General features: G+C 61.2%; 53 protein-coding genes and 2 pseudogenes (1 of these 55 only partly in view). 32 read left to right on the top strand and 23 right to left on the bottom strand.

Going from position 1 to position 56,588, the window contains the following annotated elements:
- Positions 1 to 39 precede the first annotated feature (39 nt).
- Together AC25BC_RS08180 and AC25BC_RS08175 are read right to left on the bottom strand one after the other, a co-directional pair.
- Entirely contained in the window at positions 40 to 339 is a 300-nt protein-coding gene (locus AC25BC_RS08180) for a DUF6074 family protein (protein WP_003538909.1), read from the bottom strand.
- Between the two features lie 109 nt (positions 340 to 448).
- A complete protein-coding gene (locus tag AC25BC_RS08175; RefSeq protein ID WP_012757207.1) occupies positions 449 to 2,374 on the bottom strand; it encodes an adenine deaminase in 1,926 nt (641 codons plus the stop codon).
- Positions 2,375 to 2,598: 224 nt separating this feature from the next.
- Here AC25BC_RS08175 and AC25BC_RS08170 point away from each other — a divergent pair, with 224 nt between their 5' ends.
- The 6 genes from AC25BC_RS08170 to AC25BC_RS08145 all read left to right on the top strand — a co-directional run bounded on the left by AC25BC_RS08170 (position 2,599) and on the right by AC25BC_RS08145 (position 9,270).
- Positions 2,599 to 3,639: an ABC transporter substrate-binding protein gene (locus AC25BC_RS08170; protein ID WP_012757206.1), complete on the top strand. Its 1,041-nt coding sequence runs from the start codon at positions 2,599 to 2,601 to the stop codon at positions 3,637 to 3,639.
- Between the two features lie 131 nt (positions 3,640 to 3,770).
- Positions 3,771 to 4,595, top strand: coding sequence for an ABC transporter permease (locus tag AC25BC_RS08165; RefSeq protein ID WP_012757205.1), 825 nt, complete (start codon positions 3,771 to 3,773; stop codon positions 4,593 to 4,595).
- Positions 4,592 to 5,383: an ABC transporter permease gene (locus tag AC25BC_RS08160; protein WP_128405735.1), complete on the top strand. Its 792-nt coding sequence runs from the start codon at positions 4,592 to 4,594 to the stop codon at positions 5,381 to 5,383. Before AC25BC_RS08165 ends, AC25BC_RS08160 begins: the two co-directional genes overlap by 4 nt.
- A gap of 7 nt (positions 5,384 to 5,390) precedes the next feature.
- Positions 5,391 to 6,449 carry an ABC transporter ATP-binding protein gene (locus AC25BC_RS08155; protein WP_128439352.1) on the top strand — a complete coding sequence of 353 codons (1,059 nt, stop codon included), beginning with the start codon at positions 5,391 to 5,393 and terminating at the stop codon, positions 6,447 to 6,449.
- Between the two features lie 17 nt (positions 6,450 to 6,466).
- Positions 6,467 to 7,864: a dipeptidase gene (locus AC25BC_RS08150; protein ID WP_128439351.1), complete on the top strand. Its 1,398-nt coding sequence runs from the start codon at positions 6,467 to 6,469 to the stop codon at positions 7,862 to 7,864.
- 140 nt (positions 7,865 to 8,004) lie between these two features.
- Complete coding sequence (locus tag AC25BC_RS08145) at positions 8,005 to 9,270, top strand: glycerate kinase type-2 family protein (RefSeq protein ID WP_128439350.1); 1,266 nt, start codon at positions 8,005 to 8,007, stop codon at positions 9,268 to 9,270.
- 87 nt (positions 9,271 to 9,357) lie between these two features.
- Here the strand turns inward: AC25BC_RS08145 and AC25BC_RS08140 are convergent, their stop codons facing one another.
- Positions 9,358 to 10,311, bottom strand: a complete 954-nt coding sequence (locus AC25BC_RS08140) for an NAD-dependent epimerase/dehydratase family protein (RefSeq protein WP_128439349.1) — start codon at positions 10,309 to 10,311, stop codon at positions 9,358 to 9,360.
- A gap of 96 nt (positions 10,312 to 10,407) precedes the next feature.
- Entirely contained in the window at positions 10,408 to 11,364 is a 957-nt protein-coding gene (locus tag AC25BC_RS08135; RefSeq protein ID WP_128439348.1) for a lytic transglycosylase domain-containing protein, read from the bottom strand.
- Positions 11,365 to 11,585: 221 nt separating this feature from the next.
- On the opposite strand from AC25BC_RS08135, the gene AC25BC_RS08130 reads away from it, so the two are divergent.
- Complete coding sequence (locus AC25BC_RS08130) at positions 11,586 to 12,308, top strand: glutathione binding-like protein (protein ID WP_128439347.1); 723 nt, start codon at positions 11,586 to 11,588, stop codon at positions 12,306 to 12,308.
- Positions 12,309 to 12,552: 244 nt separating this feature from the next.
- Positions 12,553 to 13,323 (top strand): gamma-glutamyl-gamma-aminobutyrate hydrolase family protein, encoded by a 771-nt coding sequence (locus AC25BC_RS08125; protein WP_017993734.1) that lies wholly within the window; start codon positions 12,553 to 12,555, stop codon positions 13,321 to 13,323.
- A 67-nt stretch (positions 13,324 to 13,390) separates the two neighbouring features.
- Here the strand turns inward: AC25BC_RS08125 and AC25BC_RS08120 are convergent, their stop codons facing one another.
- From AC25BC_RS08120 to AC25BC_RS08095, 6 genes are read right to left on the bottom strand one after another with little or no spacing between them, the layout of a single operon-like run.
- Entirely contained in the window at positions 13,391 to 14,050 is a 660-nt protein-coding gene (locus tag AC25BC_RS08120) for a peroxiredoxin (RefSeq protein WP_003538881.1), read from the bottom strand.
- Positions 14,047 to 14,301, bottom strand: a complete 255-nt coding sequence (locus tag AC25BC_RS08115) for a hypothetical protein (RefSeq protein WP_244432251.1) — start codon at positions 14,299 to 14,301, stop codon at positions 14,047 to 14,049. Before AC25BC_RS08115 ends, AC25BC_RS08120 begins: the two co-directional genes overlap by 4 nt.
- Positions 14,302 to 14,342: 41 nt before the next feature.
- The gene (locus AC25BC_RS08110; RefSeq protein WP_012757197.1) at positions 14,343 to 15,341 is read right to left on the bottom strand and encodes a TRAP transporter substrate-binding protein; all 999 of its coding nucleotides are present in this window, start codon (positions 15,339 to 15,341) and stop codon (positions 14,343 to 14,345) included.
- Between the two features lie 13 nt (positions 15,342 to 15,354).
- Positions 15,355 to 17,187 carry a TRAP transporter large permease gene (locus AC25BC_RS08105; protein WP_128405740.1) on the bottom strand — a complete coding sequence of 611 codons (1,833 nt, stop codon included), beginning with the start codon at positions 17,185 to 17,187 and terminating at the stop codon, positions 15,355 to 15,357.
- Between the two features lie 24 nt (positions 17,188 to 17,211).
- On the bottom strand, positions 17,212 to 18,342 hold the full coding sequence (locus AC25BC_RS08100; RefSeq protein ID WP_128405741.1) for an LLM class flavin-dependent oxidoreductase: 1,131 nt from the start codon (positions 18,340 to 18,342) through the stop codon (positions 17,212 to 17,214).
- Positions 18,343 to 18,356: 14 nt separating this feature from the next.
- Entirely contained in the window at positions 18,357 to 19,235 is an 879-nt protein-coding gene (locus tag AC25BC_RS08095; RefSeq protein ID WP_128439346.1) for an ABC transporter substrate-binding protein, read from the bottom strand.
- A 220-nt stretch (positions 19,236 to 19,455) separates the two neighbouring features.
- Here AC25BC_RS08095 and AC25BC_RS08090 point away from each other — a divergent pair, with 220 nt between their 5' ends.
- The 8 genes from AC25BC_RS08090 (at position 19,456) to AC25BC_RS08055 (ending at position 29,708) form a co-directional block, all read left to right on the top strand.
- Positions 19,456 to 19,821: an ArsR/SmtB family transcription factor gene (locus tag AC25BC_RS08090; protein ID WP_012757193.1), complete on the top strand. Its 366-nt coding sequence runs from the start codon at positions 19,456 to 19,458 to the stop codon at positions 19,819 to 19,821.
- A gap of 7 nt (positions 19,822 to 19,828) precedes the next feature.
- On the top strand, positions 19,829 to 20,458 hold the full coding sequence (locus tag AC25BC_RS08085; RefSeq protein WP_128439345.1) for a glutathione S-transferase family protein: 630 nt from the start codon (positions 19,829 to 19,831) through the stop codon (positions 20,456 to 20,458).
- Between the two features lie 134 nt (positions 20,459 to 20,592).
- Positions 20,593 to 21,180: an ANTAR domain-containing response regulator gene (locus AC25BC_RS08080; protein WP_018241751.1), complete on the top strand. Its 588-nt coding sequence runs from the start codon at positions 20,593 to 20,595 to the stop codon at positions 21,178 to 21,180.
- Positions 21,181 to 21,214: 34 nt separating this feature from the next.
- Positions 21,215 to 22,495: a CmpA/NrtA family ABC transporter substrate-binding protein gene (locus AC25BC_RS08075; protein ID WP_206641035.1), complete on the top strand. Its 1,281-nt coding sequence runs from the start codon at positions 21,215 to 21,217 to the stop codon at positions 22,493 to 22,495.
- Between the two features lie 478 nt (positions 22,496 to 22,973).
- On the top strand, positions 22,974 to 24,242 hold the full coding sequence (locus AC25BC_RS08070) for an MFS transporter (protein WP_012757189.1): 1,269 nt from the start codon (positions 22,974 to 22,976) through the stop codon (positions 24,240 to 24,242).
- Positions 24,243 to 24,259: 17 nt separating this feature from the next.
- Entirely contained in the window at positions 24,260 to 26,710 is a 2,451-nt protein-coding gene (gene nirB / locus AC25BC_RS08065; RefSeq protein WP_128439344.1) for a nitrite reductase large subunit NirB, read from the top strand.
- Positions 26,711 to 26,714: 4 nt separating this feature from the next.
- Complete coding sequence (nirD, locus tag AC25BC_RS08060; protein ID WP_017993726.1) at positions 26,715 to 27,050, top strand: nitrite reductase small subunit NirD; 336 nt, start codon at positions 26,715 to 26,717, stop codon at positions 27,048 to 27,050.
- Positions 27,051 to 29,708, top strand: coding sequence for a nitrate reductase (locus tag AC25BC_RS08055; RefSeq protein WP_012757186.1), 2,658 nt, complete (start codon positions 27,051 to 27,053; stop codon positions 29,706 to 29,708).
- 29 nt (positions 29,709 to 29,737) lie between these two features.
- Here the strand turns inward: AC25BC_RS08055 and AC25BC_RS08050 are convergent, their stop codons facing one another.
- Together AC25BC_RS08050 and AC25BC_RS08045 are read right to left on the bottom strand one after the other, a co-directional pair.
- Positions 29,738 to 30,415: an HAD family hydrolase gene (locus AC25BC_RS08050; protein ID WP_017993725.1), complete on the bottom strand. Its 678-nt coding sequence runs from the start codon at positions 30,413 to 30,415 to the stop codon at positions 29,738 to 29,740.
- A 116-nt stretch (positions 30,416 to 30,531) separates the two neighbouring features.
- Positions 30,532 to 30,849, bottom strand: coding sequence for a hypothetical protein (locus AC25BC_RS08045; RefSeq protein WP_128439343.1), 318 nt, complete (start codon positions 30,847 to 30,849; stop codon positions 30,532 to 30,534).
- 210 nt (positions 30,850 to 31,059) lie between these two features.
- On the opposite strand from AC25BC_RS08045, the gene AC25BC_RS08040 reads away from it, so the two are divergent.
- From AC25BC_RS08040 to AC25BC_RS08020, 5 genes are all read left to right on the top strand, one after another.
- Positions 31,060 to 31,386 (top strand): hypothetical protein, encoded by a 327-nt coding sequence (locus tag AC25BC_RS08040; protein WP_012757183.1) that lies wholly within the window; start codon positions 31,060 to 31,062, stop codon positions 31,384 to 31,386.
- Between the two features lie 158 nt (positions 31,387 to 31,544).
- Positions 31,545 to 32,993, top strand: a complete 1,449-nt coding sequence (locus AC25BC_RS08035) for a cryptochrome/photolyase family protein (protein ID WP_128439342.1) — start codon at positions 31,545 to 31,547, stop codon at positions 32,991 to 32,993.
- On the top strand, positions 32,990 to 34,321 hold the full coding sequence (locus tag AC25BC_RS08030) for an NAD(P)/FAD-dependent oxidoreductase (RefSeq protein ID WP_012757181.1): 1,332 nt from the start codon (positions 32,990 to 32,992) through the stop codon (positions 34,319 to 34,321). The genes AC25BC_RS08035 and AC25BC_RS08030 overlap by 4 nt, the downstream gene beginning before the upstream one ends.
- Positions 34,318 to 35,169, top strand: a complete 852-nt coding sequence (locus AC25BC_RS08025) for a DUF1365 domain-containing protein (protein ID WP_113547044.1) — start codon at positions 34,318 to 34,320, stop codon at positions 35,167 to 35,169. Before AC25BC_RS08030 ends, AC25BC_RS08025 begins: the two co-directional genes overlap by 4 nt.
- A 97-nt stretch (positions 35,170 to 35,266) precedes the next feature.
- On the top strand, positions 35,267 to 36,526 hold the full coding sequence (locus AC25BC_RS08020; RefSeq protein ID WP_017993721.1) for an SAM-dependent methyltransferase: 1,260 nt from the start codon (positions 35,267 to 35,269) through the stop codon (positions 36,524 to 36,526).
- Here AC25BC_RS08020 and AC25BC_RS08015 read toward each other — a convergent pair whose 3' ends face one another.
- Positions 36,527 to 37,360 (bottom strand): SDR family NAD(P)-dependent oxidoreductase, encoded by an 834-nt coding sequence (locus AC25BC_RS08015; protein ID WP_012757178.1) that lies wholly within the window; start codon positions 37,358 to 37,360, stop codon positions 36,527 to 36,529. It abuts the gene before it with no gap.
- Positions 37,361 to 37,458: 98 nt separating this feature from the next.
- Positions 37,459 to 38,118: a ChrR family anti-sigma-E factor gene (locus tag AC25BC_RS08010; protein ID WP_017993720.1), complete on the bottom strand. Its 660-nt coding sequence runs from the start codon at positions 38,116 to 38,118 to the stop codon at positions 37,459 to 37,461.
- Positions 38,119 to 38,344: 226 nt separating this feature from the next.
- Between AC25BC_RS08010 and AC25BC_RS08005 the strand changes: the two genes are divergently transcribed.
- Genes AC25BC_RS08005 through AC25BC_RS07990 form a run of 4 tightly spaced genes read left to right on the top strand, consistent with a single transcriptional unit; the run spans position 38,345 to position 41,580 of the window.
- On the top strand, positions 38,345 to 39,382 hold the full coding sequence (locus AC25BC_RS08005; protein ID WP_012757176.1) for a cysteine synthase A: 1,038 nt from the start codon (positions 38,345 to 38,347) through the stop codon (positions 39,380 to 39,382).
- Between the two features lie 6 nt (positions 39,383 to 39,388).
- A complete protein-coding gene (locus tag AC25BC_RS08000; RefSeq protein ID WP_128439341.1) occupies positions 39,389 to 40,126 on the top strand; it encodes an alanyl-tRNA editing protein in 738 nt (245 codons plus the stop codon).
- Between the two features lie 18 nt (positions 40,127 to 40,144).
- Positions 40,145 to 41,014 carry a 3-mercaptopyruvate sulfurtransferase gene (gene sseA, locus AC25BC_RS07995; RefSeq protein ID WP_012757174.1) on the top strand — a complete coding sequence of 290 codons (870 nt, stop codon included), beginning with the start codon at positions 40,145 to 40,147 and terminating at the stop codon, positions 41,012 to 41,014.
- A gap of 5 nt (positions 41,015 to 41,019) precedes the next feature.
- A complete protein-coding gene (locus AC25BC_RS07990) occupies positions 41,020 to 41,580 on the top strand; it encodes a GNAT family N-acetyltransferase (protein ID WP_012757173.1) in 561 nt (186 codons plus the stop codon).
- Between the two features lie 31 nt (positions 41,581 to 41,611).
- Here AC25BC_RS07990 and AC25BC_RS07985 read toward each other — a convergent pair whose 3' ends face one another.
- Positions 41,612 to 41,779 carry a hypothetical protein gene (locus AC25BC_RS07985; protein ID WP_003558735.1) on the bottom strand — a complete coding sequence of 56 codons (168 nt, stop codon included), beginning with the start codon at positions 41,777 to 41,779 and terminating at the stop codon, positions 41,612 to 41,614.
- Between the two features lie 96 nt (positions 41,780 to 41,875).
- Positions 41,876 to 42,685 carry a class I SAM-dependent methyltransferase gene (locus AC25BC_RS07980; protein ID WP_017993717.1) on the bottom strand — a complete coding sequence of 270 codons (810 nt, stop codon included), beginning with the start codon at positions 42,683 to 42,685 and terminating at the stop codon, positions 41,876 to 41,878.
- Positions 42,686 to 43,077: 392 nt separating this feature from the next.
- On the opposite strand from AC25BC_RS07980, the gene AC25BC_RS07975 reads away from it, so the two are divergent.
- On the top strand, positions 43,078 to 43,581 hold the full coding sequence (locus AC25BC_RS07975; RefSeq protein ID WP_012757171.1) for a DUF1203 domain-containing protein: 504 nt from the start codon (positions 43,078 to 43,080) through the stop codon (positions 43,579 to 43,581).
- A gap of 16 nt (positions 43,582 to 43,597) precedes the next feature.
- Here AC25BC_RS07975 and ald read toward each other — a convergent pair whose 3' ends face one another.
- Positions 43,598 to 44,716 carry an alanine dehydrogenase gene (gene ald / locus AC25BC_RS07970; protein WP_128439391.1) on the bottom strand — a complete coding sequence of 373 codons (1,119 nt, stop codon included), beginning with the start codon at positions 44,714 to 44,716 and terminating at the stop codon, positions 43,598 to 43,600.
- Positions 44,717 to 44,872: 156 nt separating this feature from the next.
- On the opposite strand from ald, the gene AC25BC_RS07965 reads away from it, so the two are divergent.
- From AC25BC_RS07965 to AC25BC_RS07950, 4 genes and pseudogenes are all read left to right on the top strand, one after another.
- Positions 44,873 to 45,334 carry an Lrp/AsnC family transcriptional regulator gene (locus tag AC25BC_RS07965; RefSeq protein ID WP_017993715.1) on the top strand — a complete coding sequence of 154 codons (462 nt, stop codon included), beginning with the start codon at positions 44,873 to 44,875 and terminating at the stop codon, positions 45,332 to 45,334.
- 179 nt (positions 45,335 to 45,513) lie between these two features.
- Positions 45,514 to 46,397: pseudogene (locus AC25BC_RS07960) on the top strand (DMT family transporter).
- A gap of 84 nt (positions 46,398 to 46,481) precedes the next feature.
- Positions 46,482 to 46,886, top strand: a complete 405-nt coding sequence (locus AC25BC_RS07955; RefSeq protein WP_012757168.1) for a PilZ domain-containing protein — start codon at positions 46,482 to 46,484, stop codon at positions 46,884 to 46,886.
- A 254-nt stretch (positions 46,887 to 47,140) separates the two neighbouring features.
- Positions 47,141 to 49,129, top strand: a complete 1,989-nt coding sequence (locus tag AC25BC_RS07950; protein ID WP_128439339.1) for a bifunctional 2',3'-cyclic-nucleotide 2'-phosphodiesterase/3'-nucleotidase — start codon at positions 47,141 to 47,143, stop codon at positions 49,127 to 49,129.
- Between the two features lie 42 nt (positions 49,130 to 49,171).
- On the opposite strand, the gene AC25BC_RS07945 is transcribed toward AC25BC_RS07950, so the two are convergent.
- Complete coding sequence (locus AC25BC_RS07945; protein ID WP_012757165.1) at positions 49,172 to 50,140, bottom strand: LysR family transcriptional regulator; 969 nt, start codon at positions 50,138 to 50,140, stop codon at positions 49,172 to 49,174.
- Positions 50,141 to 50,279: 139 nt separating this feature from the next.
- Between AC25BC_RS07945 and AC25BC_RS07940 the strand changes: the two genes are divergently transcribed.
- Positions 50,280 to 50,894, top strand: coding sequence for an FMN-dependent NADH-azoreductase (locus AC25BC_RS07940; RefSeq protein ID WP_017993710.1), 615 nt, complete (start codon positions 50,280 to 50,282; stop codon positions 50,892 to 50,894).
- Positions 50,895 to 50,941: 47 nt separating this feature from the next.
- On the opposite strand, the gene AC25BC_RS07935 is transcribed toward AC25BC_RS07940, so the two are convergent.
- Positions 50,942 to 51,517, bottom strand: a complete 576-nt coding sequence (locus AC25BC_RS07935) for a TetR/AcrR family transcriptional regulator (protein WP_113545399.1) — start codon at positions 51,515 to 51,517, stop codon at positions 50,942 to 50,944.
- Between the two features lie 107 nt (positions 51,518 to 51,624).
- On the opposite strand from AC25BC_RS07935, the gene AC25BC_RS07930 reads away from it, so the two are divergent.
- Positions 51,625 to 52,401: an SDR family oxidoreductase gene (locus tag AC25BC_RS07930; RefSeq protein WP_113545400.1), complete on the top strand. Its 777-nt coding sequence runs from the start codon at positions 51,625 to 51,627 to the stop codon at positions 52,399 to 52,401.
- 58 nt (positions 52,402 to 52,459) lie between these two features.
- Here the strand turns inward: AC25BC_RS07930 and AC25BC_RS07925 are convergent.
- From AC25BC_RS07925 to ilvA, 4 genes and pseudogenes are all read right to left on the bottom strand, one after another.
- Positions 52,460 to 53,688: pseudogene (locus tag AC25BC_RS07925) on the bottom strand (MFS transporter).
- 197 nt (positions 53,689 to 53,885) lie between these two features.
- On the bottom strand, positions 53,886 to 55,157 hold the full coding sequence (locus AC25BC_RS07920; RefSeq protein ID WP_017993707.1) for a GGDEF domain-containing protein: 1,272 nt from the start codon (positions 55,155 to 55,157) through the stop codon (positions 53,886 to 53,888).
- Positions 55,158 to 55,391: 234 nt separating this feature from the next.
- On the bottom strand, positions 55,392 to 55,718 hold the full coding sequence (locus AC25BC_RS07915; protein ID WP_003538786.1) for an HlyU family transcriptional regulator: 327 nt from the start codon (positions 55,716 to 55,718) through the stop codon (positions 55,392 to 55,394).
- 37 nt (positions 55,719 to 55,755) lie between these two features.
- Positions 55,756 to 56,588, bottom strand: partial view of a threonine ammonia-lyase gene (gene ilvA, locus AC25BC_RS07910; protein WP_128439338.1) — the 3' portion only. 418 nt of this gene lie beyond the right edge of the window; only the last 833 of its 1,251 coding nucleotides appear in the window; its start codon lies beyond the right edge, outside the window; its stop codon occupies positions 55,756 to 55,758.

Raw genomic sequence — 56,588 nt, 5'->3', positions numbered from 1 at the left:
CGACCACTCAGATCCGGCAGACCTCCCCGAAGATCGCCGCTATCGGTTTTGAGACTTGGGCAGTGGTCCGTTTTGGTGGCTGAAGACCAGTTCGCTCTGGACATCTTGCTGAAACTGCAGCACCCGCTGACCGACATCGCTCTCCGGCATACCGGCCGCCAGAAGCTGATCGGCAAGCCTGCGGCATTCGGCCTTCCAAAATTCTATCGCATCTGCGCCGTGCCGCCGGCCGAGTTCGCGAGCGCAGCGCTCGACATTGGCAGTTCCGGTTCCAGCGGGAAAGGCAATAATCTTGCCTTCATTGGCGCCGGCAGGCCGGCGGGTCATTTCAGTAGCCATCGAACACAGGTTCCTTTGATCCTGTTCGTTGTCTACTGGACTATGGTTAATGCTTTCTATTTGCTGCAGTAAGAAGATCAATCAGGTGGAAATTTAGCGGGCCGCGATGTCACCAGACAATCGGATGGGTTTTGCCGGTGAGCACGTTCACGAACCCCTCCGGCGCCAGCTCCGACGGCGCGACCAGCACCCAGCGCCAGGGCGAGCAGGTCAGTGTCGCAAACGACAGGCGTTCGGGAAATCCCGGCCACCATCGAGGCGAAAAAGTCGGCTCGTACATCCAGTCGATCCCGGCGCCGGCGGCATAAAGAGCCTGCATCTCCGCATCGAGTGCTTCGGCCGAACGCGCCGTCATCAGGCCGCCGACCTCGTAGTGGACGCGGGCGAGAATCTTGCCACGGGATACCAGCGCCCAGCCGCCCTGCTGCTCGTTCAGGGCATTGACTGATATCGCCATCGCCTCGTCGGAGGAGCCGACCGTCCAGATATTGTGCTTGTCGTGCCCGAGCGTGGAGGCGAGCGCCGTCTCCGGCGTGCGCGGTCCAGTGCCGAGCCAGAACATCCTGGAGACCTTGGCCTCTCCGGAAAACCGGTCGACAATCGAGAACTTGGTGACATTGCGCGCGGGATCCCGCTGCACGGCCCCCTCTTCCACCGGCAATTCCATGGTGATGAAATCGTCGTGCCAGTGAAACGGCCGCAAAAGTGCTGCGTTGACCGTGGTCCGGTTCGGCGGCGCCTCGATGCGGAAATCGTCAGCCGTGACCGTCCGGTCTATTTTCACGGTGCGCGTCGCCCATTGCGGCCAGTCGATTTCAGGACGCGCGCCTATGAATGTCGGTCCCTCGGATACCGGGCGCCCGTCCGCCCATACCTTTGCGATCGACAGGCTGGCGACATCGTCCAAAAGAACGATATCGGCGAAACGGCCCGGCGCGATCGACCCGACCCACGGCGTCAGCCGCATATGGCGTGCCGGATTGAGGGTGACGCACTGGATGGCGATCTCCGGCGCAAGGCCGTTCTCAATGGCGAGGCGGACATTGTGGTCGGTCGCACCGATTTTCAGCGTGTCCGAGGCGCTGCGGTCGTCGGTCACCAGGGCGATCTGCGACCAGTCCGTCAGCCCCTTGTCGATCAGCCCGCGGATGACCTCCGGCAGGGAATGCGGCCTGAGCTCGATGAAAAGACCGTGGAGGAGCTTCTGCCAGATTTCATCGAGAAACCAGCCTTCGTGATCGGAGGCGAGACCTGCCGCGGCAAAGGCATTGATCGAGGCCATGTCGCGCAGTCCGGCGCCGTGGCCTTCGACCACGCCGCGCTGCTCGAAGGTCGCGCCGATCATGCCCCACAGCCGATCGTAGGAGGGATTGCCAGGATCGGATATGGACGGCCAGTCCATGACCTCGTCGAGCCCGGCGACCATCAGGCTTTCGGAAAGGAAGGCCTTCTGTTCGTCGTAGCCGAACCAGCCGCCACCCCACTCATAGGCGGTCGGAGGGACGGCGGAGCCAGGCAGGGGAAAGATTTTCATCGGCGATCCGCGCCGGCGCGCTTCCAGCCAGAATTCCAGATTGCGGGCGCCGTTGACGTTGGAAAATTCGTGGCTCGCCTCGCATGTCCAGGTCACCCCATGCGGCATCACCAAAGCCGCCTCCCATTCCGGCGTCAGATGGGAGCTTTCGATATGTTTGTGTGCCTCGCCGAAGCCCGGCACGGCCGCAAGATCGGGCTCCGAGAACCGCTCGCTCACTTCGCCTTCGTAACTGCCGGCGGGGCCGACATAGGCGATACGGCGGCCCTTGATGACGATCTCCTGATCGTCAAGCCATGTCCTCGAATGGACATCGAGCAACCTTCCCACGCGCAACAGCCTGTCGGCGGGCCGGCGTCCGAGCGCCGTCAGCACGAGATCCTGGCGCGTCAGAACCTCGTCGGACGCGTTGATCAGCAGATCATCAGGAAGAACAGTGTGCGAAGTGGCCATGAATGGAATGCCCGTGAGAAGCTGGAACCGCCGGACCGTAGAGACCATGCCCGGATGTGTAAAGCGCTGATGGACCACACGTTTTGTGAGCGATGACCAAACGCCATCAACCGGGAGTTAGCTGATGGTCCGGTCCCAGAAAATTCTCCGCACAAGATCGTATTTGCCCAATTATTGAGCTTGCGGCCCGATCGATCAAAAAATAGTATCCCTCAAATCGTGGGGGTATGATCCCGATTGCCAACGCCGCTTTTCACAGAAGGACATTGCTCATGAAGGCCAGACGTTTTGCCCAAATCCTGTCTCTTGCGCTGCTTGCCGCCGTCGGCAACACCGCCGCGGCCCATGCGCAATCGAAGACGCTGACCATCTCCTGGTGGGGCTATAACGGCGAGAAGATGAATGCGAACATCATCACGCCCTTCAAGAAGATCTGCGGCTGCGAGATCGTGTTCGAAACCGGCAACAATGCCGACCGGCTCAACAAGCTGAAATTGCGCGATGGCAAGGGCGTCGATGTCATCTATCTCACCGACAGTTTCTCGCAGCTCGGCATCGAACAGGGACTGTTCCAGGAGATCGATGCGTCGAAGATCCCGAACCTTGCGGATATCTACGAACTGGGCAAGGCGCCTCAGGGCAAATACGGCCCGGCCTATACGATCGGACGCGTCGGCATCGTCTATGACTCCGCCAAGGTCAACCCACCGATCACCGCCTGGGGCGACCTGTGGCGCGACGATCTGAAGAGCTCCGTCTCCCTGCCCGGCATCACCACCACGGCCGGCCCACTGGTCGTTCTGGAAGCCGGCAAGCATGGTGGCGCCGATGCCTATGAAGACACCGACAAGGCCTTCTCGGAAATCGAGGCGCTGAAGCCCAATGTCGTCAAGAACTACAACACCGGCTCGGAGCTGGTGAACCTGATATCAACAGGCGAAGTGCGCGTTGCGCTGGCCCAGGACTTTACCCTGGCATCGATGCAGGCGGCCGTTCCGACGATGACGTGGGCCAAGCTCAAGGACGGCGATATCGCCACGCTGAACACCGTGAACATCCCGAAGGGTTCGGAAAATGTCGAACTCGCCCATCAGTTCATCAACTTCATCCTGTCAAAGGACGTCCAGCAGGCCGAAGCCGAACAAGGCGTCGATGCGCCGATCTCGACAAAGGTCAGCCTGACGCCGGACCAGGCGAAGATCTGGACCTATGGCCCGGATATGGTCGCGAGCCTTACCCGAATCGACTATGCCAAGATGAACGCTGCCAAGGCCGACTGGATCGATCGCTGGAACGAAGTCTTCGGTCAGTAAGCTGCGCGATATCCGACCTGAGGCCGGTTTATTGCCAGTCCTGGGCCAGACCTGGGCCAGACATGGAAGCGCCGCGCATCCGCATCCGAGATGCGGCGCTTCCGATATCAGGACATGCCACGAGTTTTAAGATGAAGCATTTTGCCAGGTGGGGATTGACGATGCCGGCGACGATTGCGGTCGTTGTGCTTCTCATCGTTCCCGTGGCCATCACCATCGCGGCGACGTTTGCGGAGCCGAAGGGCGTGTTTGCGCCCTATGTGACATTCTTCAGCAGCGGCTTTCGGCGGGCGGTTCTTTATCGGACGCTGGAGGTCGCCCTGGTCACGACGGCGATCTCCCTCACCGTGGGTTTCCTCACCGCCTATGTGATCGCGCAGATGCCCGGTCGCGCAAAGAGCATCATGATCATCGCGGCGGTTTTTCCGCTGCTGACCGGTGTTGTCGTCCGCTCCTTCGCATGGCTGATCATTCTCGGGAAAAACGGCATCCTGAACGCCATGCTGATCTCGACCGGCATTATCGGGGAGCCGCTTTCGATGCTCTACACCGAAGGCTCGGTGATCGTCGCCATGGTCTATCTCTTCGTTCCCCTGATGATCCTGACGCTGGTCGGGGTGCTTGAAGGCATCCCGCGCGATCTGATCGATGCCGCCGCCTCGCTCGGCGCGAGACCGCTGATGACATTCTTTCAGGTGATCCTGCCGCTCGCGACACCCGGCCTCATCGTCGGCGCGGTCCTGGTCTTCACCGGCAGCTTCACCTCCTATGCGACACCGCAACTGCTTGGCGGAGAAAAACAGATGATGATGGGGACCTTTCTCTACCAGCGCGCCATGGTGACTTTCGACTGGGTCGGCGCATCGACGATCGCCGCCATCATGGTGGTGCTGACGCTCGGCGTCGTCCTCATCATGAGCCGCATCGCACGCCGGCTCAATCCGATGGCGGTGTGATGGACAGGCGCGTTCACCCGATCCTCGCCGCCTTCGCGGCCTGCGTTTTCTTCTTCCTGCTCGCACCGCTCGTCATCATCATCGGTGCGGCCGTCAGCAATACGACCTACCTGACCTTCCCGCCGCAGGGCCTGACATTGCGGTGGTTCGTCAATATCTTCGAAATCGAGGCCTTCCGCACGACTGCGATCACCAGCCTGCAGGTCGCCTTTTTCGGCACGGCGCTGTCCCTGCTGATCGGCGTCCCGGCGGCCTATGCGATCAACCGCTACCGGGTGGAATTGCCGCGCTGGCTTTCCACCATCTTCGTGCTGCCGATCCTGGTGCCGGAGATCGTCTTCGGATTTTCACTGATGAAATCCGTCACTATCGGCCTCGGGCTGCCGATCTTCATCAGCCTGCTGGTCGGCCATGCGCTGCTGATCCTGCCCTATTCGGTGCGTGTCGTCGGCGCCAGCCTGGCGGCCTTCGATTTTTCCGTCGAGGAGGCGGCGATCAGCCTCGGCTGCCCGCCATTGAAGACCTTCCTGACCGTGGTCCTGCCGAATATCCGCGCCGGGGTCATTGCCGCCTTCATCCTCGCCTTCATCACTTCGATCAACGACGTGTCGGTTTCGGTCTTCCTGACCGGGCCGGGCATCTCGACGCTGCCGATCCAGATCCTAGCGCATATGGAACAGTTCTTCGATCCGACGATCGCATCGGTCTCGGTGCTGCTGATGTTCGTCACAGTCGGCGTCATGGCCGTCGTCGAGGCCACGCTCGGTCTCACCTTCCTGACAAAGTAGAACGCTCTTGACCGTATCCCTCACCATCGATTCCATCTCCGCCCATTACGGCAGCACGCAGGTGCTGAAGGACCTGTCGATCTCGGTCATGGCCGGGGAGCTGGTTTCCCTGCTCGGCTCCAGCGGCTGCGGCAAGACGACGACATTGCGCCTCGTGGCCGGTTTTCTGCAGCCAAGCAGCGGCAGCATCAAGCTCGGCGAGCGCGACCTGACCGGCCTCCCCGCGCATGCGCGCGACATCGGCCTGGTCTTTCAGAACTACGCGCTTTTTCCTCATCTGAGCGTCCAGGACAATGTTGCCTTCGGCCTGAGGCAGCGTCGTATTCCCCAGCAGGAACGGGCGAAAAGAACGATGGCCATGCTGGACCGCGTCGGCCTTTCGGCCTTCGCCGACCGCCTGCCATCGGCTCTGTCGGGCGGCCAGAAACAGCGCGTGGCGCTCGCCCGGGCACTGGTCATCGAGCCGTCGCTTCTGATGTTCGACGAGCCGCTTTCCAATCTGGATGCAAAGCTCAGGATCGACATGCGCGTCGAGATCAGGCAGCTCCAGCGCGCCAACGGCACGACGTCGCTTTACGTCACCCATGACCAAGAGGAGGCATTCTCGATCTCCGACAGGGTGGCGATCATGAATGCCGGGCGCATCATGCAGCTCGACGCGCCAGAGGTGCTGTATCGCCGGCCAGCCAACGCCTTCGTCGCCCGTTTCGTCGGCTTCGAGAACCTGATCCGCATGAAGGTGACCGAGCGCAACGGCGCGCTTGTGACCGCCGAAACAACGGGCGGAGCGCGGCTGCAGCTGTCGCAGGAAACATTCGGGCCGATCAAGGACGACTTCGTGCTAGCCTGCCGCGCAGACGGTCTTGCCGTCAGCCTTGACGGTGATGGCATCGCCGCCGTGCTCGGCACGCGCACCTATCTCGGCCGGGCCTATCAGTACAAATGCACGACCGCAGCGGGAGAGATCACCGCCAATGGGGCGCTGTCCGATCCGCTGGAAACAGGGGCGTCCGCCGTGTTGATACCTGTGGCCGAGCAATGCTGCATTCTAGACCCGGAAGATTGAGCCGCTGAGGAGAGACGATGACTAGTGCCATGGACCAAGATATCGATGCCGTTCTTGCCCATGTGGACCAAAGCCTCGATGACAGCCTGGCGCGGCTTTTCGAGCTGATCCGCATTCCGAGCGTCTCGACCGACCCGGTCTATCGTGATCACTGCCGGGCTGCTGCCGAATGGCTGAGCCGGGACCTGGCTGCTATCGGCTTCGAGGCATCGGTGCGCAAAACAACAGGCCATCCGATGGTCGTCGCTCATGAGAAGGCGGCATCCGGACCGCATCTGCTGTTTTACGGCCATTACGATGTCCAGCCGGTCGATCCGCTGGCGCTGTGGACGAGCGATCCGTTCGAGCCGCGCATGGAAGGCTTGCCGAACGGCGATACTGCGATCGTCGCGCGCGGCGCGTCCGACGACAAGGGACAGTTGATGACCTTCGTCGAAGCTTGCCGCGCCTGGAACAGCGTCACCGGGAAACTGCCGGTGCAGGTGACCGTGCTGTTCGAAGGCGAGGAAGAGGCCGGCAGCCCGAGCCTCGCACCCTTTCTGGATGCCACGGCAGACGAATTGAAGGCCGATGCGGTTTTCGTCTGCGACACGGATATGTGGGATCGAGAAACGCCTGCCGTCACGACGATGCTGCGCGGGATCTTCAGCACGGAGATCGAGATCACCTGCGCCGATCAAGATCTGCATTCCGGCATGTTCGGCAATGCCGCGCGTAATCCGCTGCAGGTGCTGTCAGACGTGGTTTCGAGCCTGCGGCGACCCGATGGCGGCGTCGCGGTCGAGGGATTCTATGATGGCGTGAAAGAGCTCCCCGACGCCATCAAGGCGCTGTGGAAAAGACTGCCCTTCGACGAGGAGGCCTTTCTCGGCGATATTGGCCTCAGAGATCCGGCCGGCGAGGCAGGCCGTTCCGTCCTCGAACAGATCTGGGCGCGGCCGAGCTGCGAGATCAACGGCATGAGCGGCGGCTATACGGGCGAAGGCTTCAAGACGGTCATTCCGGCGAAGGCAAGCGCCAAGATTTCGTTTCGCCTGGTGGAAGGACAAGATCCCCAGGCGATCCGCGATGCCTTCCAGCGGCACGTGCGCGCACGTATCCCCAGGGATTGTTCGGTCAGCTTCAGGGATTACGGGCTTTCGCCGGCAACGGTCATGCCGATCGACAGTCCGTTTCTCACCAGGACGCTTCAGGCGCTTTCGACCGAATGGCAATGCGAAGCGGCCCTTGCCGGCACTGGAGGCTCGATCCCGATCATCGGCGAATTCAAACGCCGGCTCGGATGCGACGCCCTCCTGGTCGGCTTCGCCCGCTTCGACAACCGCGTCCACAGCCCGAACGAAAAATATGATCTCTCCAGCTTTCATAAAGGCATACGATCCTGGGTCCGCATCCTGGCGGCCCTCGCCGACTGACGCGAGTGTACCGCGCCGCGCGCGGCTTTTCGAGAGCTACAAAAGACGCTGTAACTCTTTGAACTGCTGCATTATGCAGTAGGCTATGGTGCAGCAAGCGCCCCACATCACCATCGACACCGAGGCAGCAGAGACCACCGATGACGATAACCGCTCCCCGCGATTTCCTGAAAGGCCTGTTCGACGCGGCGGTTCGCGCCGCCGATCCGCTGACCGGCATCAAGGCGCATCTGCCTGAAAGGCCGAAGGGCAGGACCGTGGTGATCGGCGCCGGCAAGGGCGCGGCGCAGATGGCGCGGGCGCTCGAAAGCGTCTGGGACGGACCGCTCGAAGGTGTTGTGGTCACCCGTTACGGCTATGGCTGCGAGACACGCGGCATCGAGATCCTCGAGGCAGCGCATCCGGTGCCCGATGCCGCTGGGCTTGCCGCCGCAAAACGGCTGATGGAGACGGTGAACGGGCTGACGGAAGACGATCTGGTGATCGCGCTGATCTGCGGCGGCGGCTCGGCGCTGCTGCCCGCCCCACCGGACGGGCTGACCCTTGAAGACGAGATCGCGCTCAACGAAATGCTGCTTGCCTCGGGCGCGCCGATCTCGGCGATGAATGTCGTGCGCAAGCATCTCTCCACGATCAAGGGCGGCAGACTTGCGGCAACGACCGAAGCGAGGGTCGTCAGCCTGATCGTCTCCGACATTCCCGGCGACAACCCGGCTCATGTCGCCTCCGGGCCGACAGTGCCTGATGGTTCGACACGGCACGATGCGCTCGAGATCATCAGGCAATACGGATTGCAGTTGCCGCAGGCCGCACTCGACCATCTGAACTCGCCGAAGGCCGATGCACCACGGCCGGACGATCCAGTCTTCTCACGGCACGCGCACCACATTATTGCCTCCGCCGGCGTCTCGCTGGAGGCGGCCGCCGCCCTGGCGAAGTCGCAGGGGATCGAGCCGGCCATTCTTTCGGATGCGATCGAGGGAGAATCGCGCGACGTGGCGCTGGTGCATGCAGCGATCGCCCGCGAGGTGGTGGGCCGGAACAGGCCGTTTTCCAAACCGGTCGTCATCCTTTCCGGCGGCGAGACGACGGTGACGCTGAGAACCAAGGGTGGCAAGGGCGGACGCAACGGCGAATTCGCGCTCGCCATGGCGCTTGCGATCGACGGACAGGAGGGCATTCATATCCTCGCCGCCGACACGGACGGGATCGACGGCTCGGAGGATAATGCCGGCGCCTTTGCCGATGGCGAGACGGCAAGGCGCCTTCGCGCCACCGGGCTCGATCCGCGCCGGCTGCTCGACGGCAATGACAGCTATTCGGGCTTTGCCGCCACCGGCGATCTCTTCGAAACCGGTCCGACCGGAACCAATGTCAATGATTTCAGGGCTATCCTGATCCGTTAGAGCAATTTCAGGAAAAGTGCGAAGCGGTTTTCCGTCCGGAATTGCGTAAAACAAAAGCAGCCGACCGCTACGCGCGGCGCTGGCGGATCAGGTCTCGATCCGCCCCTGCCCGACCAGCCAGCCGACCGATTCCTGCACCGCCTGCAGGGAGGTGTATCTCGGGGTGTAACCGAGCAGGCGTTTGGCTTTGGCGATCGAGCAATTCGGGCTGCGGGCGATATGCTCCCAGGTCGCCTTCGCATCCTCAGCCGTCTGACTTTCGGCCCAGGCGTCGAATGGGGCGAAGGTGAGTTTCGGCTCGTGTCCGAACCATCGCGACATGGCTTCCGCATAACCGCGAAGGGTCAGCGCCTGCTCCGAGACCGCGTGAAAACTTTCACCGGTCGACGCATTCCAGTTGGCGATCGCATCCATGAACATTGCCGCGACATCATCGGCATGGACGTGATGAACGGTTTCCATGCCGAAATTCGGCAGCGCCAGGGTCTCTCCGCGGGCAAGGGTTGAAAAGACCTGCAGGTTGAAATTGCCGGCCGGATTGAGCGGCGTCCAGCCGGGACCGACAATGTGCCCGGGATGGATGATGGTTGCCGGAAATCCGCGAAGCCTTGCCTGCTGCAGCAGATAGGTTTCGATTGCCGCCTTCTGCGTCCCATAGTCGCCGAAGGGAAATTTCGGCGTCTCCTCCAGCGTCGGTACGACCGTCGAATGGCCATGCGTCCAGATCGTGCCGGTATGCAGGAAGTGACCGACATGCCCCGACAGCGCCGTCACCAGATGCTCGGCACTTTCCAGCGTGAAGCAGATCATGTCGATGACGATGTCGGCTTTCAATGCAAGTACGGCTGAGCCGAAATCACCCGTCCGCTCCATGGCTGCCCGATCCATCTGACGCTGATCGACGGCAGCCCAGGCGTGGTTTGCCGTATAAGGCTTTGCCGTGCCGCGGCTGATCGTGACGACGTCGTGACCGGCTTCCACCAGACGGGGAACGAGATAGGTTCCGACATGGCCCGTTGCTCCGATTACCAAAACCCGCATCGTCGTTCCTCCCTTTGGTTTCCGCGCCGAATATGCTGCGCTCTCAGGTGATCCTGCAAGCAGACTTTTCGTGATCAAGGGGCTGGACCAGGCCCGCTATCGATTCTTGAAAACAAGACAGGTGCCGCCGTGTTTGCGGACCTGGTTGCAGAGGTCGTTGGCTTCCATGCGCGTCTGCCGGCCGATGCGGGCAGCATAACGCGGGCGAAAACCGAAGCTGCGATCGCGCTGGCGCAGGATCAGCGGTTGCTCCGCATTCAGGGGCGCGGGCAGATCCTGCACGGCATCGAGAAACATGCGCCTGACTACCGCGACATTCGCATTCGCCGCAAGCTGGACGCCCCAGGGCGCCCATTCACCCTCCTGACGCCAGGGCGTGTCCTTCAACGTCCGTCTCTCCGCAAGCGCCACGCAGCCATCGAGGAAGGACTTGTCCTTGTCGAGCGGGGCGGCCGCATCTTCCGGTGGGTTATCCTTCCATTCCTCGACCGTATGGGCGGTAATCGCCATGACGTAGCCACGCGTCTCGTAAGGTAATCTGCCTGACGCAAGGTAAGTGGAAAGGCCGTTTTCACCGGCATTATAGGCGGCGGCGGCAAGGCCGAGATTGCCGAAACGATTGCGCAATTCGTCGAGATACTGCGCCGATTTCCGCAGGGCTTCCAATACCTGGTAGCTGTCCTCGAGACCGCGCAGTTTCGCCGTTCCGGGCATGAATTGCGCAATCCCCTGCGCTCCCTTGAAGCTGACGGCATCGGGGCGAAAGGTGCTTTCCCGCCAGATGAGACGGGCGAAATAATCCGGCGGCAAGTGATTGGCGCTGGCGAAATGCTCGATCGCGACGCAAAGATCGCGGTTGAAACTATCTTTCCGGATGCAGAGCGTCTCACCGGATCCCAACGCCGAAGGTCCCGAATACAAGCAGGCCGCCGGCCCGACGCTCCCCTCAGGCTGGGCCTTTACCGTGTCCACTTGGGAAAACAGAAGACAGAGCGAAAGCATGGCCTTGGCCAATCTCTTCCCAATGTCGGACTGACGTTTTCGGCGTGTCATCGGATCTCATGAGGTTCGAACTTCCATCGCGACGCTGGATTCTAGATACCATCGATCAAGGCGCGACGCTTCCCCATTTCCATATCTGCACCTCGGTTGTTGGCACGGACGGTCACAGGTTTCTAATTTCGCCATCGATTTTGGAACAAACATATTCGACCTGCCATGGTCGTAGCGGCATCCTGTTTGCCAGGAAGTCCCGAGCGAACGAGGATACGCAGATGATTGATCTCCACTACTGGCCGACGCCGAACGGCAAGAAGGTCTCGATCTTCCTGGAGGAAACCGGCACGCCCTACCGGCTGGTGCCGGTCAATATCGGCCGAGGCGACCAGTTCAAGCCTGATTATCTCAAACTCAACCCCAATCACCGCATGCCTGCCATCGTCGATCACGAGCCTGCCGATGGCGGCGGTCCGTTGAGCGTGTTCGAATCCGGCGCGATCCTCTTCTATCTCGCCGAGAAGACCGGCAAATTCTGGCCGCAGGATCTGCGCGGCAAATACGAGGTTACGCAATGGGTGATCTGGCAGATGGCGAACCAGGGGCCGAAGCTCGGCGAGGCAGGTCACTTCCGTCGCCTTGGCGATCGTGAAGGCGATCAGTCCTATGCGGTGCGGCGCTTCACCGACGAAGCCAACCGCCTCTACGGCGTTCTCAACATGCGGCTTCGCGACCGGCGCTATCTGGCCGGTGACGAATTCACCATCGCCGATATCGTCAGCTATCCATGGACCGTCAACTGGCAGGCACAGGGTCAGGACATCAACGAGTTCAAGCATTTCAAGCGATGGTTCGAGGAGGTCGGCGCAAGACCTGGCGTCCAGCGCGGCCTTGCGGTCGGCGCCGATCATAGCACCGACAACAGCAAGCTCTCAGAAGAGGAACAGGCACGCATCCGCAAGATCCTCTACAACCAGCGCGCCCTTCCCGTTCCGGATTGAGCATCGGCTCGGCCAAGGAAATTCGCTTCTCCGAGCTTCGCCTTGTTCAGGCTTTTTACGGACCTGCCTTGGCGGTCGCAAAAGCTCTTGCACCTGCATCGCGACCAAGGATAACCATATAGTGACAACCGAGCCGGCAGTCAGCCCGAGGCCGGTTCCGGTTTCGCGGCGTTGCAAATCACCTGCCCGAGGGGCCAGGCGGCTTGGGTAGCAGCTGGCGTTGCGACTTGGGGTGTGACAAGCAATGGCAAGACCTGTAATCGGCATCATCGGGAACGCCCGCATCATCGAAAGCCGATTCTCGACCCAGCTTGTCGGAGAATACAATTTGCGGGCTGTGGCCGATGTCGCCGAAGCGTTGCCGCTGATGTTTGCCGGCAATCCTAAACTGGCCGATATCGCGGATCTGCTGGCTGTCGTCGACGGCATTCTGCTGACGGGTGCCAGAGCCAATGTCCACCCCAGCCGATTCAACATGGTGCCGGATCCCAAGCATGAGCCTTATGATGAGGATCGTGACGGGCTGGCGCTGCCCTTGATCGAAGCCTGTGTTGCGCAAGGCGTTCCTATTTTCGGCATATGCCGCGGTTTTCAGGAAATGAATGTCGCCGCCGGGGGCTCGCTGCATCCCGAAATCCGGGAATTGCCCGGACGCATGAACCACCGGATGCCGCGCCTTGAGACCGGCGAGATCCATCCCGACCCCACCATCGTTTTCGGCGATCGTCACGATGTTCGACTTATAGAGGACGGGATGTTTGCGCGCATCCTCGGCCGGGAGACGATCCGGGTGAACTCCCTGCATGGACAGGGAATCCTCGAACTTGGTGAGAGGGTCGTTGCCGAAGGCATTGCCGAGGACGGGACGATCGAGGCGATACGGTTCAAGGACGCGTCGGGATTTGCTCTGGGTGTGCAATGGCATGCCGAATACGATCCGCAAACCAACCCTGTTAATCGTGCGCTGTTTCAGGCATTCGGCGATGCGGTGAGAGCTCATAAAGCCATCGCTTAGTCTGATCAATAAAAAGCCGCCGCGAAGTGCTTTCGCGGCGGCTTGAGGAATGGCTTGAAAGCAGTAGTCAGGCCGTCGGCTGCTTGGTCTTCCTGAGATAGGGCAGAACCGTATCGAAGGAGCCGAAACGCGTGATCGCGTCTTCGTTGGAAACCGCGGCGGTGATGATGACGTCTTCGCCCTGGTTCCAGTTCGCCGGTGTGGCCACCTGGTGCTTGGCCGTCAGCTGGATGGAATCGATGGCGCGCAGGATCTCATTGAAATTGCGGCCCGTCGTCATCGGATAGGTCAGAATCAGCTTGATCTTCTTATCGGGACCGATGATGAAGACCGAACGCACGGTGGCGTTGTCGGCAGGCGTACGGCCTTCCGAGCTCTCGCCGGCGCCGGCCGGCAGCATGTCGTAGAGCTTGGCGACCTTGAGGTCCTTGTCACCGATCAGCGGATATTCGACGTCGAAGCCGGTGGCGGTCTTGATGTCGTTTTTCCATTTGGCGTGGCTTTCCACCGGATCGACGGAGATGCCGATGACCTTGGCGCCACGCTTGGAAAATTCCCCGGCCAGGCCGGCCATGGCGCCGAGCTCGGTCGTGCAAACCGGCGTGAAATTCTTCGGATGCGAGAACAGGACGGCCCAGCCGCTGCCGATCCACTCATGGAAGCTGATCGGTCCCTGGGTGGTATCGGCGGTAAAATCGGGGGCAATATCGTTGATGCGTAAGCTCATGGTCGGCCCTCCAAAGCCTTGTGTTCAATGTTGTTTATCTCAAATCGAGGCCATGGGATCCGTCCGCCGGAAGCGGTAGCAACATTGCGGTCAACAGGATCGCACCGGCCGAAGGTAAAAACTTCCCATTCCAGGATTTTAAGTAAGTCATATACCACGATCACCGAAGGCATGCTCTTTCGATTTCCGGCCTGCTCCGGCATTATTTTTCCGGCAAGTGCGCGCGATGAAGAGACCGATGGTTTTTCCATCGGTCCCGTTCAAAGCTGCAGGAGAACCGTCCGCCGCTTGCTCAGGCGGCCTGGATCGATTTGATCCTGTCGATGCCGCCGACAACCGGCGCGAAATCGTCCCACACCCCCTGGGCGCCCTTCTGCCATTCGTCGAAGGCTTCCGGCTTCAAGAGTTTTCCGCCGTTGGCAAGCGCCGTCTCGACGGATTTGGATTCGTCATCGACGATCAACTGGTTGAAATAGGCAGCCCCCTCGCTGGAGGCCTGCTGGAACACCGCCTTCTGCTCGTCATTGAGGCCGGCCCAGAAGGTCGAGGCATAATAGATGACGCCGGATGCCCAGATGTGGCCGGTCTCGGTCATATCGGGCACGACCTCGTAGAGCTTGAAGCCGGCATAGGCCGACTTGGTCAGATCCATCGCGTCGGCGACGCCGGTTGCGAGCGCATTATAGGTCTCGGTGATCGGAATGCCGATCGGCGTCGTGCCGAATGCGCTCCAGAGCTTGGTGTGCAGAGGGCTCTGGATGACGCGAATGCGCTTGCCCTTGAGTTGTTCTGGCCGCGTCACCGGCTCCTTGGTCAGGAGATGGCGGGCGCCGTAATTGATGAAATCGCCGACGACGAAATTCTGCGCCTGCAGTTTCTGCTTGAGATCGGCGCCGACATCACCGGCGACGGTCCTGCGAACATGGTCGGCATCGCGGAAGAGAAAGGGCAGATCGAGGATCTGCAGTTCCGGCGCCCAGCCGGAGAGCGACGAGACCGTCGAGAGGCTGGCCTGGATGGAGCCGAGGCGCACGCCTTCGGCCACTTCCTTCTCGCCGCCGAGCGCGCCGTTCCTGACGATATTGAACTTGAACTGGCCGGGGAGTTTCGCTTCGACCAGTTCGCCGATCTTCACCCAGATCTTCGTTTCCGGCTTGTCGTCACCGAGCAGCGAGGCGATCGTGATCGTCGTCGTGCGGGCGGCGGCCGTGCGGACGAAGGCGGGCGCTGCAAGCGCCGTTCCGGCGAGAGCTGCGGTCTTCAGGAAATTGCGTCGGTTGAAATTGTCCATGGGGTTGTCCTGTTTACGAGAAGATGATGGCCCATGCGCAGAGGATTGCGAGCGAGACCAGGAGAGCGAGCAGATAGGGAACCACCGCCCGAAAGAGCTCTGAGGCGGGAATGCGCGTGACGCCGCTGACGACGAAGATCAGCATGCCGAGCGGCGGTGTGAGTCCGTGGATCATCAGGTTGACGACGATGATCACCCCGAACTGGATGGGATCGATACCGGCGGCGACCGCTGCCGGCAGCAGGATCGGGCCGAAGAGTAGGATCGCGGCGCCGATATCGAGAACGAGGCCGACGACCAGCAGGATGACATTCGACAGCAGGATGACCGTAAGCGCGCTGCCGCCGAGCACTGTCGTCAGGTGCGAGATCAGTCCGGACACGTCGTCGACCGCCAGCAAAAAGGCAAAGGGGCCGGCCGTGCCGATGAGAAGGCCGATCGCCGCCGCTTCGACTGCTGCCTGACGGAAGGCGGCATAGAGCGAGAGAATGCCGAGGCGCGCGCCGATGCCGAGCAGCAGCGTGTAGAAAGCAGCAAGAGCGGCTGCTTCCGTGGTCGTGACGATACCGATGCGGATGCCAACGACGACGATGACGCCGAGCCCGAAAGCCGGGATTGCCTGGACCGCCGATTGCCAGCGCTGTCTCGCATTTGCGCGCGGCAAGGGCACCTGTTCGCTGACCGTCAGATGGATTGCGACCGCCAGGCATATGGCCATCAAGCCGCCGGCAAAGAAGCCGCCGACGAGCAGCGAACCGACGGAGAGATTGGTCGCGGTCGCAAGGATGAGAAATGCGATCGACGGCGGGATGACATTGTCGAGAACCGATGTCGAGGCGATGATCGCCGCCGCCTGCGCCGGCCGATAGCCGTGTTTGACCAGCTCGGGCTGGAAGGTCGAGGCGCCGAAGGCGGCATTTGCAACCGACGAGCCGGAAGCGCCGGAAAAGAGGACGCTGGTCAACAGTGTCGTCTGCGCCAGCCCGGCCCGGCGATGTCCGACCATTGCGGCGGCGAAGCGCACGAGCTGGTTGGCGACGCCGGAAGCCGTGAGAAGACCGCCAGCGAGCAGGAAGAAGGGAATGGCGAGCAGCAGGAATTTCGAGACGCCGGTGACCGTCGCGGAGACGATCGCCGGCTCCGGCAGGCTGCTGCCGAAGGCGATGACGACATAGGCCGCGGCAAGAAAGGCGTGCGGCAGCGGCGCAGCAAGCACGAGGCCGACCGCGGCGATCAACCCCAGGAAGATGCTCGGCGGCCAGTCGAGATCGAGCGAGACATGCGGGATGCCGGCATAGAGCGCGACACCGACGGCAAGCGAGATCACAACCGGCAGGATCTTGCCTTCGGCGATGCGCTGCAGAAGCAGCACGACGAGGATCAGTGCGCCGCCAGCGCCGAGGAAGCCGAAGCGGATCCATTCCGGCACGCCGAGCGTCGGCGAGACGCCGCCAAGCATCGTCATGATCTCGCTGCCGCCGAAGCTCAGGATCAGCGCCGAAAGCACGGTGAAGACGTCGGCGCCGATCGGCGTGACCTTCTGCAGGCTTTCCGGCAGCATCTTGACGAAGACGTCGAGACGCATGGCAAGCGCGCTGTTGAGGCTGAGCGGCGCGCCGAGCGCGATCAGGCCCACATGCAGCCAGATGCCGAGATCCTCGGCACCGATGAAGCCGGCGCTGAAGAAATAGCGCAGGCAGACGGTGACGAGCACCATCACGAGCAGCACGGCCAGAACGACTGCCGCGGCAATGCCGAGAATCGCCTCGATCGCCCGCAGCAGGCGCGCTGCCACCCCGCTATCCGGAGCGGTTTGTTCGATCGGATGAAATTCACTGGTGGCCACAAAACTTACCTTCTGGCGAGAGGATCAGGCGCTCTTGACGGTCGAAAGATCGCGATCGAAGAGCGTCGACCAAGTGTAGTTCCGCGCCTTCGAGACTTCCCTGCTGACATCGAGCCGCGGCAGCACCTTTTCGCCGAAACGATAGGCTTCCTCAAGCAGCGGCATGCCAGAAAGAATAAAAGTATCGACGCCCGCCTTCTGATAGGCTTCGAGCGTGCGCAGAACCGTATCCGGCGAACCGACGATCGCCGTACCCGGGCCTGGCCTGACCAGACCGATGCCGGCCCAGAGGTTCGGCGCAACTTCGAGATCGCGCAGGTTTTCCGGCTTGAGGCCGCCATGCAGTGCGGTCATGCGCTGCTGGCCGACGGAATCGCTTCTTGCGACGAAGCGCTGGTTGGCGGCGATCGCCGCATCGTCCATGCGACCATAGAGATCGGCCGCCGCCTCCCAGGCCTTTTCGTCGGTGTCGCGAACGATGACATAGAGGCGGATGCCGTATTCGAGTTCACGCCCGTAGTGGGCGGCGCGCGCCTTCACCGCCTCGACCTTCTCGCCGATCTGGGCGGGCGTCTCGCCCCAGGAGAGATAGGTGTCCACATGTTTTGCCGCGACCTCCAGCGCCTTGTCCGAGGAGCCGCCGAACCAGAGCGGCGGCGGTGCGATGCTCTCGCCGACCGGCAAGGCGAGCTTGGCGCCGTCGGTCGAGAAATACTTGCCCTGATAAGTGACGCTCTCGCCGGCAAAGAGCCGGTGCCATAGCTGAAGATATTCGTCCGCCATGTCGTAGCGCTCGTCATGCGGCAGCGTCATGCCATAAGCGCCGAGCATCTTGGCGTCGCCCGAGACGACATTGATCAGCAGCCGGCCGCGGGCGAATTCCTGAAAGGTCGCCGCCATCTTGGCAAGCAATGTCGGCGCGACGAGACCGGGATGGATGGCGACGAGAAAGCGTAGCCGCTCGGTGTGGGCAAGCAGCGCGCCGGCCAGCACCCAGACGTCGTGGGCGCCGGTCGCAAACAGGGCGCCGGTGTAACCCAGATGGTCATAGGCCTGGGCAAGCTGCTTGTAGTAGCCGTAGTCGACCTGGCGAGAGCCTTCCGGCTGCCAGGGATAGGCGCCGTCGGGCGCGCACATGTACCAGAAAACGTTCATCGCCTGATTCCTTGTTATCTCGTCGTTTCCGGGCGTTTCAGCACGATGGGCTTGGAGAAATGGCCGTGACGCAGCAGCGTGTCGGCCTCTTCCTGCTGTTCGGCGATGATCTCATCGTCGATCGGAAAGACCGTGAAATCGCGCGAACGCACCACCTTTTCCCAGGCGTCGATATCCGTTCTCCCGCGGTCGCCAGATCCGCCGCGGTCGCCAGATCCGCCGCGGTCGCCAGATGCAAGAAGCCGGGCGGCGGCACGCGGATCGGCAGTGATCTCGACGCCGATCCGGCTGAGCTCGGAGACGATTGACCGGATCTCCTCCGCGGAAAGGCCGTTCCGCTCCAATGTCCAGAACAAAGAACGGTTGGGAATGGCCGCGCCACAGCGGACGATCAATCTGACGTCATCGCGCTCCAGCGCCTTTTCGAGACGCGGCGACATGGCAACCCAGGCATCGACGCGCCCTTCGAGCAGGTCCGCGAGCGAATCGCGCGCGCCGCTTTCGACCCGCTCGACATCGGGCAGGGTCATCCCCTCGCCTTCCAGGCTGCGGGCCAGGAGATAGGTGTGAAACGAACCGTCGATCAGCGAAATCCGACGACCTTTCAGTTCAGCGACGGAGCCGATCGGACTGCCGCGCCTGACGAAGACGGCGCCGTTGGCAGGGCGCGGCGCCGAGGCAGCGACATATTCGACGCCGAGCCCACGCATATCCGCCTCGATCGGCGGCGTGGAGCCCGTGCCGCCGAGATCGATGTCGCCACTTTCCAGCAGCGCCGCCGTATCGCGGCCTTCGGCATAGGAGATGAATATCGGCTGCAGATCGACGAAAGCGCCGGGCCAGAGCCGCGCGAGGCGAAGATGCAGATTGTTGGGATGAACACCAATTTTCATTCTGTGCGACCGATGACGTGGCTCCTAGTAATCAATTTACTTTTTTATAAATTGATTACTAGGAAGCGATTGTCATCGACGAGCGGAAATCGGATTGCATATTCCATAAAATCTAGAGCCAATAAAATCTTTTATCGGTTTGACCGAAGTGGGTTTCTTGGCAGTTGAAATTTCACCTCCGTCACTTTACTTTTTTATAGAACATTCAAGGACGATGCCGTTGACGAAGCCCGTTTCCTCAAGAGTCTGCCGCGATGTCGGAGCAGCCAGCGAATTGCTGAAGCTGATCGCCAATTCCAACCGCCTGGCGATCGTCTGCTACCTCATGGAGACGGAAGCCTCGGTCTCTGGGATGGAGGACGAACTCGGTATCCGCCAGCCGACGCTTTCCCAGCAGTTGAGCGAGCTTCGCGAGGCCGGTGTGATCGAAGGACGCCGCGACGGCAAGGCGATCGTCTATCGCGTCATCGATCCGCGCGTCGAGACAATCGTGCAAACTCTGCGGGACATGTTCTCTGGCCTCGACGATGTCACCGGGCGCTTCGGAATGACGAAGCTGCCGGTCGACGAAATGATGTTCGATTGAACCTGGGATGATCGACCTCTATACTTGGATCACGCCGAATGGCTTGAAGGTCTCGATCGCACTCGAGGAGTTCGGCCTCGCCTACCGCCCCCACACGATCGACATCACCAAGGGGGATCAATTCCAGCAGGATTATCTCGCCATCAATCCGGGCGGTAAGATTCCTGTTATCGTCGATCACGAGACCGGCATCACGCTTGCCGAATCCGGCGCCATCCTGCTCTACGTCGCCGAAAAGACCGGCCGCTTCCTGCCCCCGCAGGGTGCCGCCCGGCATCACACGATCGAATGGCTGATGTGGCAGATGGGCGGCTTCGGGCCGACGCTCGGCAACGCCCATTATTTCCTGACCTACAATGCAGGTGAAGCGCCGTTCGCAGAGGATCTCTTTCGCAGGGATACCCGCCGCCTGTACGAGACGTTGAACGTGCGGCTCGAAGGCCGCGACTATCTCGTCGACGATTATTCCATCGCCGACATGGCGGTCTGGCCCTGGGTTTCCCGTTTTAAGCGCCACGAGATCGACCTGAATGCATTCCCGAACGTCAAACGATGGTATCTCAGGCTTGCGGCGCGGCCACAGGTCAAGCGCGGCTATGACGTTCCCCATTTCACATCCGAAATACCGCGGCCCTGAAGACTTTGCCGACGCGGTATATTGATCCCGCCCGAAATTTCGGCAATTTGATTATTTTTTGCGCACACCTATTTTTGCACATTTTTCAGGCGAACGCCTTGCTAAATTTGCTGCACTGCGTCATGAATATAGCAATGACGCATCTCGATCTGACAATTCTGGTGATCGACGAAAATGCCATTCGCGCCTCCATCATCGAAGAAGGCCTGCGCGAGGCAGGGCATGTGCGCGTCACCGTGGTGCATGAGGTCAACGGCATCGCGCGAATCATCGAAACGCTGATGCCCGACGTGATCATCATCGATATCGAGAATCCCAACCGCGACATGATGGAGCACCTGTTCCAGCTGACGCGCACCGTCAGCCGCCCGATCGCCATGTTTGTCGATCGCTCCGACACAGCCTCGATCGAGGCTGCCGTCGATGCCGGCGTCTCGGCCTATATCGTCGACGGATTGAAGAAGGAACGCGTCAAACCGATCCTCGACATGGCCGTCAGCCGCTTCAATGCCTTCAACCGGCTACGGCGGGAGCTTGCCGATGCCCGCTCCGCGCTGGAGGAACGCAAGCTGGTCGAGCGCGCCAAGGGCATATTGATGAAGATGCGCGGCCTCTCCGAGGAAGAGGCTTTCGCCCTGCTGCGCCAGACAGCGATGAACGAAAAGAAGAAGATGTCGGAAATTGCCCAGAGCGTCGTCACTGCCGCGGGGCTGTTGATGTAATGGCCGACCTGATGAATTTCCGGAGGAAACCGGAGTGGATATGATGACAACGACCTCCAACTCCGGCGACGACATGCCGTCGCCCGTGCGGGTGAACAGCGAAGGACCGAAAGTGCTGCGGGCCGGTTTCATTCCGCTCGTCGATGCATCGGTGCTGATTGCGGCGGCGGAATTCGGCTTCGCGCGGAAGGAAGGCCTGACGCTCGATCTCGTCAAGGACGTCTCCTGGGCGAATGTGCGCGACCGCCTGGCATTCCGCCAGTTCGACATCGCCCACATGCTGTCACCGATGCCCGTCGCCTCCATGCTCGGTCTCGGCTCCAATCCCTCACCGACGATCACGCCATTTTCGCTGGGGCGCGGCGGCAACGCGATCACGCTATCGACGCGGCTCTTCGACAGGATGCGGAATGACGTGGGATTGCCGGAAACGGCAAGCGCGCTCGACAATGCCCGCGCCCTGGCAAAAACATTGGCGGCAATGAAGGCCCGCGGCGAGCCGCTGCCGACTTTCGGGGTCACCTACCCCTTCTCCTCGCACAATTACGAATTCCGCTACTGGCTGGCAGGCGGCGGCATCGATCCCGACAAGGATGTCAAGCTCGTCGTCGTGCCGCCGCCCATGACTTCGGATGCGCTGGCGGCCGGTGCGATCGACGGTTTCTGCGTCGGTGCGCCGTGGAACATGGTCGCTTCAGAGCGCGGCGTCGGCCGCATCGTCGCCGCCAAACAGGATATCTGGCCGTCGGCACCTGAAAAGGTGATCGGCATGCGGCCGGACTGGGCGGAAAGCCATCCGGAAACCGTTTCCCGGCTGATCGTGGCGCTCGACGCGGCAGCCCAGTGGTGCGATCGGCCGGAAAATCACGATGCGCTGGCGGCAGCTCTTGCCGACCCGCGCTATATCGCTGCCCCCGTCGAAATCATTCGCCGTGTGCTCGCCGGCGAATTCAGCCTCGACGCAAAGGGTAACCGCCGCATCATCGCCGATTATTTCATGTTCCATTCCGGCTTCGCCAATTATCCCCGGCCAAGCCAGGCGCTTTGGATCTACAGCCAGATGATCCGCTGGGGACAGGCCGAGATCAGCCTCAACATGGCAAGGGCCGCAGCATCCGCTTACCGCCCGGATCTCTATCGCACGGCTCTCGGTGACGACAAATCACCTGAAGATGCCGATATCCGCATCGAAGGCAGTGACGAGGGCGACCGTTTCATGGACGGCCACGTCTTCGACCCGGCGAGGCTGCCGGACTACGTCGCAGGTTTTGCCGTCAAAAGCGCCCTCGCCTTCGTTTCCGACGACGAGGTCTAACCGATGCCGGCCTGCACAAAACGCCAGCAAGTATCTGCCCGCCTCACGACAAGCGCACAAAATATTTGCATGAGCGGGTGGTGGCCCGAAAAACAAGCAGGCGGCGCGTTTCGTAAAATATCATTTGTATTCAGTGGATTGAACGCAGATCACAAAACTGGCACGCAGTTTGCATGATCTTTATTGCACCGGTCAATGGCGATCAGTGCAGAGTGAGTGATAGACGCTCGCGGAAGATACAGAGACTGCTCTTCGGTTTGAAGAGGTAGGTTTTTAGCTTGAGCAATCCGGCCAACGGATTGCTTCCAGGCAAGTGGGCCAGAAGGCCCAAGAATTCGGCGTCCAACGGCGGGCGCCACCAGCAAAGCCGCTGATCAGGATATTTTGCGCGCCTCGGGTATGCGCGTCCTGACCAGCGGCTTTTTGTTTTAACCCTCAGCGATGGATCGGCACGACCTTGTCGGGCCTCGGAGAAGTTATGTCTGTCATCGAGAAATCACAGTTCATGTCCGCCGGCGAACCAGCCAAGGCATTGTGGATCTCCACTGTAGCCTTCACCCTCTGTTTTGCCGTCTGGACGATCTTCGCGATCATCGGCATTCGCATCAAGCAGGATCTCGGCCTGAACGAGGCCGAGTTCGGATTGCTGGTCGGCACCCCCGTGCTCACCGGTTCGCTCGTGCGCATCGTCCTTGGCATCTGGACGGGGCGTTACGGCGGCCGTCTCGTCTACACGCTGACCATGCTGGCCGCCGCATTGGCGACCTTCCTGCTCTCTTACGCCCAGACTTATACGCAGATGCTGATCGCCGGCCTCGGCGTCGGCCTCGCCGGCGGCTCCTTCGCGGTCGGTGTCGCCTATGTCTCGCCTTTCTTCCCGGCTGAGAAGCAGGGAACCGCGCTCGGCATCTTCGGTGCCGGCAATGTCGGCGCCGCCGTGACCAAGTTCGCCGCTCCCTTCGTGCTGCTCGCATGGGGCTGGCAGGCGGTTGCGGAGATCTGGGCCGTCTGTCTGGCGCTTATGGCAATCGTCTTCTGGTTCACCACGACCGATGATCCGGCCTTCCGTCTCCGCCGCGAACGCCGCGCTGTCTCCAAGAGTTTCGCGCAGGAATTCGCGCCGCTGCAGAACGTTCAGGTCTGGCGCTTCTCGCTCTACTATTTCTTCGCCTTCGGAGGCTTCGTCGCCCTGTCGCTGTGGCTGCCGCGTTATCTGGTCGGCGTCTACGGCTTCAACCTGGAAACCGCCGGCATGGTCGCCGCCGCCTATTCCATCCCGGGCAGCATCTTCCGCGCCTTCGGCGGCGTGCTGTCGGATAAAAAGGGCGCGCGCAGCGTGATGTATACGATGCTTGCCGTGTCGGCCGTCGCCACTCTCATCCTTTCGCTGCCGGCTGCTTCTGGTGGCGGGGCGGGTCCGGCGTTCGGCATCACCCCTGTCATCTTCATCGTCGTCATCTTCGTGCTCGGCTTCTTCATGAGCCTCGGCAAGGCTGCCGTCTACAAGCACATTCCGGCCTACTACCCCGAAAACGTCGGCGCAGTCGGCGGTGTCGTCGGGATGATGGGCGGCCTTGGCGGCTTCATCCTCCCGATTGCCTTTGGCCTCCTCAAGGACATGACCGGCCTTTGGTCCAGCTGTTTCCTGCTGCTCTTCGCGATCGTCGTGATCTCTCTCATCTGGATGCACCTGTCCGTAAAGCAACTGTCGCGCCAAGGGCATTCGGCGCCCGTGGCTGCAACCTGATCTAAGGACCTGGAAATATGACCGAAAAACTCGTCATCATCGGCAATGGCATGGCGCCCGGGCGCATGCTGGAGCACCTCTTCGAGCAGGCGCCGGGACGCTATGAAGTTACGATCTTCAATGCCGAGCCGCGCGTCAATTACGACCGCATCATGCTGTCGCCGGTTCTCTCCGGAGAAAAGGACTACGAGCAGATCATCATTCACGGTGACGGCTGGTATATCAAGCACGGCATCATGCTCTACAAGGGCCACAAGATCGTCAACATCGATCGTGCCGCCAAGACCGTCACCTCCGACCACGGCGTCACCGAAAGCTACGACAAGCTGGTGATCGCAACCGGTTCCGTGCCTTTCATCATCCCTGTTCCCGGCAAGGATCTGCCCGGCGTCATCACCTATCGCGATCTCGACGACGTGCAGGCGATGCTGCTTGCCGCTCAGTCGCGCGAAAAGGCTGTCGTCATCGGCGGCGGCCTGCTTGGCCTGGAAGCGGCGGCCGGCCTTGCCCAGCGCGGCATGGACGTCACCGTGCTGCACGTCATGCCGACGCTGATGGAGCGCCAGCTCGACCCCGCCGCCGGTTATCTGCTGCAGAAGGCAGTCGAGGAACGCGGCATCAAGGTCATCTGCAAGGCCAATACCAAGGCGATCGTCGGCAACGGCAAGGTCGAGGGCATCGAGCTTGACGACGGCCGCATCATCCCGGCAACGCTGGTCGTCATGGCCGTCGGCATTCGTCCAAGCGTCGGCCTGGCAAAGGACGCCGGCATTGCGGTCAATCGCGGCATCGTCGTGGATGCAGGCATGCAGACCTCGGACGGCAATATTCTCGCGCTCGGCGAATGCGCCGAGGTGGGCGGCATGGTCTATGGTCTCGTTGCGCCGCTCTATGAAATGGCCCGCATCGCCGCCGCGCATCTCTCCGGCGATCGCTCGCCGGCCTTCGTTCACGCGGATACGCCGACCAAGCTCAAGGTCACCGGCATCGAGCTTTATTCACTCGGCGATTTCGCCGATGGCGACGACCGCGAGGAGATCGTGCTGCGCGATGCCAGCGCCGGCGTCTACAAACGCCTGGTGCTGAAGGACAATAAGATCATCGGCACCGTGCTTTACGGCGAAACCGCCGATGGTGCCTGGTTCAACGACCTGAAGAAGAAGGCGACCGATATTTCGGAGATGCGCGAGACGCTGATCTTCGGACAGGCCTATCAGGGAGGGTCGCCGCTGGACCCTATGGCGGCCGTTGCAGCCTTGCCGGATGACGCGGAGATTTGTGGCTGCAACGGCGTATGCAAGGGTAAGATCACCTCGACGATTTCAGGCAAGGGGCTGACGTCTCTCGACGACGTACGCGCTCACACGAAGGCATCCGCCTCGTGCGGTTCCTGCACCGGCCTTGTCGAACAACTCATGGCGCTGACGCTCGCCGACAGCTACAATCCGACTGCGGTCCAGCCGATGTGCACCTGCACCGAACTCGGCCATGACGACGTTCGCCGGCTGATCAAGGCCAAGGGTCTGAAGAGCATTCCTGCCGTCATGCAGGAGCTCGAATGGAAGACCTCCTGCGGCTGCGCCAAATGTCGCCCGGCACTCAACTATTATCTGGTCAGCGACTGGCCGGACGAATATGCCGACGACTACCAGTCGCGTTTCATCAATGAACGCGTGCATGCCAACATCCAGAAGGACGGCACCTACTCCGTCGTTCCGCGCATGTGGGGCGGCGTCACCAATTCGAATGAGCTGCGCGCCATCGCGGATGTCGTCGACAAGTTCGAGATCCCGATGGTGAAGGTCACCGGCGGCCAGCGCATCGACCTGCTCGGCATCGAGAAGGAAGACCTGCCCGCCGTCTGGGCCGATCTTGGCAAGGCGGGCTTCGTCTCCGGCCAGGCTTATGCCAAGGGCTTGCGCACGGTGAAGACCTGCGTCGGCTCCGACTGGTGTCGCTTCGGCACCCAGGATTCCACCGGTCTCGGCATCCGCATCGAAAAGTTCATGTGGGGCTCCTGGACGCCGGCCAAGCTGAAATTGGCCGTGTCCGGCTGCCCGCGCAACTGCGCGGAAGCAACCTGCAAGGATATCGGAGTGATCTGCGTGGATTCCGGTTTCGAGATCCATTTCGCCGGTGCTGCCGGCCTCGACATCAAGGGCACGGAGGTCCTTGGGCTTGTCCGGACCGAGGACGAGGCACTGGAGTATATCGTGGCGCTGACGCAGATGTACCGCGAGCAGGCCCGTTACCTCGAGCGCATCTACAAGTGGGCAAAGCGCGTCGGCCTGGAGGAAATCCGCCGCCAGATCATGGGTGATGCCGAAAAGCGCAAAGCCTATTACGAGCGCTTCGTCTTCAGCCAAAAATTTGCCCAGGTCGACCCCTGGTCGGAGCGTGTTTCCGGCAAGGACAAGCACGAGTTCAAGCCGATGGCGACGATCGGCTATCCGCAGGCTGCAGAGTAAGGAGATGGACATGAACTGGATCGCAATCGGTGACATCTCCGACATCCCGCTGCGCGGCGCGCGCTGCGTGAAGACACCGCAGGGCAAGATCGCCGTCTTCCGCACCGCCGAAAACGAAGTCTTCGCCATCGAGGATCATTGCCCGCACAAGGGCGGCCCGCTCTCCCAGGGCATCGTCCACGCTAAGTCAGTCACCTGCCCGCTGCACAACTGGGTGATCTCGCTGGAAACCGGCAAGGCGCTCGGCGCCGACGAAGGCGAGGTCCGGACGATATCGGTGCTGAACGAAGACGGCAGGCTGTTCATCGCCCTGGAAAGCCTGATGATGGCGGCGGAATAGATGGCGGCTGAGGTCAAGACCACCTGTCCCTATTGCGGTGTCGGCTGCGGCGTTGTCGCCACGGTCGATGAGGCAGGCGCAGTCAGCGTGAAAGGAGATCCGGAACATCCATCGAATTTCGGCCGGCTCTGCTCGAAGGGTTCAGCCCTTGCCGAAACCATCGATCTCGATGGCCGGCTTCTCCATCCCGAGATCGAAGGCAAACAGAGCGGCTGGGACGAGGCGCTTGATCTGGTCGCCCGCCGTTTTTCTGAAACGATCGCCGAACACGGGCCTGACGCCGTTGCCTTCTACGTCTCAGGCCAGTTGCTGACCGAGGATTATTATGTCGCCAACAAGCTGATGAAGGGCTTCATCGGCTCCGGCAATATCGACACCAATTCAAGGCTCTGCATGTCGTCTTCCGTAGCGGGGCATCGCCGCGCCTTCGGCGCCGATACGGTGCCCGGGACCTATGAGGATATCGAACTTGCGGATCTGGTGATCCTGACCGGCTCCAACCTTGCCTGGTGTCATCCCGTCATCTACCAGCGGCTTGCCGCCGCAAAGACGGCGCGGCCAAACATGCGGATCGTCGTCATCGATCCGCGCCGGACGATGACCTGCGACATCGCCGACTTGCATCTCGCCATCCGTCCTGATGGCGACGTTGCACTGTTCATGGGGCTGCTTGCCCATCTCGTGACAAGTCCGGCAATCGACCAGAATTATATCGGCGCCCATACCGAAGGTTTCGGCGACGCTTTTGCGGCCGCCGCCGCGCTTGATATCAACGATCTCCTGGAACGGACCGGCCTGCCCGCCATGCAGATCAGGGAGTTCTTCCGCCTGTTCGAGACGACGCCGAAGGTCGTGACCTGCTACAGCCAGGGCGTCAACCAATCCTCCTCCGGCACCGACAAGGTCAATGCGATCCTCAACTGCCACCTGGCGACCGGCCGCATCGGCCGCCCCGGCATGGGACCGTTTTCGCTGACCGGACAGCCGAACGCCATGGGCGGGCGCGAGGTCGGCGGTCTCGCCAATATGCTTGCCGCCCATATGGCAATCGAGAATGCCGAAGACCGGGATCGCGTGCAGCGCTTCTGGAACTCGCCCGTCATCGCAGCAAAGCCCGGCCTGAAGGCGGTCGACATGTTCCAAGCCGTAGCCGACGGACGCATCAAGGCGCTGTGGATCATGGCGACCAATCCCGTCGTCTCGATGCCGGATGCCGATAGCGTCGAAAGCGCGATCGCCGCCTGTCCTTTCGTCGTCGTGTCGGACATCCTGAAAGAGACGGATACGACCCGGCACGCAGATGTGCTTTTGCCCTCGCTCGGCTGGGGCGAGAAGGATGGCACCGTCACCAATTCCGAACGGCGCATTTCAAGGCAACGGCCGTTTCTCGACATCCCCGGCGATGCAAGGGCCGACTGGTGGCAGCTTGCGGAGGTCGGACGCCGCATGGGATTTGCCGCCGCCTTCGATTTTGATGCGCCGGACGCAATCTTTGCGGAGCACGCCGCGCTTTCCGCCTTCGAAAATAACGGCAGCCGCGATTTCGATATCGGCGCGCGCGCAGGCATAAACGGCAGCGCCTATGACGAGCTGTCGCCCTTCCAGTGGCCGCAGGCGGCAGGGACAGAACCCAGCATCACCCGCTTCTTCGCCGAGGGTGGTTTCTTCCATCCTGATGGCAAGGCGCGCTTCGTCGCGGTCAAACCGCCCGCAACCGATCGCACCAATGCCGAGTACCCCTTCACGCTAAATACCGGACGCATCCGCGACCAGTGGCACACGATGACCCGAACCGGAAAGAGTGCGCGGCTTTCCGCCCATATCGCCGAACCCTTTGCCGAGATCCATCCGCGCGACGCGATCGAGACCGGCATATCAAGCGCGGGCCTGGTCGAGATCGACAGCCCGCACGGCAAGGCAATCGTCAGGGCGCTGGTCACCGATCGCCAGGCACGCGGCGGCATCTTTGCGCCGATGCACTGGAACGACCAGTTTGCTGCAAAAGCGCGGATCGACGCGGTGGTCGCGCCGATAACCGATCCCGTTTCCGGTCAGCCGGCGTCGAAGAACGTTGCCGTCGCCGTCCGGCCCTTCCGCGCCACCCATTACGGTTTCGCCGTCTCTGCCACAAAACCCGCCGCGCCTGATGCCGCCTATTGGGCGCTGGCGAAAGCCGCCGGCGGCTGGCGGCTGGAGCTTGCCTTCGGCGAAACCGTCGAAGACTGGACGGCCTGGTGCCGCGCGGTTTTCGCCATTCCGGCCGAGATCGAACCGCTTGGTTATGCCGACCGGCAATCCGGCGACCTCAGGCTCGCCTTCTTCGACGGCGAGGTCCTGCTTGCGGCGCTGTTTCTGGCACGCGAGCCCGTCGCCGTCGCGCGCAACTGGGCGATTTCGCAGCTTTCAGCCTCGCATGGCGACCTCAGGAAACGCTTTGCGCTCGTTGCGGGTCGTCCGGGAGCAGGCAGGCCAGATCCGGGCGCCACCGTCTGCTCCTGCTTCAGTGTCGGGGTCAACCAGATCGCGGCTGCCGTGCGCGGCGGATGTCACAGCGTCGAGGCGGTCGGCAAGGAAACCAGCGCTGGAACCAATTGCGGCTCCTGCCGCAGCGAAATCGGCAGCATCATCGATCGCTGTCTTGCCGCAGCCGCGGAGTGAACCGCGCAGAAGCAAGCAGGGGAGCACTGTCAGGCCGCGTTCGGGACGATCAGCATCCTGTGATCGGAGGAGATGCGGACCGAGATCTCGTCATAGGATGAAAGCGTCGGGTGCGGCGTCTCCATCTTTTGGTGATGTGTTGCCGTGATGACCATGACATCGGCCCCCGCCGCCTCGCCGGCGGTAATGCCGGCTGCGACATCTTCGAACACCAGGCAATCCTGGGTACTGACGCCGAGGCGCTCGGCGCCCAGAATATAACATTGCGGGTCTGGTTTTCCGACCTTCACGTCCTCCGCCGTCACCATGAATCTCGGCACCGGCAGACCTGCTGCCTCCAGTCGCCGGTGAGCGAGGCGCAATGGCGAGGAGGTGACGATCGCCCAGCGATCCGGGGGCAATGAACTCAGAAAGGTCGCGGCGCCGGAAATGGCAACGACGTCGCCGACATCGACGATTTCGGCTTCGGTCACCAGCTTCGATTCATGTTCGGGATCGACTCCCGGCAGGTTCAGCCGGGTGATCGTGTCAATGCCGCGCGACCCATGCATCTTCGGCAAAAAGGTGGCGACATCGAGCCCATGGCGCCTTGCCCAGTCACTCCAAACACGCTCGGCCGCATGGATCGAATTGAGGATGGTGCCGTCCATATCGAACAGGAAGGCGGCATAGGGCTTCTCGAAGCCACGGGGCATCGGCATAGACAAAAGGCTGAATCCTTCAGGGAAAGAGTCGGACGGTGGTCGCTATCGCGATGAAACGGCAAATCATTGGGTTTTGCAAGCTTTCGGGGATGGCGGTGACGCCTCCCGACCGCCTTCACCTAAAAAGCCGCCGTACCGGAGGTCACGATCAAGTCGCAGGAAAGCCGCAGGCCGATCGGGTCGTGGCAGAGGTCGTCGGCACCATCGGCGAGTTCCAGTGCGGCCGAAACATCGGCGCGCAGGTAGGCTTGCGTCGCCGGATCGATGCGCATCGGAGCGGCGGTCCAGAGTGAGGGACGGCTGACGTCGATTGCCGAAATTTTAGCCTTGTCATTCCTGACGGCGTAGGAGGCGACCGCCATGCCACTCAGCGTCAAGGTGAGTGCAAGTACGATCTGGAGACCGAGATCTGCGGCTTCGCGAAAGGAGATGAACATAGCGGCCTCATGCCACGGTTTTTTAGTATCTCCGCATGCAAGTAGGGCATGCGCCGGCGCCGATCCAGCGACATCGCCCGTTAAGGTTTACGCATAACCATGCCGTACAGGCCGCGCGTGAATGCAGGTTTTTAGCAAATTTCGGAACAATGATTCCATCAGGCAGTTACCCCAGGGTCATCCAAGATGAAAATCCAAGGAGGATATTCCATGTCTAGATCCCTTATTGCCGCTTCGCTGCTCGCGATCGGCATGGCGTCGTCGGCTTTTGCCCAGTCTAACCCGAGTCCCATCGGGCCAACGAATGGCGGCTCGACCGATCCCGGTTCCGGCACCTATTCATCCGACTACACCAACGATGACAACGGCATTCGTCCGGTACCCGCCTCGCCGGTCGATCCGACGACGACACAGAGCATCGGCCGACCGCAGACGATGGAATGCCCCGGCATGCCGCAACAGATGTCCGGCGTCGACACGCGCGGCGGTCAGAGCGGCGCATCGATCAGCGAAGCCTGCCGCGAATACGACAACTAAGCGACAGACTTCCGCTTTCAGAAAAAGGCCGGTTCACACCGGCCTTTTTCATGCCGCCGACAGCCGTGAAAGCTTTTTTCCACCGGATGAAACTTTTGATCCGGGCGTTCCGTACATGCGTAGCGGGTTGAAAAGAACACAAGCGGGGAACGGCTTCATTGGCAAAGGACGCGGCAAAACCGGTCATCCTCTGGTTTCGCAAGGACCTGCGCCTTGACGACAATCAGGCACTCACCGCCGCCCATCGCTCCGGGCGGCCGATCATCCCGCTCTATATTAGAGAACCGGCGGCAGCAGGCACCGGTCCGCTGGGTGCTGCACAGGCCTGGTGGCTGCATCATTCACTGGAAGCGCTCAACAGGTCGCTGCAAAAGCTGAATGGACGGTTGGTGTTGGCAAGCGGCGAGGCGCTCGAAGTACTTTGCGCCTTTATCAAGGAAAGCGCTGCCGAAGCCGTCTTCTGGAACCGGCGCTACGATCCAGCCGGAATCTCCATCGACGCCCGTATCAAGCACGAACTGGAAAAGCAGGCGATCGAGGCAAGAAGCTTTGGCGGCCAGCTGCTGCACGAACCTTCCCGGCTGATGACCGGCAACGGCACGCCCTATCGCGTCTACACGCCATTCTGGCGCGCGCTGGAGGGCGGCGGCGAACCGGAGCCGCCGCTGGACGCGCCGGCAAAACTGCGGCTTGCGTCGCAACCGAAATCAGAAGTGCTGGGGAGCTGGAAGCTGCTCCCGACGAAGCCGGACTGGGCAGGCGATTTCGTTGATCTCTGGACACCCGGCGAAGAGGGTGCCCAGCAGAGACTCCACGCCTTCGTTGAAGACGCGCTCGAGGGCTACAAGGAAAACCGAGACTATCCAGCGAGGCCGGCGACGTCGATGCTGTCGCCGCATCTGGCGCTGGGCGAGATATCCCCTGCCCGCATCTGGGATGCCACACGCGGCCTGTCGCAACGCGTGCCGGCGGCTGACATCGTGCATTTTCGCAAGGAGATCGCCTGGCGCGAATTTTCCTATCACCTGCTTTTCCATTTCCCGCGTCTTGCCTCTGCCAACTGGAACGATCGTTTCGACGGCTTCGAATGGCGCAACAACAGCGGAGATTTCGAGGCGTGGCGCCGCGGCATGACCGGCTATCCGATCGTCGATGCCGGCATGCGCCAGCTCTGGCGCCATGGCTGGATGCACAATCGCGTGCGCATGATCGTCGCCTCCTTCCTCATCAAGGATCTGATGATCGACTGGCGCCGGGGCGAGGCCTGGTTTCGGGATACGCTCGTTGATGCCGATCCCGCCAACAATGCCGCAAGCTGGCAATGGGTGGCGGGCTCGGGAGCCGATGCCTCGCCATTTTTCCGCATCTTCAATCCGGTGCTGCAGGGCGAAAAGTTCGATCCCGACGGCGACTATGTCAGGACCTACGTGCCGGAGCTTCGAGAACTCGGGCCAAAATACATCCACCGGCCGTTCGAGGCGCCGAAGAGCATGCTCGACGAGGCCGGCATCACGCTTGGCCAAACCTATCCGAAACCGATCGTCGATCACGCGAGCGCCCGCAACCGGGCGCTTGCCGCCTACAAAGCAATAAGGGATGCCGCATGAACGCGCACTTCTGTCCCGCTCCCCGCCGGCTGAGGATCGCCGTCATCGGCTCTGGCATCTCGGGCGCCTCCGCAGCCTGGGCACTGTGTCAGGTGCATGACGTTACGCTGTACGAAAGCCAGGCGCGGGCGGGAGGCCATACGGCGACGGTGGACGTGGAATACGACGGGGTTCAGATTGCGGTCGATACCGGCTTCATCGTCTATAACGAACAGAATTACCCCAATCTGACGGCGCTCTTTGCCGAACTCGGCATCGCGACGCATGCAAGCGATATGAGCTTTTCGCTCTCGCTCGACCGCGGCAGACTGGAATGGAGCGGCGGCGGGCTGTCCTCAGTCTTTGCGCAAAAGCGCAACCTGCTGCGGCCCTCGTTCTTGTGGATGATCCGCGAGATCCTCCGCTTCAACCGCACCTGCCTCGAAGATCGCACCGCCGGTCATCTCGCCTCGCGCTCGATCGGCGATTATCTCGACTGGCGCGGCTTCTCGCCCGGTTTCACCAACAACTATCTCGTGCCGATGGCGGCGGCGATCTGGTCGACACCATCAGCCCGCATGCTGCAGTTTCCCGCCGAGCAGTTCGTCAATTTCTTCGATAATCACCGGCTGATCTACCGCCGGCAGCACCAGTGGCGCACAGTGACCGGCGGCAGCCGCACCTATCTCGACCGGCTGCTTCAGCCGCTCGGCGAACGCGTGAGACTTTCCTGCGGCGTGCGCGGGGTCATCCGCTCCGAACGCGGCGTCACGATCATCGACGAAACGGGCGGCGAACACCCGTTCGACAAGGTGATCTTCGCCTGCCACAGCGATCAGACAGCCCGCTTGCTTGTCGATGCCACCGATCGGGAAAGCAGGCTGCTCGCCGCCATCCCCTATCAGCCGAACCGCGTCGTCCTGCACCGCGACCAGTCGCTAATGCCGCAGCGACGCAAGGTTTGGGCCTCATGGAATTATCTCCGTTCCAGCCGTGAAGATGGAAAGGCCGACGTCGCCGTGACTTACTGGATGAACCGGCTGCAAGGCATCGACAACAGATTCCCGCTGTTCGTGACCCTCAATCCCGACCGCGAGCCGGACCCCCATAAGATGTTTGCCGAATTCACCTACGAACATCCGCAGTTCTCGGCGGACGCCATGGCTGCGCAACAGGCGCTTGTCACCATTCAGGGACAGAACAATTGCTATTTCGCCGGTGCCTGGACGGGATACGGATTTCACGAGGATGGACTGGTTTCCGGTCTGGCGGCGGCAGAAGCCTTGGGCGGGATCATACCCTGGCGGACGGCCCGAACCTGGGAACCTCAACCGGACGTGGCGGCATGACAGGGCTCGGCGAAAAGCGTGGCATGAACGCGGTGGCCAACGGCCCTCCACCGGATGCCGCCGCAGGTCTCTATGTCGGCGAGATCATGCATCAACGCATGAAACCCTTCGGCCATCGCTTCCGCTACCGTGTCTTCTCGCTGCTTGTCGATCTCGACAGGCTGGACGAGGCTGGCCGGCTATCGATGCTGTTTTCCGTCAACGGGCGCAATCTCGTCTCGTTCCAGGAAAAGGACCACGCCGAAACCAGAAATACGTCGCTGCGCGCCTATGCCGACCGGCTGCTCGCCGAGGCGGGGCTCGACCGCGCCGACAGGATCCTGCTTGTCTGTTATCCCCGCATTCTCGGCTATGTCTTCAATCCGCTTTCCGTCTATCACGCCTATGATGCCGCTGGCGCAGTCATCGCGATGATCTACGAGGTGCGCAATACTTTCGGCGAGCGGCACAGCTATGTCTGTCCCGTCGGCCGTGGCGAGATGTCGGAAAGCGGGCTTCGCCAGAGCTGCGACAAGCTCTTTCACGTCTCGCCCTTTATCGGCATGGCGGCGCGCTATCATTTCCGCATGCTGCCGCCCGGTAAAGAGATCCGCTGGCGCATCCTTGAAACAGATAGTGAAGGACCGCTGCTCTCGGCGACATTTTCCGGACGGCAGGTGCCTTTGACAAACGCTTCGCTGCTGGGCTTGACGGCGCGCATACCCATCCTCACTTTCAAGATCATGACCGGAATTCATTGGGAAGCACTCAAATTGTGGCTGAAGGGCGCGCGGTATGTCAGGCGTCCTGCGCCCCCACCTGAAGTCAGCGTCCGCCAAACCCGCCCGCTTGCGGAAGCGGCGGAATGACATTAGCGTTCGATGCAATGGCCGGGGGGCGGCTGCGTGTATCATCAAGGGTGGCTTCGTCCCTAACCGGCAGGAAAATGCTGGAGGAGGAAGAGAAATGAGCAAGGCGCAGGACTGGAATCTGCTGGCTCGTGATGCTGTGACGCTGACGGCCGAAAACATGTCCCGCATGGTGAAGGGTCTGCCCTTCAAGGCAAAGCTGGCGCTGCGCGGACTTCTGCATATGCAGCACGGTTCGCTTGCCGTTACCCTTCCCGACGGCCGCAGGCTGCTGGTCGAGGGCAAGAAGGCCGGGCCAAAGGCGGCGCTCAGCCTCCACAACTGGAACCTTGCCTATCGAGCGCTGACGAGCGGCACGATCGGGGTCGCCGAAACCTATATGGACGGCGATTGGGACAGCCCTGATATCGCCGCCTTCCTCGAACTCTTCCTCGTCAACGGCGAGGCCGTATACAGCTATGCGCATGGCAAGGGCGGTCTTGGCCGCCTGTTCGAGCGCGTCCGCCATTGGATGAACACCAACACCAAGACGGGCTCGAAGCGCAACATTTCCGCTCATTACGATCTCGGCAACGATTTCTACAGGGAATGGCTCGATCCGAGCATGACCTATTCTTCTGCACTCTATTCGACCGGCGCCAACGATCTGCAATCGGCCCAGAACGCCAAATACCGGGCGCTTGCCGAGGCGACCGGCATCGGGCCCGGCGATCATGTGCTGGAGATCGGCTGCGGCTGGGGCGGGTTTGCCGAATTTGCGGCGAGTGAGCTGAACTGCAAGGTGACGGGGCTGACGATCAGCCGCGAGCAGCTCGCCTTTGCCGAGGAGCGCATTCGCAAAGCCGGCCTCGATGACCGCGTGGAATTCCGCTTTCAGGATTACCGCGATGAGGCAGGGCTCTACGACCGGATCGTCTCGATCGAGATGTTCGAAGCGGTCGGCGAGAAATACTGGCCGTCCTATTTCTCCAAGCTCAGGCAATGTCTGAAGCCGGGCGGCAAGGCTGGGCTGCAGATCATCACGATCAAGGACGAGTCCTTCGACCAGTATCGCAGCAACCCCGACTTCATCCAGAAATATGTCTTTCCCGGCGGTATGCTGCCGACGCGCAATCATCTGGCCGAACTTGCCGGCAAGGTCGACCTGTCGCTGGTCAAGGACTTCGGCTTCGGGCTCGATTACGCCCGCACGCTGGCCGAATGGCGCGAGCGTTTCTGGTCGGTCTGGGAACGCATCCGCCCGATGGGCTTCGACGAGCGTTTCAAGCGGCTCTGGGAATTCTATCTGTTTTATTGCGAGGCCGGCTTCCGTGCCCGCAATATAGATGTGCGCCAAGTCGTGTTCTCGCGCCGTTGATCATTCCGCCGCATGCGGTGTCACCGGGTGGCGACCAGCCGATGGCGGTCGCTCCCGCCAGCCGGTCACGCGGTTCACCAGCGTGAAATAAGCGCTGTAGGGGAGCAAGCGCGCGAGCTTCAGCATGGTGGTGAAGCGCTTCGGAAACGTGATCTCGAAGGCCTGCGATTTCAACCCGGCGGCAATCTCCCGGGCGGCCTCCTCGACCGATACCAGCGACGGCATCGGAAAGGCATTCTTCCTCGTTGCCGGCGTATCGACAAAGCCCGGGCAAACGAGCTGGATGCGGATGCCCATCTTGTCGAGATCGAATTTCAGGCTTTCGGCCATATTGATCAGCGCCGCCTTGGTAGCACCATAGGCAGCCCCCGTCGGCAGGCCGCCATAACCGGTGACGGAGGAAACGATGGCAATTTGTCCCTGCCCCTTCGCCTTCATATGGCGGATCGCCGGCAGCAGACAGTTGACGACGCCGGAGAGGTTGACGGCAAAGCTCTTCTCGAAATCGGTGCGATTCAGATCCTCGGCATGGACAGGCAGGTAGACGCCGGCATTGAGGATCGCCATGGCGAGCGTGCCGTGCTCATATTCGATGGAGGCCATGACATGTTCCATGTCCTCGGCATCGGTGACGTCGCCGTCGAGCACAATGATACTGCCCGAGAGGCCATTGGCTTCGGCTTGCAGTTCGACAAGCTTTTCGTGGCTTCTGGCCGTGACGGCGACCTTGTATCCTTCGCCGACGAGCCTCAGTGCAAGCGCCCGGCCGATGCCTGAGCTCGCGCCCGAAATCCAGACGATTCCATGTTCGGGATGGGCAATGAAGTCACGCATGACATGTTCCTCCGGGCTGCCTGATCAATGCGAAAACAGGTCCGGAAGTTCCTCAACCCCGCCGGATTTACGGCTCTATCACACCATTGTGGCTGCTTTCAGCCGATCAAGTCGCCGATCATCTGACGAAAGGATCCGGTGAGCTTGACCGGTCCATCCGAGACGGCAAAGGCGATGCAAGGCCTGTCCTTTTCGGCTACCGGCCGGTGGTCGACCGTCTCGTCGGCAATGGAGATGTCGCCGGGACCGAAACGGCCGCGTTCATCGTTGAAGGCGCCGTCGAGAATGAGGATCAGTTCCATGCCTTTGTGGGTGTGCGCCGGCAAGGCTCGGCCCGGCCGGATCCACATCAGGCTGACCTCGCAGCCGTCCATGTCGAGCGAATATTCCCTGAAACCGGGCAACCGCCGACGCCAGCGAACGTCCTCGGCCTCGAAGCCCAAGAGATTGCGCAACGCTTGGGGAAACAGCGCGTTCTCCGGCCGCGCGGCCGTCTGCGGCGCCGTGACGGGAGACGCAGAGGAAAAGATCGCCGCAAGCCGCCCGTCGCGATCGGCAATGGCGACTTCAGGCGCGTTTTCCAGAGCTTCGCCGGCCAGCAGCTCGAGGCTGTTCACCAGGCTGCGATTATCCGGTTTCATTTCGAGATGAGACTGCACCAACACACGCGCCGGCTCGGGCAAGGAGCCGGCAACATAATGCGCCATCAATGCATCGATCGTGTCGATCTGCTCGTGAACCATGTCGGTTTTGGTCACGCCCTGTTGCCGCGCTCCGTTTTCGCTTTGTCGTCATCCGTACGGGGAAAGTCAATCTTCGGATCACCTCTCACACCGCTGGATTGCCAGCCATGCGTCATTTCGGGGGAGGAAAGCCAAATTTTATCGCGTCCGACAGAGGTGTGGAATAGCTTTTCTTGCCAACTCAGCCTTGTGAAGGGAAAAGACCGTTCCTAAAGTAAGAGTTCGAATAGAGGCAGATTCCATGACCTTCCACCCCTCCGTCCTTGAAGCCATCGGCAACACGCCCCTAATCAAACTCAAGGGCGCCTCAGAGGTGACCGGCTGTACCATTCTTGGCAAGGCGGAGTTCCTGAACCCCGGCCAGTCGGTGAAGGATCGGGCCGCGCTCTACATCATCCGCGACGCAGAGCGGAAGGGATTGCTTCGTCCGGGCGGCGTCATCGTCGAGGGTACGGCCGGCAATACCGGCATCGGGCTGACGCTGGTCGCCAAGGCGCTCGGTTATCGTACCGTCATCGTCATCCCGGAAACGCAGAGCCAGGAAAAGAAAGACGCGCTGAAGCTGCTCGGCGCCGAACTCGTCGAAGTACCCGCCGTTGCCTACAAGAACCCGAACAACTACGTGAAGGTGTCCGGGCGGCTGGCAGAGCAACTGGCGAAGACCGAGCCGAACGGGGCAATCTGGGCAAACCAGTTCGACAACGTCGCCAACCGTCAGGCGCATATCGAAACAACCGCCAAGGAAATCTGGAAAGACACCGACGGCAAGGTCGACGGCTTTGTCTGCTCGGTCGGCTCCGGTGGCACGCTGGCAGGTGTGGCGGCCGGCCTCAAGGCTTTCAGGTCTGCCGTCAAGATCGGCATCGCCGATCCCGATGGCGCTGCTCTCTATGAATTCTACCAGAACGGCGCGCTGAAATCCGAGGGATCCTCGATCACCGAGGGCATTGGCCAGGGCCGCATCACCGCCAATCTCGAGGGTTTCACGCCTGACTATGCCTATCGGATCTCGGATGCCGAAGCGCTTCCCTATCTCTTCGACCTTGTCGAGAACGAGGGCCTCTGCCTTGGCGGCTCGACGGCGATCAACATTGCCGGCGCGGTCAATCTCGCCCGGGACCTTGGACCTGGTCACACGGTGGTGACGATCCTCTGCGATTACGGCAACCGCTATCAGTCCAAGCTCTTCAACCCGGACTTCCTCACCTCGAAGGGGCTGCCCGTTCCGGGCTGGATGGCCAAGTCGCCCGATATCCACGTTCCCTACGAGCCCGTGTGAGACCCCATGTCCGTCAATGCCCTCTATCGTGACGACTTCTATCTCTCGACGTGCGATGCGGTCGTCACCGCCGTTCACGAAGACGGGGGCATCGAACTGGACCAGACCTGCTTCTATGCGACATCAGGTGGCCAGCCTGGTGACACCGGAGAGCTCGAACGCGCCGACGGCAGCAAGATCGCGCTCGGCCAGACGAAGCATGGTCCAAGCAAAGATGTCATCATCCATGTGCCGCTCGAAGGTGCGCCGCGGCCCGTGGTCGGCGAGACGCTGGTGCTGCATGTCGACTGGCCGCGCCGCTACAGGCTGATGCGCATGCACACGGCCTGCCACCTGCTTTCCGTCGTCTGCTCCTATCCGATCACCGGGGCTGCCGTCGGCGAAGAGGAAAGCCGCGTCGATTTCGACATGATCGAGACGATCGACAAGGACGCGGTGACGGTCAAGCTGATGCAATTGGTCGAGCAGAATCATCCGGTCACTCTGCAATGGATCACCGACGAGGAGCTTGTGACCAATCCCGATATCGTCAAATCGAAGAACGTGCGCCCACCGATGGGGCTCGGGCGCGTCAGCCTCGTCTGCATCGGCGAGAACTCCTCGATTGACAGCCAACCCTGCGGCGGCACACATGTCTCCGAGACTCAGGAAGTCGGCCGGATCCATATCGCCAAAATCGAGAAGAAGGGCAAAGAGAACCGGCGCTTCCGCATCCGCTTCGGCACGCCCGGCGACGAAGCCTGACCATCAAGGGAGACCATCATGAGTGAGACCAAGAGCCGTTTCGTCGTTTCGGCCGACTGGCTGCAGTCCGAGCTCGGCAAAGCTGACCTTCGGGTGCTGGACGCCTCCTTCTATCTGCCGGCGCAGAAGCGCGATGCCGATGCCGAATATGCTGCCGGCCATATTCCCGGCGCCATCCGCTTCGATCAGGACAAGATCGCCGACCATTCGACATCGCTGCCGCACACGATCCCCTCGCCCGATTATTTCGCCGCCGAAGTCGGCCGGCTCGGCATCAGCGAGAATGATCGGATCGTCGTCTATGACGGTATCGGTCTGTTCGCCTCGCCCCGCGTCTGGTGGCTTTTCCGGGTGATGGGCGCGAAAAACGTCTTCGTGCTCGATGGCGGTCTCGACGGCTGGAAGGCCGAGGGCCGTCCGCTGGAAACCGCAGCACCCAATCCTGCGTCGGCGACCTTCACGCCCAATTTCGATGAAAGCCGCGTGGTGACGCTCGATAGGATGCGCGACATCGTCTCCAGCGGCGCGATGCAGATCGCCGATGCCCGCAGCGCCGGCCGCTTCGCAGCCGCCGAGCCCGAACCGCGCGCCGGCATGCGCTCCGGCCATATGCCCGGCGCCCGCAGCCTGCCCTCCGGTGTCTTCGCCAGTCAGGGCCGTTTCAAGTCGCTGCCCGAACTCAGGCAGACGATCGAGGATGCCGGCATTGATCTTTCAAAACCCGTCGTCACCTCCTGCGGCTCGGGAATCACCGCCGCGATCATCACGCTGGCGCTGGAATCGCTCGGCCATCACGACAACAAGCTTTATGATGGCTCGTGGAGCGAATGGGGCAGCCGTGACGATACACCCATCGTTACCGGTCCGCCGACGCCGGTCAAAGCCTGATCGCCATGGGAAAGGCACCCGCTTCGCTGAAAGCTCACATCACCCGGCTCGAAATGACGGCGCCGCCAAAGGCAAGCATGCCGGTGCCCGTCAATATCCAGACGGCGATCATGCGCGCTCCCGAGATCCCGCTGCCCTTCTACCGCTATCTCTACCGGCAGGTGGGTGCCCGCTGGCAATGGGTGGATCGGTTGCGCATGAGCGACGAGCAGCTTGCCGAGACGCTGAACGACAAGCGCAACAATATCAGCGTTCTCTACGTGAACGGCGCGCCCGCCGGCTTCTACGAATATTTCTGCGAAGACGAGGATATGATCGAGCTCAGCCATTTCGGCCTGATCGAACATGCGCTCGGTCTCGGCATCGGCAAGTGGTTCCTGCTGCAGGCGCTCTATGCCATCTGGTCGCTCAATCCGAAGCGGGTCACCACCACCACCAACAACCTCGACCATCCGCGCGCGCTGCAGCTCTACCAGATGTACGGCTTCTCCCCCGTCTCGACCGGCACCGGCATCGTCCGGCCGCTCAGCGACAAGGAGCTTCTGGAGATTGCGCGGAAAAGCTGACGGCTTCTTTCCCTGACGTAGCCAGAGGCAACTAACGCTGCGTCAGGCTGTTCGGGCGGCGTGGGTCGTTGCGGCGCTCGAAATCGAGCGTGCGGCCCGACTGCTCCTTCAGTTCCGCCACTTCCCGGCGCAGAGCCCTGAGCTCTTCCAGTATTTCCGCATTCTGTTGCGCCAGCAGCGCGAGATCGATGTCGGGCAAGGGCTTCTCCTTTTCGTCATGCAGTTTTGCGGAATTCGATAGCAAATGCCAGCAATGTCGGCTTGACCCAAAGCCGGCATTCACGCTGAGCGGAAATCACATAACGCACGAGGGACTGTCGCCGTACCGGCGGCCGCTGATCAGCCATGCGCGCGAATCGAATTGAATTCCGTGGGGTGTCTGGTGCGCCTCCAGCATGTCGAGCAGCCGCGCCCGTATTTCGGCTGTCGCGACGGAACGATCGAGGGCGTTCTTCACATTTTCAAATGTCTGAATCGTCGCCAATGCAGTCTCGGGATCTGGACCGTAGAACACAGGCTCGTTGATTTCACGAAACTCGATGGTAGCGAACCCTGCCGTTTCGAGCAGTCCAGACGTAACCGAGGGTTCGCTCAGCGAAAAGGCTTTGCTGGCCGCAACCGGACCGGTTGAATCCGGGTCAAGCGCCTCATGTATGGCGGTCGCCCACTCATTGCGGTCTCTGTCCTGCCAGACCATGAAAATGAAACGCCCACCCGGGCGTACGGCGTTGGCGATGTTGGCGAAAGCCACCGCCGGATCGGCGAAGAACATGACGCCAAATCGACTGATGCAAAGGTCGAATTCCCCTTTTGCGAAGTGGTAGTTCTGTGCATCCGCCACTTCGAACGTCGCATTGGGTAATCCCTCCTCGGCGCTGCGCCGGCGGGCAATCTCCAGCATCGTGACGGACAGGTCTATTCCGTGCGCTCGTCCTGCTTCAGCAGCGCGCGCGGCGTCACGTGTGGTTTGTCCGGCGCCGCAACCGATATCGAGAACACGATCAGACCGCCCGACCGCGGCGGCGACCCGAAAATGCGCGTTATGGAGAGCAAGCTCGGCATCATAGAAGTCCGCGAAGTTCAATGCTGCTTCTTCAGCCATCATCTGTCCCTCCAAACCGAAATTCGTGAGGCCGCCAGCCAGCGCACCCTCTCAAAACCGAACAGCGGCCCGACCCTGTGCCACCCGATCGTGTACCACGGTATGAAGACGCCAGACATACCCGGCGCAGCGACGAGAGACACGATCGAGCCGACGAGCAGCGAGAAGAAAGCTGGTCCATGACAGGCGTCGACCCGCTTGGGGGCGACCCGTGGTGACCCGCTTTTGGCGCACTCCCGCAGTGTCTGAGGTTACGCGCAGGGTGGAAGCGTGCGCTTTGAGGACGAAGCATATTCCGCGTTTCACTCGATCGCCCAATGCCTGCGGCGCGCAAGAATCGGGTGGCTTGCGCGCTCGTCGAGGTGCATTTCATGGCAATACAAAGGAGATCTATCGTGACCGCCATTCGTTTTGTTGCCATGCCGACGACCGACGCCGAACACCTCTGGAACGGCGGCCGCGACGCCTATGACAGGCTGCCCGAGACGATCGTTTCCGATGGTCCCGGTCATCCCTGCCGCCATTGCCTCGAAAATATCGATGCGGGCGAGGCGTTGCTGGTCTTCGCCTACCGGCCCTTCCCCGAACTGCAGCCCTATGCCGAAACCGGCCCGGTCTTCCTGCACAAGCAGCCTTGTGCACGCTATGCCGCCGAAGAGATCATGCCGCCGGTGCTGACGACGAGCCGCGACTTCATCGTCCGCGGCTATAGTGAAAACGACCGCATCGTCTACGGCACCGGCGCGGTGACCGCTATCGGCGATATTCCAGCCTATGGCGAAGAGCTGCTGGGACGATCTGGTATCGCCTATGTGCATGTGCGCTCAGCGCGCAACAACTGCTTCCAATGCCGGATCGACAAAGTAAAGGCGCCGGCCCTGGTGGAGGCCGGCGCCTGACCTTGAGTCAGCAAGCTTACGCTACGTTCAGTACGCTCTCCGGCGCAAAGGCTTCGTAGCCCAGCGCGTCGGCGACGGGCTTGCTGGTAAGGCGGCCCTTGTGCACGTTGAGGCCGTTCCTCAGGTGCTTGTCTTCGGCAATAGCGCGCAGGCCGCGATCGGCAAGCGCCAGGCCATGAACCAATGTGGCATTGTTCAGCGCGTGCGCCGAGGTGACCGGCACGGCGCCCGGCATGTTGGCGACGCAATAATGCACGACGCCGTCGACTTCATAGGTCGGATCGGAATGGGTCGTCGCATGCGAGGTCTCGAAGCAGCCGCCCTGGTCGATGGCGACGTCGACGATGACGGAGCCCTTCTTCATGCCGGAGAGCATCTCGCGGGTGACGAGCTTCGGAGCGGCAGCGCCGGGAATCAGCACGGCGCCGATAATGAGATCGGCCGAGAAGACTTCCTCCTCCAGCGCCTGGATGCTGGAATAACGGGTGTGGATGCGGCCGGCGAAGATATCGTCAAGCTGGCGCAAGCGCGGCAGCGACTTGTCGAGGATGCTGACATCGGCGCCGAGGCCGGCGGCCATCCTGGCGGCATGCAGGCCGACAACGCCGCCGCCGATGACCGCGACCTTGGCCGGCAGCACACCAGGTACGCCGCCGAGCAGGACGCCGAGGCCACCATTGGCCTTCTGCAGCGCGGTCGCCCCTGCCTGGATCGACAGGCGTCCGGCGACCTCCGACATCGGCGCCAGCAACGGCAGACCGCCGCGCTCGTCGGTCACCGTCTCATAGGCGATCGCGGTAACGCCGGAGGCGATGAGACCCTTGGTCTGTTCAGGATCCGGCGCCAGATGCAGATAGGTGTAGAGAAGCTGGCCGTCACGGAGCTGCGCCCATTCGGCGGGCTGCGGCTCCTTCACCTTGACGATCATATCGCACTTTTCGAAGATATCCTTGGCGGAGGCGGCGATCTTGGCGCCAGCCGCGGCATAGGCGGCATCATCAGCGCCGATACCGACGCCTGCCTTGGTCTCCACCCAGACATCGTGGCCGTGGGCAACATATTCTCGCACCGAAGCCGGCGTCAGACCGACGCGATATTCATGATTCTTGATTTCCTTCGGGCAACCGACACGCATGCGCGTTCCTCTCATTTTATCTCCGCGGCCGCGGATTTTTTCAGATGAGGAATCCAACCATCAAGACAGTGAAATGTCCTTGCAAAGACGATTTGCGAAGACGCGATTTTTCGGCGATTATTGCATTTATCCTATCTTTTTTCGAAGGTTCTTCGAATGGCCGATCTCGACACCATCGATCTTGCGATTCTCCGGGCATTGCAGGCCAATGCCCGCATGACCAATGCCGAGCTTGCCGAAAGGATCGGACTGTCGCCTTCGGCCTGTTCGCGCCGGCTCGACATCTTGGAAAGAAGCGGCGTCATCGGCGGCTACCACGCGCGGCTTTCACACAAGGCGCTCGACTACAAGATGATCGCCATCGTGCATATCTCGCTCTCCGGCCAGTTCGCCAAGACACTGGCGGAATTCGAGGCAGCGGTGAAGCTCTGCCCGAACGTGCTCGTCTGCTACCTGATGTCGGGCGAATACGATTACATCCTCAGGGTCGCCGCCCGTGATCTCGAGGACTATGAGCGCATCCACCGCGACTGGCTGTCGGCCCTTCCCCATGTCGTCAAGATCAATTCCAGCTTCGCTCTCAGAGAAATCATCGACAAGCCGAATGTCGGCCTTTGAGGCCTTGCATCTTTGCCGAAAGCCTGCCCAGACTTTCGGCGCGCGCGGGCGCTTCCCCACTACAGCGCTGCGCGTCTTTTCAGACGCGCAGAGGACGCTGTAACACTTTGGACTTCTGCATAATTTCACTCTTAAATCGGAATCGATTTAAGGGTGAAATTATGCAGTAATGGCAAGTCATGACATCGAAGACCCAAGGCTATATCTTCGTTCTGCTGGCGCTCACCATCTTTTCACTGCAGGACGCCATCTCGAAACATCTGGCGACGGCCTATCCGCCGATCTTCGTGACGATGATCCGCTATTGGGCCTTTGCGCTTTTCACGATCATCCTCGCGTCGAAGATGCGCGGCGGTATCAAGGCGACGGCCCGCACCAAACGCCCCTTCCTGCAGGTGACGCGCGGCGTTCTGCTTGCAGTTCAGGTGGTTCTGGCCATCACCTGCTTTGCCGTGATCGGCCTTGCCCGTTCACAGGCGATCTTTTCCGCGACGCCGATCCTGATCGCGCTGCTGGCGATGCCGATCCTCGGCGAGCGGGTCGGGTGGCGGCGGTGGGCAGCGATCGGCGCCGGACTGTTCGGAGTGCTGCTGATCCTGAAGCCGGAAGGCGAATTTTTCGACCTTAAGCTGCTTCTCGCCGTCCTTTCCTGCTTCAACTTCGCCTTCTACGTTATCGCCACCCGCTTGGTCAGCCGCGACGATTCGTCGATGACCAGCTTCTTCTATACCGGCGTCGTCGGTGGCGTTACGATGACGCTCTGGTCGGACCGTTCTACTGGAGCTGGATGTCGCCGGGCGATTGGGGCTGGATGGCGCTCGTCTGCGTCACCAGCATTTCCAGCCATTATTTCCTGATCCGCGCCTATGATATTCTCGATGCCGCCGCCGTCCAGCCGCTGACCTATCTGTCACTTGTCTACGCCTCTGTCATCGGCATGGTGATCTACGATGAAACGCTCAGTCTCAATATGATCGCTGGCTCGATCATCGTGGTTGCCGCCGGGATCTTCACGGTCTGGCGCGAACATGTGGTGGGACGCAGGGCCGCTGCTGCCAATTGACGTTTCACTGCAATTTTAGCCAAGCCCCTAAAACCATTTCAATTTTCCGGCGCTATGCTCCCTGGCTATATCAAGGGAGACAGTATGACCCGCAACTTGAAAATCACGGCTCGAAAGGCCGACCGAAAAAACTGCCGCGTGTTCGGCCATGTCAAATATCTGAACAGCCAGGTGGATGCCCGCATCCTCAACCTATCGCCAACTGGTGCCGCCCTGGAGATGAAGGGGCCGCTCCATGCCGCCTCCGGCAGCAAGGTGCGCATCGAGGCCGAAAACCTCGGGCTGCTCGAAGGCATCATCCGCTGGAAGCATAATGGCCGCGTCGGCATCCAGTTCGACGTGAATTCGAATGCGCGGGCGCAGATCTCCTCCTATTTCCGCTTTTTCCATAAGGAGATGCGGCCGGTGCTGGCGGTGCGTCCGCTGGTTAGAACCGCCGTCAACGTCGAGCGGACGCCTCACTTAACAACATCGGCACCAAACTCGTAAGGTGCCCGGCCTTTGCGCCGAAGGAGCGGCTGAGATCGCTCCAGCAACTGCGGTTGACACCGACGCCGAGGGTGACCGCGCCTTGCGTCTGTGGCAGCCTGGCGCTGAGGGACTGCACCATAAATTGCATTTCGGAGCGATGACGCTTTTCCGGCGGATTGTTTTGACGTCCTGTCATTTTCGCAGTGTACTCCTCGCCAAATCGTCCTAATTCTGACGGGCCGGACGATGCATGATCCTGAAGGAGAGTTTCCATGTCTTCCATTTTCGATGTTGGCGTAATGAGCCGCCGTTCCCTGCTCGGCGGCCTCGCCGCCACTTCCGCCCTGGTGCTGCTGCATCCTTTCAGCGCGCGCGCCAGCGCCAACCAGGCGCATCTGAGGCTGATGGAAACGACTGACATTCATGTCAATGTCTTCCCCTATGACTATTATGCCGACAAGCCGAACGACACGATGGGCCTGTCGCGCACCGGGACGATCATCGACGGCATCCGCGCCGAGGCCGTCAACTCACTGCTGATCGACAATGGCGACGTGCTGCAGGGCAATCCGATGGGTGATTACATGGCCTATCAGCACGGCATGAAGGACGGCGACGTCCATCCGGTGATCAAGGCGATGAACACGCTCGGCTATACTGTGGGCACGCTCGGCAATCACGAGTTCAACTACGGCCTCGACTTCATGTTCAAGGTACTATCAGGCGCAAACTTCCCCTTCGTCTGCGCCAACCTGACCAAGGGCCAGCTCGCCTCGGACCCGAAGCAGGACAATCTCTTCTTCAAGCCCTACATCATCGTCGAAAAGCAGATCAAGGACGGCGCCGGCAATGAGAGCCCCGTCAAGATCGGCTTCATCGGCTTCGTGCCGCCGCAGATCATGCTCTGGGACATCAAGAACCTCGAAGGCAAGGCGCAGACGCGCGACATCGTCGAGGCCGCCAGGGCCTGGCTTCCCGCCATGAAGGAAGCCGGCGCCGATATCGTCATCGCCCTCTCGCATTCCGGCATCGACGGCAGCGCGCCCTCCGAAAAGATGGAAAACGCCTCGCTGCATCTCGCCGCCGTCGATGGGATCGACGCGATCTTCACCGGCCACCAGCATCTCGTCTTCCCCGGCCCGAAGAGCTGGGACGGTGTGGCCAATGCCGACCCCGTCAAGGGCACGCTGCATGGCAAACCCGCCGTGATGGCTGGTTTCTGGGGCTCACATCTCGGCCTTATCGACCTGCTACTCGAGAAAGACGGCAATAGCTGGAAGATCGTCGATTTCACCTCGGAAGCACGGCCGATCTATCATCGCGACGACAAGAAGAAAGTGGTTGCCGACTACGCCGACAAGAAGGACGTGGTCGAGGCCGCCAAGGCCGAGCACGAGGCGACACTTGCCTATGTCCGGACCCCGGTCGGCAAGACGTCCGCACCGCTCTATTCGTACTTCGCGCTGGTCGCTGACGATCCCTCCGTGCAGGTCGTCAGCCAAGCCCAGACCTGGTACATCAAGCAGATGCTCGCCGACACCGCGTTCAAGGACCTGCCGGTGATTTCGGCGGCGGCCCCCTTCAAGGCCGGCGGCCGCGGCGGCGCCGATTACTATACCGATGTTCCGGCCGGCGATATCGCCATCAAGAACGTCGCCGACCTCTATCTCTACCCAAACACGGTGCAGGCTGTCGCCATCACCGGCGCCCAGGTGAAGAACTGGCTCGAAATGTCGGCCGGCATGTTCAATCACATTAAGGCTGGCTCGAAGGATACAGCACTGCTCAACAACGATTTTCCGTCCTACAATTTCGACGTGATCGACGGCGTCACCTACCAGATCGACCTGTCGCAGCCGCCGAAATATGATTCATCAGGCAAGCCGATCAATCCGGACTCCAACCGCATCCAGAACCTCGCCTTCAACGGCAAGCCGATCGATCCGGCCCAGAAGTTCGTCGTCGTCTCGAACAACTACCGCGCCGGTGGCGGCGGCAATTTCCCTGAGATCACCGCGGACAAGGTGATCTTCCAGGCGCCTGATACCAACCGCGACGTCATCGTCCGCTATATCCATGATCAGGGCACGATCAATCCGTCGGCCGACGCAAACTGGACCTTCAAGCCGCTTCCGGGCACGACCGCGACCTTTGAAAGCGGCCCGAAGGCAAAGCAGTTCCTCACCGAGGTCAAAAGCGTCAAGATCGAGGATGCCGGCGAAGGGGCCGACGGTTTCTCGAAGTTCAGGCTGGTTCTTTAGGCCGAAGAGGATGCCGGCGAAGGCGCGCCCGCCGCGCCTTCGTCATTCGGCCGCGAGCGGTGTCGCGGGTTCCTGGAGTTCCGCCATCTGAGCATGGAAATCGGCCTGGTTCGGGCAATGGGAAAGCCGCGTGCGGAACGCGTCGATCATCCAGGTGGCGGCAGGTCCGGGCGGGTTGGCGAGCTGGCGCACCGAATATATCGGATACTCCCCCTGTTCGTAGGCATCCAGATCGAGATGGACGAGCGTGCCGCTGACGAGATCGCCATGAATCACGGAAGCCGGAAGGCCGCCCCAGCCAAGGCCGGCCTTGATGAGCTGGTGCTTCGTCGCGATATCGCTGACACGCCATGTCTTGTAGGAGAGAACGTTGAAATCGCGCCCCTTCGTCCGGCCCGACGCATCGGTGACGACAAGCTGCACTTCCTCGCGGACGTCGCCAAGCGTCAGCGGCCGGCCGATCCCGGCAAGCGGATGGTTGCGCGCGGCAACCGGCAACATGAAGGAATGACCGATCCGCTCCGTGACGATCGAATCGTCCTGCTGGACGACCGCGCCACCAATCCCGATCGTCGCCTTGCCGCTGAGGACGAGATCCATGACCATTCCGAGCTCGCCGACATTGAGGCTCAACGAAACGGATGGAAACATCTCGCGGAATTCGTGGAGTACATCCACCAGGGCTCGTGAAGGCACCATGACACTGATGGCGACGGATACCTCCGCTTCGAGCCCTTCCCTCAGGCTCTTCACGCGCGCCCGCATGACTTGCAGGTCGCCCAGAATGCGCCGCGCATCCTCCAGCATCGCCTTGCCCGCCTCCGTCAGCTTCGGCTGGCGGGCGCCGGAGCGCTCGAAAAGCGGCACTTCAAGCTGTGCCTCCAGATTGCCGATCGTATAGCTGACGACCGACTGCGCACGGTTCAGCGCCCGCGAAGCGGCCGAGAAGCTGCCGGTCTCGGCAACGGTCAAAAACACCTGTAATTGGTCCAGAGTCGGGTTCGGCAGCATCTTCTATCCATTCCATCGATAGTTTCGATCGACATTATCACCGTTTTTTCGATAGCAGGCCAGATCTATTTTCCTCATCGAGACTGCGGCTCACCTCCCAGCAACGGGCCGTCAAATCCCATTCGAAAGGAAATGCACCATGTCGTCCATCCTTCTTCTGACGTCCAGCCCGCGTGCCGAATCGCTCTCGACGCCGATCGCCGTTGATCTCGCCGAAAAGCTGAAGAACCAGAATCCGGGCAGCGTCGTCGTCCGCCGCGACCTTGCCGCCACCCCGCTGCCGCATATCGATGACCTCTTCACCGGCGCGATCCGCAAGCCGGCCGAGGCCCGCACCGCTGAGGAAGCCGTGGCCGTCAAGACTTCCGACGAACTCGTCAACGAACTGCTCGCTGCCGATACGATCGTCATCAGCACCGGCCTCATCAACTTCAACATCTATTCGTCGCTGAAGACCTGGATCGACAATGTCGCCCGCGCCGGCCTGACCTTCAAGTACACGGAAAGCGGCCCGGTCGGCCTCGCAACCGGCAAGAAGGTTTATGTGGTACTCGCCTCGGGTGGCGTCTACTCGCAGGGACCGGCCGCCGCCTTGAACCATGCCGTGCCGTACCTGAAGTCGGTTCTCGGTTTCCTCGGCATCAGCGATATCGAGACCATCTATGTCGAAGGCCTGGCCTTCGGTCCGGAAGCTGCCGAAAAGGCGATCGACGCCGCCAAGTCGCGCGTCCAGGAAATCGCGCTGGCGGCCTGATCGGCTCTCAAATGCTGCATGGAACGGCCGGCCTTGCCGGCCGTTTTTCATTTGTCGATATCGGCGACAAAATCCCGGACCGTTGCCAGGATCTCGGCCGAGAGTTCTTCGTCGGACGAAATCCTGGCAAGGCCGACGCCGCCGGCCATCATCGCGAAGGCCATGATCGCCTTGCGCCGCCTTTCTCCTTCGTCCGCTCCCGCAGCCTTGCCCGCCAATGACGCGAAATTACGCCTGAGCCCGTCCGTCGCGATCCCCCGCGCCTTCTCACCGCTGCGTGATATATCGGAGGTCAGCGCGGCAAAAGGGCAGCCCTCACCCGGATTGTCGCGGTGATAGGCGCTCACATAACGATCGGCGACATCGGCGGCCGTCATCTCCGCCGGGTTCACCCCCTCGGCCTCCAGCTTGCGCCCCCATGAATCGAAAGCGGACTGGATCGCCTCGGCGACCAGATCGTCACGGGAGGCGAAATGCTTATAGAAGCCGCCGACGGTCAGCCCGGCTTCCTTCATCAGATCGGCGACGCCAATACCTTCGAGCCCCTCTTCGCGTAGTCGCTTCGACGCGATCTCGATAATCTTCTCGTGCGTCTTCTGTTTTTCCAGCTGCGAACGGCCCATCGGACATCTCCCCGGCACTGCCTATTGACTTATGTAGATTATTATCATAATCCTTATAGATAACGATCATAATCTATATCATTGTCAATTCCAAGAGGAGCAGAATCATGCGTCTAAGAAACAAGGTTGCCCTGATCACCGGCGGAAACAGCGGCATCGGTCTTGCGACCGCCAGGGTCTTCATCGACGAGGGTGCCAGGGTGGTGATCACCGGCCGCAACCCGGAAACGCTCGCTGCCGCCGAAAAGGCGCTGGGAGCCGGCGTGTTGGCGCTGAAGGTCGATGTCACCGATGCCGCCGCCACCGAGAAGGCCTTTGCGGAAGCCGCCGGAAAGGTCGGCAAGTTCGACATCGTCTTCGCCAATGCCGGCATCGGCGGCGCGACGCCGCTCGGCGAGACATCACTGGAGCAGTTCAACCAGATCATCAGCACCAATCTCACGGCGGTTTTCTTCACCGTGCAATCGGCCCTGCCGCACCTCAATGACGGCGCTTCGGTGATCCTCAACGGTTCCGTGCATGCCGTGCTCGGCGCTCCCGGCTGGACAGCCTATGCGGCGACCAAGGCGGCAGTCCGGGCCATGACGCGCAATATGGCATCCGAGCTCGCACCGCGCGGCATTCGCGTCAATCAGGTAACGCCCGGCGGCACGAAAACGCCGATCTGGTCGCCGATGGCCCAGACGGAAGACGCCATGTCGGCGCTCGAGGCGCGCATCGGCGGCATGAGCCCGCTCGGCCGCATGAGCGAAGCCGACGAAATCGCCAAGGCAGCGCTCTATCTGGCTTCGGATGATTCGGCCAATGTCACCGGCATCGAGATCACTGTCGACGGCGGCATGACGAGTGCCCCCTCCGGCGCCAAGATCTTCCGCGCTGCCTAAGTGAGCCGGGCTGGGCAGGTCAAACTTGCCCGGCCCCTTCGCCGGCCTCGGCCACCCGTCATAGAGTGCTTGTATTGTCTCCTACGGATGCTTTGTTTCGTTCTTGCGTTGCACGGTGGGCAACACGAAACAGGACGATTGCAAAATTCAGGACGGCAAGCAGGAGCACGACGTACAGCATGGTCTGCGCGCCGGAGGAAACGATCAGATTGCCGGCGATCAGTGGAAAGCCGAAGACGCCGATGGAATAGGCGAGCGAAAATAGCAGCAGCGATTGCGGCATAAGGCCGGCGGGAGCCTCATTGGCCGCCAGGCCGTTGATGACGGAATAAGTCAAGCCATAGCCCACTCCCAGCATCGCCGCGCCTCCCAGATAGGCAAACTGATTTGATGTCAGCATCAGGAACAGCACGATCGATGCCAGCGTCAGACTTGTCAGGACCACAAGCGAATAGAGTGGGTCTTTCTTGACCACATATCCCGCCACGAACAGCCTGCTCAGAATCGCGGCGGACATGAAGCCGATGAAGAACAGGGAGTAGTCGAACCCATGCGCTTTGGCGTAGGTGGTCTGAAAGCTGGACAACCCGCCGAAAATCGCGCCGCCGATGCCGACCATGATGATGGAATAGATGGCCCGCGAGCCGATCACCTCGCGTGCTGCGCCAAATGAGATCTTGTTAACATGGGGCAAAATCTTGCCGGCATTGGTCAGCCGGATATGGAGCAAAAAGTAAAGCGCACCGCCGGCGAGACTGGCAAGGAACGCAAATGCGAAGGCCGCCTCGATCGGCATCGACCAGCTGGTAGCAATGCGGCCAATGATCGGTCCGGCTCCGATGCCCGACATCATCGATCCCGAAAGCAGGGCAAAAAACCGGATCCGATGTTCGGGTTCGACGATCGCGGCGACCAGAATAGGGCCGAGCGCATAGAAGGTGCCCCAGCCGATGCCGAGGATGAAACCGACCACCATCAGGCTCAGCCCAGCTGAGGGAACCATGGCGAATCCCAGCGCTGACGCGGCAAGAAACAATCCCGAAACAGCCACCGCCCGCGCCGAGCCAATGGCATCCGCGATGTGGCCGGACAGGATCACGAGAATGACGGTGCTGACAGTCGCAGCCGAAATGATCAGGCCGGCCAGCGCCTCGTCGCCACCACGCTGGCCAACCAGCACCGGGATCAGAAAGGTCACGCCATAGGCAATCGAAAGAAGAAACCTCCGATGCACAAAACGGCAAACTCGCCGCCATCGACTTTCTGTGCTGCAACTGAATCACTCATGTCCACGCCCCTCGCAGGAAAGCTCATCCGGAATGCTGCGGCAATGGAGATCACGTTTGTGTTATGCTAACAAGCCGTTTTTATGGCGCTCATAACATGTTGAAAATACGTAAATATACGGGAATGTGTTGCTGTTTACGCAACATCCTAAACACCCGCGGCCGACCGCGCTGCGCTGATCGACGAGCCCACCAGGTCTAACTGAGTTTCACCACGCCGGAGCGGCCGACGACACAGTTGCGGCCGCTCTTCTTGGCCACATAGAGCCTGCCGTCGGCAGCCGTCAGCACGGCGGTGAAATCGACGCCGTCCTCGTCGGCAGTCGCAACACCGATGCTGACCGTGATCGGCCTGTCATCCGGCGTCTTGACGCTGGTTGCAATCGTCCAGCGCAGGCGCTCGGCAAGCAGCAGACCTTCCTCGTGGTCAGTGCCTGGACAGACGGCAACGAATTCCTCGCCGCCGAAGCGGAAGACGCGATCGCTCGAGCGCAACGTCGTGCCCAATCGGGCGGCGATCGCCTTCAGCACCTCGTCGCCCTGGAGATGGCCGTAGCCGTCATTGACATCCTTGAAGTGATCGGCGTCGAGAATAAGAACGGTGGCGTATAGCCCCTGCCTCAGCGCCTCACGCAGCATCAGCGGCGCTTCAACCTCCATGCGCGTCCGATCGTAAACGCCGGTGAGCATGTCGCGGCCGGTGCGCTCCAGAAGGTCGTTATAGCGCTCGCGGAACGTCAGGTCGCCGAACACGTCGCTGATGGAGCGTGCGGACCCGCCCGCACCGACACGGCGAATACGATACTCATAGAATGCGAACATCGCCGCGTAGAGGCAGACGGCAAGCATTTTTGCCTTCCATCCGCCCCAGAATGCGGCGATCGGCACATCCAGGAAGTAATGCAGCGCGGCGAAGAAGCCGATCTGGTCGAAGGTCAGCAGCGCGAACCCCGAAATCAGGAAACGCAGGACGACCCGGCGGCGGAAGAAATCGCCGAGTTTTTCGTAAAGCAGGATGATGCCGAGCGAATCGACATAGAGCAGCGCCGTGCCCCAGACCATCAGCCAGCCCATCTCCTTGAGGAAATCGACGTCGGGTGTGAGGTTGGTCGATATCTGCAGCGGCTGATGCAGTTGCAGCACCCAGGCAATACCGACGGTGAGCAGGTTGCCGAGGAAGAGACCGTAGATCGGCTGGCGCACCGTCGCGGCATCCTCCTGCAGGTAAAGCATCAGGATCATCATCAGCTTGCCGGAGAAGAAGACGGATGAGCCCGGCGACACATCCCCGAACGGCAGCGAAACATAAAACACCGCCGCCAGATAGGTCTCCATGAAATGCATGACGCCGAGCGCCGTCAGGAAAACCCCGAGACCGAGCCGGTGACGGAAATGCAGAAGCGTCACCATCAGCACGAAATAGGCGATGGCTTCGACGACGAAGAGAAGGAGGTTGAGTGTCTCCATCATGAGACCTCGGCTCCGGACGTTCGGCCTCCTGCTGGCGCGGTGATCGCGACAGAGAATCCTTTGGTCAATCGTCCGAAACAGTCAAACACGGGGGTGTCCTGCAAATCCTGCAGGCGATACCTTTCACCGCAATCCTTTAAGATTGCGTGAGTGAGAACGCGCTCGCTGGAGAGCACCCCGGTCACACAGGAATAGTTACAGCCGGTATCAAGGACCCATCCCCGGATCCCGATTTCAGACCTGACGAAGCTTCTCGCCGTCGCCAAAGAGCGACGAACCATGCTGATCGATGATCTGCTGCGCCTTGCGCACCGTGCATTCGAGCGCGTCATCGGAGGAGGAAAACAGATCGGCGCGGATGAAATTGCGCACCAGTACCTCGTCGCCGACCTTCTTTTCGATGCGGCCGGCAAGGCGATACTGGCCGCCTTCCTTGCGCGGCTCGGCATAGATCGTGCAATCGCCGTAAAGCTGCGGCTCGCCGGAAGGGCCTGCTGCCTCCGAAGCCGGTTTGCCGCCGCCGGAGAACATCGAAAAGATATTTGAAATGAACGAAGCCATGCTCCGCCTTTAGCACGACGATATCGCTGTCGCCAAGTCAAATGATCAGGTTGGCGAGGATCTCGTTTTCGGTGATATCCTCGTAACCCATGCCGGCTGCTTCGAAATTTCCGATCAGCCGGGCGAAATTCTCTGGCGCCTTGGTTTCGATTCCGATCAGGATGGAGCCGAAGTTGCGCGCCGATTTCTTCAGATATTCGAAGCGGGCGATATCGTCGTCGGGGCCGAGCAGATTGAGGAAATCCCGCAGCGCGCCGGGGCGCTGGGCGAGGCGCAGGATGAAATATTTCTTCAGCCCTGCGTAACGCATGGCTCTTTCCTTTACGTCAGGCAGGCGCTCGAAATCGAAATTGCCGCCGGAGACGACAGCAACGATGGTCTTGCCGCGGATCGCTTGGCCGTCCATCGCGGCGATCGCCGTCAGCGACAGGGCGCCGGCCGGCTCCAGCACGACGCCTTCGACATTCAGCATTTCCTGAATGGTGACGCAGATGGCGTTCTCCGGCATCAGTTGCACTTGGCTTGGCGGGAAATCGCGAAGAGCGGCGAAGTTCAGGTCGCCAATCCGCCCCACCGCCGCGCCGTCGACGAAATTGTCGACCTTGGCAAGTGTCACTACCGCGCCCGCCTCAATGCTGCGCTTAAGGCTCGGCGCGCCGGCTGGTTCGGTGAAGACAAAAGCCGATTTTGGCACGGTGCCGTCGAGATAGCCGGTGATGCCGGCAGCAAGTCCGCCGCCGCCGACCGGCAGGACGACCATGTCTGGCACCGTTCCTTCCGGCAGCTGCTGCATGATTTCGGCGGCCACCGTCGCCTGGCCTTCGATGATGTCGGCATGGTCGAAAGGCGGCACCATGACACCGCCGACCG

The organism is Rhizobium sp. WSM409 (assembly GCF_057653825.1).
The sequence above is the reverse complement of the archived record's forward strand: the minus strand, read 5'-3'. Positions and strand labels throughout refer to the sequence as shown.

Bases quoted from the DNA above. Each gene is read 5' to 3' on its own strand.
- AC25BC_RS08135 (WP_128439348.1), bottom strand. From the start codon at position 11,364: ATGACACGCCGAAAACGTCAGTCCGACATTGGGAAGAGATTGGCCAAG.
- AC25BC_RS08045 (WP_128439343.1), bottom strand. From the start codon at position 30,849: ATGTTCATCTCCTTTCGCGAAGCCGCAGATCTCGGTCTCCAGATCGTA.
- AC25BC_RS08100 (WP_128405741.1), bottom strand. From the start codon at position 18,342: ATGAACGTTTTCTGGTACATGTGCGCGCCCGACGGCGCCTATCCCTGG.
- AC25BC_RS07990 (WP_012757173.1), top strand. From the start codon at position 41,020: ATGGGAAAGGCACCCGCTTCGCTGAAAGCTCACATCACCCGGCTCGAA.
- AC25BC_RS08150 (WP_128439351.1), top strand. From the start codon at position 6,467: ATGACTAGTGCCATGGACCAAGATATCGATGCCGTTCTTGCCCATGTG.
- AC25BC_RS08040 (WP_012757183.1), top strand. From the start codon at position 31,060: ATGTCTAGATCCCTTATTGCCGCTTCGCTGCTCGCGATCGGCATGGCG.
- AC25BC_RS07930 (WP_113545400.1), top strand. From the start codon at position 51,625: ATGCGTCTAAGAAACAAGGTTGCCCTGATCACCGGCGGAAACAGCGGC.
- AC25BC_RS08095 (WP_128439346.1), bottom strand. From the start codon at position 19,235: ATGAAAATTGGTGTTCATCCCAACAATCTGCATCTTCGCCTCGCGCGG.
- AC25BC_RS08180 (WP_003538909.1), bottom strand. From the start codon at position 339: ATGGCTACTGAAATGACCCGCCGGCCTGCCGGCGCCAATGAAGGCAAG.
- AC25BC_RS08000 (WP_128439341.1), top strand. From the start codon at position 39,389: ATGTCCGTCAATGCCCTCTATCGTGACGACTTCTATCTCTCGACGTGC.
- AC25BC_RS08130 (WP_128439347.1), top strand. From the start codon at position 11,586: ATGATTGATCTCCACTACTGGCCGACGCCGAACGGCAAGAAGGTCTCG.
- AC25BC_RS07940 (WP_017993710.1), top strand. From the start codon at position 50,280: ATGTCGTCCATCCTTCTTCTGACGTCCAGCCCGCGTGCCGAATCGCTC.
- AC25BC_RS08175 (WP_012757207.1), bottom strand. From the start codon at position 2,374: ATGGTCTCTACGGTCCGGCGGTTCCAGCTTCTCACGGGCATTCCATTC.
- AC25BC_RS07915 (WP_003538786.1), bottom strand. From the start codon at position 55,718: ATGGCTTCGTTCATTTCAAATATCTTTTCGATGTTCTCCGGCGGCGGC.
- AC25BC_RS07965 (WP_017993715.1), top strand. From the start codon at position 44,873: ATGGCCGATCTCGACACCATCGATCTTGCGATTCTCCGGGCATTGCAG.
- AC25BC_RS08140 (WP_128439349.1), bottom strand. From the start codon at position 10,311: ATGCGGGTTTTGGTAATCGGAGCAACGGGCCATGTCGGAACCTATCTC.
- AC25BC_RS08025 (WP_113547044.1), top strand. From the start codon at position 34,318: ATGACAGGGCTCGGCGAAAAGCGTGGCATGAACGCGGTGGCCAACGGC.
- sseA (WP_012757174.1), top strand. From the start codon at position 40,145: ATGAGTGAGACCAAGAGCCGTTTCGTCGTTTCGGCCGACTGGCTGCAG.
- AC25BC_RS08055 (WP_012757186.1), top strand. From the start codon at position 27,051: ATGGCGGCTGAGGTCAAGACCACCTGTCCCTATTGCGGTGTCGGCTGC.
- nirD (WP_017993726.1), top strand. From the start codon at position 26,715: ATGGACATGAACTGGATCGCAATCGGTGACATCTCCGACATCCCGCTG.
- AC25BC_RS08110 (WP_012757197.1), bottom strand. From the start codon at position 15,341: ATGGACAATTTCAACCGACGCAATTTCCTGAAGACCGCAGCTCTCGCC.
- AC25BC_RS08120 (WP_003538881.1), bottom strand. From the start codon at position 14,050: ATGAGCTTACGCATCAACGATATTGCCCCCGATTTTACCGCCGATACC.
- AC25BC_RS07935 (WP_113545399.1), bottom strand. From the start codon at position 51,517: ATGGGCCGTTCGCAGCTGGAAAAACAGAAGACGCACGAGAAGATTATC.
- AC25BC_RS08015 (WP_012757178.1), bottom strand. From the start codon at position 37,360: ATGCGTGACTTCATTGCCCATCCCGAACATGGAATCGTCTGGATTTCG.
- AC25BC_RS08085 (WP_128439345.1), top strand. From the start codon at position 19,829: ATGATCGACCTCTATACTTGGATCACGCCGAATGGCTTGAAGGTCTCG.
- AC25BC_RS08125 (WP_017993734.1), top strand. From the start codon at position 12,553: ATGGCAAGACCTGTAATCGGCATCATCGGGAACGCCCGCATCATCGAA.
- AC25BC_RS08165 (WP_012757205.1), top strand. From the start codon at position 3,771: ATGAAGCATTTTGCCAGGTGGGGATTGACGATGCCGGCGACGATTGCG.
- AC25BC_RS08170 (WP_012757206.1), top strand. From the start codon at position 2,599: ATGAAGGCCAGACGTTTTGCCCAAATCCTGTCTCTTGCGCTGCTTGCC.
- AC25BC_RS07950 (WP_128439339.1), top strand. From the start codon at position 47,141: ATGTCTTCCATTTTCGATGTTGGCGTAATGAGCCGCCGTTCCCTGCTC.
- AC25BC_RS07980 (WP_017993717.1), bottom strand. From the start codon at position 42,685: ATGATGGCTGAAGAAGCAGCATTGAACTTCGCGGACTTCTATGATGCC.
- AC25BC_RS07920 (WP_017993707.1), bottom strand. From the start codon at position 55,157: ATGATGGAGACACTCAACCTCCTTCTCTTCGTCGTCGAAGCCATCGCC.
- nirB (WP_128439344.1), top strand. From the start codon at position 24,260: ATGACCGAAAAACTCGTCATCATCGGCAATGGCATGGCGCCCGGGCGC.
- ald (WP_128439391.1), bottom strand. From the start codon at position 44,716: ATGCGTGTCGGTTGCCCGAAGGAAATCAAGAATCATGAATATCGCGTC.
- AC25BC_RS08030 (WP_012757181.1), top strand. From the start codon at position 32,990: ATGAACGCGCACTTCTGTCCCGCTCCCCGCCGGCTGAGGATCGCCGTC.
- AC25BC_RS08005 (WP_012757176.1), top strand. From the start codon at position 38,345: ATGACCTTCCACCCCTCCGTCCTTGAAGCCATCGGCAACACGCCCCTA.
- AC25BC_RS08070 (WP_012757189.1), top strand. From the start codon at position 22,974: ATGTCTGTCATCGAGAAATCACAGTTCATGTCCGCCGGCGAACCAGCC.
- AC25BC_RS07955 (WP_012757168.1), top strand. From the start codon at position 46,482: ATGACCCGCAACTTGAAAATCACGGCTCGAAAGGCCGACCGAAAAAAC.
- AC25BC_RS08145 (WP_128439350.1), top strand. From the start codon at position 8,005: ATGACGATAACCGCTCCCCGCGATTTCCTGAAAGGCCTGTTCGACGCG.
- AC25BC_RS07945 (WP_012757165.1), bottom strand. From the start codon at position 50,140: ATGCTGCCGAACCCGACTCTGGACCAATTACAGGTGTTTTTGACCGTT.
- AC25BC_RS08080 (WP_018241751.1), top strand. From the start codon at position 20,593: ATGACGCATCTCGATCTGACAATTCTGGTGATCGACGAAAATGCCATT.
- AC25BC_RS08020 (WP_017993721.1), top strand. From the start codon at position 35,267: ATGAGCAAGGCGCAGGACTGGAATCTGCTGGCTCGTGATGCTGTGACG.
- AC25BC_RS08115 (WP_244432251.1), bottom strand. From the start codon at position 14,301: ATGGAAAAACCATCGGTCTCTTCATCGCGCGCACTTGCCGGAAAAATA.